The following is a 57,671-nucleotide window of genomic DNA, read 5'->3' as shown; positions in this document are numbered from 1 at the left end:
GGTCACAGCGCTGTCCAGTTTGATGGCGGTCGGGCCGGTCAATGTGCTGTTGTTGAGCTCGATAGGGTCGTTAATATTCGTTTTGCTGTCAACGTGCAGCGCGGCGGCGGTTTTGGAAGTGACGTCCGCATTATTGACGGTTAACGCGTTAGTATCATCATACCAACTGCTTTTACCTTTGCTGGTTATAAAGATGCCGTCGCCGTCGGCGTTGATGGTGGCGCCGTCAATGTCCACGCTGGAGGCAAGGATTTTAATACCGATGCCTTTGGAGTTGACGCTCATCTGACTCTTATCATCACCGAAAACGTTCAGCGTCGACGCGCTTGAGGCCTCAATGGCGGCGCCTGTGGCGTTATTGTGCGTGACGGAAGAGTTCTTGATATTGAGAATACCCCGGTTGGCGGCAACAACCGTACTATTCGCGCCCGTAGAACTCACCGTACTATCGCTCACATTCAGGAAGGCGTTACCGTTCGTGTCGCCAACCACACGCAGTTGTCCGCTCGTGAGCGTGATGTCACTCCCGTCCGTGATGTTCAGCGTGCTGCCTTGCTGCGACACTATGCTGCTAGTTGTTTCCGCCGTTGCGGTGACCTCGGTGCCAATCAGGGTGGCTTGTGAATTATTATAGAGCATCAAAATGCCATAATTACCTTCAACCTCGAGGCTTCCTCCATTCAACCTTATTTTACTTTGCTCGTCGAGGCTGATACCGGCGGTATAGTTCCCCTTCGTATAAATTTCTGCCTCGGTCAGTTCAAGTGTTGCTCCCCGATAGAGCGAAACCGCTGTAGCCACCGCATCACTGCCACTCGAAAGGGGGGCCCCGCCGCCGTCCGTTCCAATCTCGATATTCGTGCCAGTGGCTGAAGTGGGCTGCCAGCCCTGGCCTTGAGTGGGTAAGCCTTCGAGATACAGCGCGGTGCCTTCACCAGTACCAGAATAGGAAATTGGCGGCGTTTCTGCGCTCAGATCGTGGTCGACTCCGTCAATGTATGACACCGGATTATCGGCGATGGCCAGCGGGCTGGCAAAGCCAAGCGCGGCAACAATTGCCAGGGCCAGCGCATGGTGTCTTGCCCATCCTGAATCAGGCTTTTTAATAGAAGGGGCGACTTCATTAGCGTGCGCCTGTATTTTAACTTTGCTGTGGCTTCGCGCCAGTTCTGAAGCTACGACATACATATTTCGCACGGCGCTCCAGACGATACTGTAGGTCCTGTTCAATTTTTAAATTTCCTTTTAATAATGTTCACGAAGCAAACTTGATTTGATTGGCTGCAAATAGCTTTTAAATGGTGTATATAAATGAGTTAAATAATAAATAACAAAAATATGATTCTATGAATGGTTGCTGTTATCTGTAACAATGTATTATCAAAGCCAAATTATTAACTAATTTCAAGCCTTATTTCAATGCCAGGTCAGCTTCTGGTTAATTTATAATTAATATGAATATATTCATCTATTTAATAAATATTTATATTATGAATAACATTTAATGATTTCATATATTCAGATAAATAGATACGTGAGATAAAAGGTGTGATTATCATGCGACACCTGGTGTTATTTTAAATATAGGTAGCGCCAGATGCCGGGTTGCAGAAGGGAGACGGCGCTTTTACACACGCGCGGCAAACGGTGGTGGCGCCAATTAGCAGAACATATACTTTTCAATGAATGCTCCGATCGCTTTTTCATGAAGCTCAATTGAACGTGAAAAGCAGATTATTTTCGTGCCAGACGCGTAATACGTTACTCCACGCACGTCGCATAACCTGCTGTACTTGCCGGCTGAATGGCGCAGTTTTGCTGCTTAGTATTCTCATCCACGCCGCAATACATGCCGCCGCTCGAGGTTGATTTAGATAAATAGGGATAGCCCTGCGTCGGCCAGCCTAACGAGCTAATTGAATGATACAGCGTCAACAGGTCGTTATTATCCAGTGCTTTGCTAAGGCTACCGCACTGTTTGGCAATATCCCATTTCGTGTTGTCCACCGTATGCGCCATCGCCCAGTACTCGTTATTTGCATGCACTCCGTTGGTAAATACTGGCGTTACGCCTGACAGCATCTCAGCCTGAAGCCACGGACGATGCAGCGTTTTTCCGTTGACGGATGTCGTATCCGACATATTTCCCCAGAACAACGCTTTATCCGTATCCGGGCTGGTAAGTACCATAAAAATCACATCCAGCGATGCGTGAAGAGTCGTATTGTCCGTCACTTTCACCGTGAGTGGCGTTTTCAACCCCAGGCTTTTATCCTGATTAAGCGTAAACGTTGCCGTACCGTCGCTGCCGGTAGTGCCGGTAAAGACAATCCCGGTGGTGGTCATACTTTGGCTGGCGCTTGCGGGAGTCAGCTCTTTAAGCATGAGATCGTCTGCTCCGGCATCCGCTGCCACGTCGCCATCCGTTATAACCATACCTGCCCGATTTTTCGAATCGCCACGTGACAACGTAAAACCGACGTTGGCGACCGGGTTACCGCTGCTATCTTTTACCGTCACCGTTAACGGCATCGCACTTCCCTTCGCCACTACCGCCGCATTTTTCGCGCTGTCCATCGCCGTCGAGGTCAGCGTAATACTGGCAGGAGTAGAAGTACGCGGCTCGACCAGACACACCTGAGCGCCGGTGGCAGTCGATGAACTGGCGGTGCCCTTACCGCCGCTATTCAGGTTTATAAATTGGTAATATCCGGTATTCGGCGCACGATCCGCCGCCCACCAGGATTTGTTCCCCGCCACCGGCCAGCCGTAATTTGTACCGATTGCGCCGTTAGGATTGTCGCTATACAACGTTTGCAGATCGCCCGACAACGGCTGGTATTCCGCATCACAGCCGGTTGCGCCCGCTTTTTCAGTGTTCGCTGCGGTGACTAAGGGCCATGTTTCATTGTTAACCAGGTAAGTACCGCTATTCGACGTCATCTCCGCCGCCAGCAGCGGACGCCGGAACTTCACGCCCGCGCTGTTGGTCACGGTTTCCGGCATGTGTCCCCAGTATTTAGCTTTATCACTGTCCGGGCTGGTCACTACGGTAAAGATTGCGTCTTTGCTGTCTGTCAGGTTGCTGCCGTCCATCGTGGCGGCGCTGATAGTGGTTTTTAAACCGGCGGTACTGTCCTGCGCAAGGGTAAATGTCACCTGTCCCTGGGCATCAGTTTGCGCATACAGATATTTCGCCGACGTATCCAGCAGGTATGTCGCCAGGCCGGACGGCATCACATTACGCAGCGTAATATCGTCTGTGATGCTTGAGGACGATGTGGCGCTGTTGGCGCGATTGTACGAAGATCCGCGGCTGATTTTCACCATCACGTTTTTCATCGGCTGACCTGCGGCGTCTTTCACGTCGATGGTGGCGGCCATCTGCTCGCCCTTCTTCGCCTTTGCGCTTCCGGTGGTTTCATCCTGGCCTGCCAGCGTCAGCGTCAGGCTGGCGGCGGCGCTGCGCGGCGAGGCAAGACAGGTCTGCATGTAGTACATCGAGGTGCTGGTCGTCGTTTTGACATCATTGCCGTCGTTAAACAGGTTGACCGCCGCGTAGAGCGACTTCGTGCCGTCTGACGATATCACGTAATCCCCCGCCCACCAGTAGCGGCTGACGTTGTTGTTGCCTGAACTGGTCATCGGCCAGCCGTTACGGCTGCGCATGGCGTTATCAGGCCAGGTACTGTACAGCGTCTGGAGGTTGCTGACGGTGGGCAGATAATTGCGCCCGCAGCCGCCGCCGGCGCCGACGCCGTTCCAGGCTTTATCGACGGTTATCATGCCCCAGGTTTCGCCTTTGTCGTAATAACCGTTGGCGATGGTCAGCGATTTGCCGGGCGTGGCGCTGAACTCGCTGGCCAGCAACGGGCGCTTGTACACCACGCCGCTGCTGTCGGTCAGCGTTTCCGCCATATGGCCCCAGTAGTTGGCTTTCGGCGTGTCCGGGCTGGTGACGACGGTAAAGATGACCGGTAGCGGCGCGCTCGTTACGCCGTTGTGCTCTATCGCCGCCGTCAGCGGCGTTTTAAAGCCCGCGCCGCTGTCCTGGCTGATATTCAGCGTCAGCGTGCCGTCAGCGCCGGTGGCGGTGTAATATTTAACGCCGCTGCTACGCCCGTCGCTGTGGTTTATCTGTATCTCCGCCGCCGACGCGCTATTCACTTCCTGATTCGCGCGCCCAACGCTGTCGCCGCGCGTAAAGATAACCGGCGTGTCGGCGGCCAGGTTGCCCTGGGCGTCCCGCGTGGTGATGATGACCGGGATGGTCTCGCCGACTTTCGCTTTGGCGAATCCGTCGCTGTCGTTATACACAGGCGAAGTGAGCGTTATCTGCGTCGCCGCCGGATGGGCGTTTTGCAGGCAGACGAAATAGAGTTGTTCACTCCACGCCAGTGAGCTAATACCGCCGTCGCGCAGATTAATCGACTTAACGTAGCGGTTTTCCGTACTCCTGCTCAAATCAGCGGTGCTGTTCTGGTAGTTTTTACCATCCAGCGGCCAGCCCTGCTGCGTATTCATGGCGCCGCCGGGCCTGGCGTCGTACAGCGATTGCAGATCAGCAAGTGTCGGTACGTATCCCGCGCCACAGGCGTCGTTCGCCACTTCAAAATCGACGATTCCCCAGGCTTCGTTGTTTTCCGTATTGTCGCCGTGGGTAAAGCCGCTGGCGATTTCAGCCGATAATAGCGGGCGCTTAAACACCACGCCGTTGGCCGCCGTGGTCGTTTCCGGCATATGGCCCCACATTTTGGCTTTGTCGCTATTAGGGCTGGTGACCACAGTAAAAATAGTGTCGATGCTGGCCGTCGCGCTGGCGTTATCGTACAGCGCCGCCGTAATCGCGACTTTCGTCCCGTGGGCATCCGGGCGGGTGACGTTGATGATTTTGCTGCCGTTTTCACCGGTCATGCCGCCGATTTTGGTGGCGGTGTCGTTGAGCGAATCGCCGTCAATCACTACCGCCGAGACGATGCCGTCGCCGCTGCCGGCGATATGTTTTTCCCCCTGACGGGTGTAGCCGTCGCCGCGGCTGAGCACAAACGGCGCTTGCGGCAGCGGATTGCCGCTGGCGTCTTTTACCGTCACTTTAAGCTGGAGCGTATCTCCCCTTTTCACCTTCACCGCGTGTTCGCTGTTCTCGTCATACCACAATGACGTATTCACCGGCTCAATGGTGATGGAGGCTGCCGTCGGATTTTTGCTGACCAGACAGCTCACGTAGTCCGACGCATCGCCGGAAGCGGTATAGCCGCCCGCAGCCAGTGATACCGCCTGCCATGTAGCGGCGCTGGCGAAGGTGGAAGACCAGTAGTCATACGTCGTCGGCCAGCCGGATACGGTGTGGATTTTATTGCCGTCGCTGGAGGCATACAGTGCGGCAAGCTGATCGGCGCGCGGCAGATGGCCGGCCTCGCAGCCCCCGGCGTTGGGGTTATTCAGCGCGTCGGCGTGGCTGACGCGCGCCCAGGTTTCGTTATCCTGCTCCTGGGTACGGGTGGCGGCAGTCGCTTCCGCCGCCAGCTTTGGCCGCTGGAATTCCATATCACTTACGGTGAGCGTGTCCGCCATATGGCCCCACATCTGCGCCTCCGGCGTATCGGGGCTGGTGGGAACGGTAAACTTCACGCTGCGGTTAACGGGGGTGGTGATCAGCGAGTTAACCGGCAGTACGGTCAGCGGCGTCAGCAAGCCGACGCCCTGCGGCTGTTCAATGACCAGCGTGGCGTTGCCCTCGGCATCGGTCATGCCCTGGTACGTCATCGACGCCTGGGAAGAGCCGAAAGACGTTCCGCCCATCACCAGCGCTCCGTCGCTGGGATCGGTAAAGCCCGTGGTGGCGTTGGCGCGATTTTTACCGTGCGACATGGTGACGGTAAAGCTGGCGTTGGGCACGCTTAACCCGTTCAGCGCGTTGACGGAATGGACGTTCATCGTAATTTTTTCGCCCACTTTGGCTACCGCATTACGTAACGACTCGTTGCCATCAAAGTACACGTCCAGGCTGGTCACCAACTCGTTACCGGAGCAGGAGAGATAGTTCGGTTCAGCGCCGCTGAACAGGCTGTCCGCGCCGGTCGCCAGGTTAACGTGCGCAGTGGTGGAACCATCGGTATCCGCCGCAATATAGCTATGTTTCTGTGTCGGCCAGCCGTAAGTCGTTTCCATCGTATTGCCGGAATGGGCTTCATACAGCGTATCCAGCAGCAGTTGTCCCGGCACCTGGCCTGCGCCGCACTGGTTTGTCGCCGCCGTCACGGAGTTAAACGTGGCCCAGTATTCGTTATTCTCAAATTCGGAACCGGTATCCTGCGCGGCCTCTTCCGCCAACAGCGGGCGTTTGTAAATATTGCCCGCTTCCACCACGCCCTGCATATGGCCCCACATACGCGCCTGCGTCACGTCCGGGCTGGTGACGACGGTAAAAATCACGTTCTGCGTCGCTTCCGTGCCGTCGAACAGCACCACGCGCACCGGGGTTAATACGCCAGCGCCCTTGTCCTGGGTCAGCGCCAGCGAAAACTGGCCGTTGGCATCGGTGACGCCGTGATAGTGACCGTCGCCGCCGTCCAGATTGGTGATAACTACCGGTTCATCCGTCCACTGATGCGCGGCATCAAGATCGGCGTTCTTCTGATTCTGGCGATTTTGCTCGTCGCCCAGGTAGACATTAAAGTAGCGATAAGGCAGCGGTTTATTGGTGGCGCTGTCGGTGACGGCGATCTTCATGTTGATCTCTTCGCCCACCTTCACTTTCGCCGCGTTGACCGTCGAATCAAAATTATCGGTGCTAATCACTAATTTCGGCGTGACCGCAGGCGAGGCTTTATCCACACAGCTCACCAGCGATTGCGTGGCGTCCGGCATCTGCGTAAGGGCGCGGCTGCGCATATCAATGCTGATGTGGTCAGTTGCGCTCGCCCCCTGTGAGGAGGACCAGTACTCTTCGTCACCGGATGTCCCCCCCACCGGCCAGCCGAGAGTGGTGGCTAAATCGCCACGCTCGATTTTTAACCCTTCCAGTTGGCGCGCATCCGGCAGAATATCGCAGTGCGTGTCGGCATGGCCCCAGGTGAACTGCGCCCAGGTTTCATTGTTGATGCTGGCGGTACGGTCTTCGCCCTCGGTTTCCGCCGCCAGTTTGGGGCGGTCAAAGGTGTAGCTTGCGCCGTCCACCGTGGCGGTGGAACTGTCCGCCATATGGCCGTACATGTTGGCGCTGCTGCTGTCCGGGCTGGTGAGGGTGGTAAAAATCACATCCGCGCTGGCTTTCAGCGCAGGCGCGCCCGACGGGTGCGCCATCAGCGGGGTTTTAACGCCCGGCCCGTTAGCCTGGGTGACGGTCACCGTCGCCACCCCTTCCGCGTTGGTCGTGCCGTGGTATTCGGTGGCAGTGGTGGTGAGTTCGGTGTTGCCGACGCGTACCGGCGCGGTATTGTTCACCACGCCCTGGCGGTTTTGCGCATCGCCGCGGGTAATCACAAACGCGATATTGCCCGCTGGCTCACCGTTACAACCTTTGGTATTCACCGTCAGCGTGATGCTTTCGCCCGCTTTCACCTTCGCGGCGTTAAGCGACTCATCCAGATGATCGGCGGTAAGGGTTACCGGGTCACCCACGGCGGGCGCGATATCCACGGCAAACTTTTGTTCAAGCACTTCGACCGCCGTGTTATAAGGCACGCCGGTGCGGGTAAGCAACCACAGCGGCGGCATAGCGGTTGAGGTATCCAGTTGCGACCAGACTACCAGATGGCGGCCTGCCATATTTTGCTCACAGAACGTCAGGTTTGCCGACGGCTGCGGAGACAGCGGCGTCTCCGGCGTGGCGGCGTCGGCCCATACCAGCGTGACGGAGGGTATCCGTTCACTCTGCCAGACCAGCGGCGGCTCGGCGAAAATATCGCCTTCGGCATCGCGCGGATTGGTTAAGGTCAGCGCGCTGCCGACATCACTGGTGCTGAACTGGCTGGGTTTCGCGGAATAATCGACGGGATTCGCTGCATCAGATCGCAACTGAACGCTGCCCTGATAAACCGGGATCGTCACGCCATCAGCCAGCGGCGGCGTGCCGTTAATGGCGGCAGTTGAGACGTCAGGCTCCTGCCATGGGGTGCAGCTTTGCGCCGCCTGGGCAAAAAAAGCGGTAACACAAAACAGACATGCCTGTAGCCCGGATAAAAGACGGGTATTCGTTTTCAGTTTCAATGCAGCACCTGGAATACATCCCTTTCTGACTATTCATTCCATCGGCGGTAAAAATGCGAAACGTTTCACTACCGGTACCAACGACAATTTACCGAAACCCAACCATCCCGATCACGGCTGTACAAGACAGGCGGCATAGCCTATCGTGAAATCGTTGTTGGTGGTCGGGCAATGTGTTGTGCCCCCTTTCGCTAACGAAACCCGGCAATAATTATACGTCCCAGGCGTACTGCTAACATAAGGCAACGAGATTGTCGGCCATCCGTTAGCGACTGCTATCTGCTCATCGCGCATTTTTTCCAGCACGCCTTTTGCCGGGAACCCGGCCACCCCGCCACAGTTCTTGCTCATATCATAGATAGTGCCATCGGCTTTCGTATAAACCGAAACCCAGGTTTCGTTATTTTCTTTCCGGCTATCCGTCGCGCCAGCAGGCGCTTCTTTCATTAACAAGGGTCGATGCAGCGTCACGCCATCAACCGTCAGCGTATCCGGCATATGCCCCCAGAACTCCGCGTAACTGGAGTCCGGGCTGGTAATCACGGTAAAGATCACGCCCAGCACGGTGTTGGTTGATTGCGTGACATCCCCCGTCGCGCTGGCCGTCAGCTCGGTTTTTAGCCCCACACTGCCGTCCTGGTTCACCGTAAACGTTGCCGTCCCGTCTGCCCCCGTGACGCCGCTAAACACATTGCCGGAAGCCGTCATTGATTTCGTTGTCGGCGACGGCGTCAGTTCCTGCAACGTCAAATCGTCTGCTGTAGTATTCCACGTATATTTAATGTCGAGGCGATCATTCGCATCGCCCCGTTTCAGGGTGAACGGTTCATTCGCTATGGGAACGCCCGCGCGGTTTTTCACCGTCACCGTCAAGGGAATAGCCTCGCCTTTTTTCGCCACCGCCGCGCCTTTCGCCGCATCCATCGCCGTCGAGGTTAGCGTAATGGAGGCAGGGACATTACGCGCATTGACCAGGCAGGCCTGCAGGCTGGTGGAGGTTGGCGCCGATATCTGACCGGTTTTCAGGTTTATCGCCTGGTGTGCTTTCGAGCTATTCAGATCGGCAGACCACCAGAGTTTACCGGTTTTCACCGGCCAGCCGAATTGATCCTCCAGCGCGCCGTCAGGATACAGTTGCTGTAGCGCCTTTAAGTCATTCATCAGCGGCATATACTCAACGTCGCACGCAGACTGGCCTGCCGTATACGTCTGTACGCCGGTCGGCGCCGCCCATTTTTCACCGTTCACAGTGATGTAGTTGACGCCCGACGGCGCTTCCGCCTGCAAATGCGGGCGCTGGTAGCGGAGGCCGTCCGGCCCTTCCACGGTTTCCGGCATATGCCCCCAGTAGTTGGCGCTGGCGGCGTCCGGGCTGGTAAGGACGGTAAATATCACGTCCTTACTGCTCGTTGCTGAAATGTCATTCGCAACGGTGACGCGGATGGGCGTTTTAAGACCCATGGTATTATTTTGCGACACGCTAAACGTTATTTGCCCCTGGGCGTCCGTTTGCGCATACATATAGTTATCCACCGCACCCAGCGAGTACGTCGCCGTACCGGAAGGCTGGATATTACTTAAGGTAATATCGTCCGCGTTGTTGGCGGTGTACACGCTCCCCGCACGCGTCAGCGCATCGCCGCGAGTGATTTTCACCGTCGCGTTGCTAACAGGCTGCCCGGCAGCGTTCGTCACCTTCACCGTCATGGGGATCGTTTCGCCTTTTTTCGCCACGGCCGCCGATTTGTCCGCGTTCCAGGCGTCCGTAGAGAGCGCGATATTCATCTGGCGCGGTTTGGTCAGGCAGAGCTGGTAATAGTAATTACCCGGCGTTCCCGACATGGAGTAATCTAAGCCCGTATTGAGATCGATATATTGCCAGTAAATGACTTGACCTTGCAGCCGGCTGTCGCCCGCCCACCATTTCTTCTTGACGGGTAAGCCTATGTCGGTCGTGACCTTGCCGCTGGGGTGATCGCGGTACAGCGCCTTGAGATCATCCAGCGTGGCCATCTGATTTATCGAACAGGCGCCATAATTACCGGTATCAAAATTATTCACCATAGACCAGTTTTCATTTGTCTCGAGATAACTCTTCACACTTGACGACGACGATACTTCGCTATACAGCCGCGGGCGCTCGAACTCCGCGCCGTTGCTGGCGGTGAAGGTTTCCGGCATATGGCCATACATATTGGCCTGCGGGCTGTCCGGGCTGGTCACGGTGGTGAACACCACCGGCAGCGTCGAGGTTACCGTCGGCGTGTCGCTCAGGGCTGCGGTTACCACGTTTTTCGCCCCCACCCCTACGCCCTGCTGCTCCGGCGTGAGCGTGAAGGTCGCCGTGCCGTCCGCTCCGGTTGCACTGTAAAGAGTGGCGCTACCATAGAAGAACTCTTGCGCCGAACCGGTGGGCGGCACCAGCACCATGCGGGTGTTGCCGGTAAAGGTATAGCTGGTGTTGCGCGCCGTCCCGGCGTCGCGTGCGAGCGAAAATGGCGTATAAGGCGCGGGGTTGCCCGCCGCATCGGTAGTGGTGATCACCAGCGGAATCGATTCGCTGTTTTTTACCTTCACCGCCTGGATATCGCTATCCGTCGCCAGCGTAGAAGTGAGCGTAATCCGCCCGGCCAGAGGCTGCGGCGTCGCGGAGCAAATCTGGTATTGCCTTTCGCTATCACTAATATTGGAGACCTTCCGGTGCGCATCATCATTCAGATCGACCGTGTAATAGTCATAGGGTGGCGCGCCGGGGGTGAGCGTCCCGGCGTTTGTGCCGCTCCAGTAAGAACGGATGATCGGCCAGCCCTGCGCGGTTTTTATCGCTCCGTTCGGGTATTTGCTGTACAGCGAATCCAGTTGCTCAACGGACGGAAAATACCCCTTGGGGCAGGCTTCCGGGCTAACGGTTTTGGTCGTATTCGGCCCATAGAACACTACCCAGCGTTCGTTGTCTTCCGGGTACTCCGCAGCACCGGTCTTGCTGGCCAGTTCATCGTAGAGCGACGGGCGCTTGTACACCGCGCCATCCGCCGCCGTCAGCGACGGCGCCATATGTCCCCACATGCGGGCGACACTGACATCCGGGCTGGTGACAACGGTAAAGATGGTGTCGATGCTGGCGCTCACGGCGGCATTTTCATACAGCGTGGCGGTAATGGCCGTGCGGGTGCCGTGGGTGTCCGGGCGGGTGACGCTGATGATGCGGGTGCCGTCAAGGCCGGTCTGCGACCCCATTTTGGTGGTGGTCCAGGCCAGCGATTCGCCGTCAATCACCACGGGCGTCACGATATTTTGCAAATCGGAGCCGTCCTGGGCGGTGTACTTTTCCCCTTTGCGATCGTAGCCGTCGCCGCGGGTGAGCACAAACGGCGCTTCCGGCACCGGTTTGCCGCTGGCGTCCTTCACCGTCACCTTCAACTGTAGGGTATCGCCCTTTTTCACTTTCAGCGCATGGACGCCGCTGCCATCGTACCACTGCGACGCATCGACCGGTTCAATGGTGATGGCGGCTGGCACCGGGTTATCGCTGGCCAGACAACTGGTGTAAACCGAGGTGTTGCTGCCCGGAAATTCACTACCGCTCGCCAGCGCGATCAGTTTCCAGGTGGTGGCGCTCTGGTAGGTGGACGACCAGTAGTTAATTAAGGTTGGCCAGCCCTGGATGCTTTTGATCGCGCCGCCGCTGTTGGCGCTGTATAACGCTTCAAGCTGGTCGATACGCGGCAGGCGGTTCGCCGCGCAGCCACCCGCATCCGGGTTGCCCGCGGCGTCGATATGGGCCACGCGCGTCCAGGTTTCATTGCTCTCTTCCTGAGTACGCAGTGGGCTATTTACTTCACTCGCAAGCTTAGGCCGCTCAAAGGTCCAGTCGCCGACGGCAATAGTGTCGGCCATGTGGCCCCACATTTTGGCTTTTACCGTGTCCGGGCTGGTGGCGACGGTAAACTTGACGCTGCGGGAAATCGGCGTATTGATTAATGAATCGACGGGGGCGACGCTTAGCGGCGTCAGCAGCCCCACGCCCTTATTCTGGGTGAGGATAATGGTCGCATCGCCGTTGGCGTCGGTGATCCCGTGGTAGACCTGGCCGGCAACGTAGCCCACACCGTCAAACTGCATCTCGCCGTTGCTGGGGTCGGTAAAGCCGGTCGACTGCCCGTCGCGCCGCTTGCCGTTCGCCATGGTGATGGTGAAGTCGGTATAGGCAATCGCCATGTCGTTAAGGGCGTTGCGCGAATGAACGTTTAGCTTAATCTGTTCGCCGACTTTGGCGGTTACATCAGCGTTTTTGGTCGTTGGGTCGTCGTTGAAGTAGACGTCCAGCACCGCCACCATTTCATTGGCCGAGCAGGTCAGGTAGTTCGGCTGATTGGTAAATTTGTTGCTGTCGCCGTTTGCCAGGTTGACGTGTACCGTTCCCGAGGCATCGCTGTCCGCAGCGATGAAGTAGTCTTCGGTCGGCCAGCCGTGTTCGCTTTCCATCTTGCCGCTGGGGTGCTCGCTGTATAAATGCGCCAGCGATGACTGATCCGGCACCTGGCCGACGCCGCACTGCGCGGTGGCCGACGCCACGGAGTTAAACGTCGCCCACTCTTCGTTGTTTTCGCTGAACTGACCGTCTTTATGGCTGGCTTCCACCGCCAGCAGCGGGCGCTTATACAGGTTGCCGGCATCCACCACGCCGCGCATATGGCCCCACATGTTGGCGCCGTCCACGTCCGGGCTGGTGATTACGGTGAAAATGACGCTAAAGGGCAGCTCGACGTTGCCGCCTTCATCGTCCGGCATCACGATGCGGATGGGCGTCTCGACCCCCATGCCGCTGTCGTGCTGTAGCGTCAGGTGCGCCTGACCGTTGACGTCGGTCACGCCGGTATAGTGTTCCGGCGAAGAGGCGCGCATATCTTCGGAGCTGACGGTAACCCGCTGGTTATCCCACGCGTCCTGATGCTCCCCTTTGCGGTTTTTCGCCGGGTCGATAAACAGCTCCATGTAACGGTAAGGCAGCGGTTTTTGCGTGTCTTTATCGACTACCGTCATGACCAGATCAATCGATTCCCCCACCTGCGCCTTATAAGGCCCCTCCGGAGAGAGGGTAATCTGCGGGTGCGCCGCAGGCTGGGCTTTATCCACACAGCTAACCAGCAGCGTATCGCTGTTGGGCGCTCTGACGACCGACGCGCTGTTCATATGCACGGCAGCGTGGTAGTTGCTCATCTGATCTTTGGTCGACGACCAGTATTCCGCATCGCCCGACGCCGGCCAGCCGGTGTACGTTGCCAGCGTACTATGCGCATGTCTTAGCGCCACCAGTTGTTCGGCGTCCGGCAGAACGTCGCAATGGTTATCCGCGCCGCTCCAGGTAAACTGCGCCCAGGTTTCGTTAGTATCGTTGACGCTTTTGTCAGCGTTGCCCGCCTCCACCGCCAGCTTCGGTCGAGTGAAAGTGTAGGTCGCGCCGTTCAGCGTGGCGCTGGCGCTCTCCAGCATGTGGCCGTACATGTTGGCCTGGGCGGTGTCGGGGCTGGTGATGGTGGTGAAAATAACGTCCACGCCGTCCGTCAGCGTAGGATAACTTTGCGAAGCGACGATAAGATGCGTTTTTACGCCGGGGCCTTCATCCTGCGTCACCACCACTGTGGCTTTACCCTCGGCATCGGTGACGCCGCGATACTCCGTTTGCACGGTCGTTAGCTCGGTATCGCCAACGTGCACCGGGTTAGTGTTATTGACCACACCCTGACGGTTTTTGGCATCCTCACGGCGGATAACAAACGGCGCATTTTTCACCAGTTCGCCATCACACCCTCTGGTCGTGACGGTGAGGGTGATGCTCTCTCCCACTTTCACTTTTGAGGCTTCAAAGCTGGCGTCAACATGATCGCCGCTGACCGACACGGGATGGCCGACGGCCTGAGCAATATTGACAGTCACTTTCGGGCTGAGCAACGGGATGGCCGCATTATTCGGCACGCCGGTGTGGGTATAGAGCCACAGCGCGGGGACGGTCGTTTCATCGTCTGGCTGCGGCCAGACAACCAGTTTCCGTCCGGCCAGGTTCTGGGCGCAAAAGGTCTGGTTAGGCATCGGCTGCGGCGAAAGCGGCGTGTCGGGCGTGGCGGCATCGGCCCATAACAGGCCCACGCTCGGCGGCTGTTGATTTTCCCAGGCAATGGTCGGCGGATCGCTAAAGAGATCGCCTTCGGTATCGGTGGAATTGACCGCACGCATCGAGGTTGAGGTGGCATCCGCGCTAAAATCGCGCGGCATGGCGGTAAACGCAACATCGTAGGTTTTGGTCGGGTCAAGCAGCATACTTCCCTGATACACTGGAATAATCGCGCCGTCGGCGCGGGGCACGGTGCCGTTAACTGCGGCAGTGGCTGAGTTCAATTCTTGCCAGGTCCCGCCTTTCAGTAAGGCCTGCGCAGGCGCGATCGACGCTACAAACATGATCAGTAATGTCAGTAAGAAATGTACAACTTTATTCACTTGCCGATTCCTGTCCATGAGCGATAGCCACCCGTTTTCATTCTCTGTCGTAATTCAACCCACTTTGCTTAGCGCGCGGCTAAGCAAAGTGCGCGGAAAATACCACTCCCCGCGGGGAGTGGTATGTTGAGGACAACTTATTTGCGTTTGTAGTCGATGGACAGACCAAAGCCCTGGACACCGTCGCTACCCACGGTAACGCCGCCTTCCGCACCCTCGAACGCCGCTTTCGCGTCGGCGTTGGTGACAGGGATAACAAGGTCTTTATCGTTCCAGTTTTCGTTGACGATACCGCCAGTGCCAGTACGTGCAATTGCGCTGGTGCCGACGAATTTCCAGCGGTAGTCATACTGGCTGGTAACGTCTTCACCGGTATCATAGGTACCGTTGCTGTTCTTATCGCTCCACAGCAGCACTTTATAGGTGGTGTCGGTTTTGAGCGGAGTAGAGGTACCCAGCAGGTTGGTGGTTGAGCCAGACTCATAGATAACAACATGGACGTTTTCATCCACCACCGGACCTTCCGGAATGTCGTCGCCATCCGCACCACCGCCCGCATCGGTCGACAGGTCTTTCAACAGCAGTTCGGTTGCCACGGCTGGGTCACCGGTGGTGGTGGTTGGGGTGATTTTGATACCGATATAATGGTCTGCGTCACCCGCCTGAATTTCATAGGTATCGCTGCCTTTGGTGCCAATCTCTTCGGGATTGCTACCATTCTGGTCGCTGTATCTCATCCACTGCACCGTCAGTTTCGTGGCGGCGTTGTCGACATCCAGGTCGCCTTCCGTATCGCCAATCGCCCAGTTGACCGTGACCTTATCGCCAACGTGGAACTGCTTATCGCCTTCGGTCACAATTTTACGATCGCCGCGATCGATAGTTACCGTTACGTGATCTTTGTCGGTATCCGCAGTTTTATCCGCCGCACGGGTAATCCACGGCACCGTACCCTGAATGGTGCCCGTCTGTTCAGAGACAATCTGCCACTGCCCCGATTTCAGATTACCGTTTGCCGCCACCGCCGGCGCGGCGCAATACCCGGCAACTACTAATGCTAAAGCGACCTTCGTCAGCCGCCGTTTTACTGTTGCTTGCATTCAGACTCTCCTTTTTCTCAAAATTCAGCGGCTGGCTGGTCAGCCACAACGCTGACGCTATTTCTGACTATACGTAACGCGTATGCCGTAACCCTGAACGCCATCTTCCACATTGGCGGCAAACTTCTGCGCCGCCTCTTTATTGGTTACTGGCAGAACAAGATCTTCATTTATGGTGTTGGCCAGCGCGCCGGTATGTCCGTTTGTACTCTGTCCGGTAAACTCCCACTGGTAGTCGTACAACGCCATCTCTTCTTCCGTGAGCTGCTCGGACATCTGGAATACGCCGTCTTTATTTTTGTCGCGCCACAGCAGGAAACGGTAGGTGTTATTAACCGTAGGATGTTTATCTTCTTTACCAATGAGATTGACGGGGTTGGCGGCTTTGACCTGATAAATCACCGCATTCAGCGCGCTCAGGTTGTCGCCGATAAAAGTGACATCAACGTAGTTACTGTCGCCATAGGCGTCTGCTTTCGCCTTCCAGCGGAAAGTGCCCGGCAGGGAGCTGGAAAGCGTCACCGTCCCCGCTTCTTTGTCACGGCTGGCAATAAACACGCAAGGGGTTTCCGTGGTGCAGGGCGTCTGGGCCAGCGTGACTTTTTTATCATTGCTGTCGTACAACACGGGCATCATGGCATCGTCCACCAGTTCGTTACCATTGCGATCCGTGGAGTCGCCAAAGGAGTCGGTGATCAGGAGATCCATCACCACGCCGTCTTCGCCATCGGCCAGCGCGCTGGCTTCATGGCTGTGATCGCTACGATCGGTATCGGCAATGTTGTCAACGATCAGCTCAATTTTGCGATCCTGCTGGACGGTGATTTCCACCACACCGGAGTTCTGCTTATTGCCCTTTTCGTCTTCCAGCGTCATGCGTACTTTCCAGGTGTTCAGGGCGGTGCGCTGCTCTTCGGTATCGGCGTTAACCCAGGCAGGAAGCACCAGATTCCAGCTGTTATTGTTGCCTTCGGTCAGCGCATCTGCTTTTACCACCGGCATCACCAGAGTACGGGCGGCGTTGTTTTTCGCCTGCCAGGAAGCAGAAATAATTTTGTAATGGTGGTTAATCAGCGCGTTGACCGTCCACTTACATTTCTCCAGCCCCACCGCGGCCTCAGGCGTATCTTCAATCACGCATTCCGGGTGTTCGTTGGTGGCGTCGGCCTTCAGCCACAACGTGACGTCCAGCGGATCTTTCTCGCGGTATTCGAGAATGATGAAATTGTTACGATCGACAAAATCGGTGCGGCTGCCCATTAAAGAGTGCTGGATTTTGACGTTTTCCGGATCGAGTTGCGCCGCCAGCGGCGTTCCTATCTGGTAGTTCACAGTCGCTTTAACGCTAAAATCGTTATTATCGCCAGTACCGGCTTTGTAATCCGAACCAACCGTAACCAGCGGTACCGGCGTATATTCCAGCCCCAAGGTAACGGCATGAGGATCTTTTTGTAGGTTATCGGTGCCAAACAGCGCCACTTCATCGCCGTAGTACTGTTCGTAAACTAATTTAGCGCCAAGCTGCGGATAAAAGGGCAGCCAGCTTTCCATGCGGATATCCCAACCGCGCGCGGGTCGTTCTTCATAAAAGTCGAAATCTTCGGAATCCTTCCAGTCAGAAAGAGGATGGTAATAGTTGCCGGAGAATTTCAGGTAATCCGTCCAGGCTTCGGCTCCCAGACCTAGTCGACGGTGACCGCGCGTAAAATCGTAGTCATAGAATGCGTTGCCGCCAAGCAGCCAGTTGCCGACGTTCTGGCGCACGCCAAGCCCAAAGTTACCAATGGTGCGGTCTTCTTTACGTTGGGCTGAGAGTTGGCTAAAAAGTAAGGTTTTTTCGTTATCATACCAGGGAACGAAATAATCCAGCGAACTGCCGTCCAGATCGCCGCCTTCGCCTACGGAGAGGCTGGTACGGATCTTGCCATAAGGTGACATTACGCCTTCAAGATATGACTGTGCTGATGAAGTGATTTGGTTTTGCAAATAGCTACGCGCCTGGGATTCCAGCGCTTCCGGGGTGAGATTATCAAAGCCCTGGGTGGCGGAATTAATAAAGTAGTCAGCGCCCTGTTCTTTAAAGGACTTTCCTTTATTTTCCTGTTCTTCTTTTTTCGCGGATTCGCTGGCTAAATCAGGCAGGGAGGAGTGGCTTTCATCGTTTGCAGGTACAGAGTTACCTGCGCCGGAAGCCGCAACTGATACTCCAGACACTAATAGCAAAACCAGAATGCGAATCCTTCGCACCATATGATATCCCTGTTGTTAAATAAACACGCTGCTATGAGACGATATTATATGGATGATTCATAGGGAATCATAACTAACAGGCCTAAATATATTCCTAAAAAGAAAAGTTTAATATGAAACAGACTTATAATATTGATATAATAAATAAAAAGAAAGATGTTATTTATTTTTAATATTGATTTTCGGGAATAATATTCCCTATAAATAGTTGAATCAATAAAAAGAATAAAATAGCCGCCGGGCAGGATACTATGCTGATATTACGGGAGTATCGAATAACGCTTTTGCCCTTAGCCGGATAAGACGTCGGCGCCTCTGCTCTGCGGCGCAACGTCGACAGCGGTTTTATTGATCGGAAATGACGAAATTAACCCGTTTTTTTGAAATTAAACCATGACCGTTCTGGCAAAAATAGTCCACTGCGCCGCAGGCTTTCAAAACCTGTAACGGCTGGCGGCAGTCAGGACAAAGTGCCTGTAACGAGAAATCTTTAGCGCATGTCTCGCAATGCGCAGTATCGCCATTGCGCTCCAGCGCGTGATGGCAAACGGGGCAGGTTATTTCCATAACATTCTCCTCAGGCGCATGACTCACTTTTACTTGAAAGGCCTGATAGCGCAGCGCTTGTCAGGCCTGGAATATTACTGAAAAAGCATTACTTGCTTTTCTTGATATGTTTCATCAGACGCTTACGTTTGCGCATTTGCGTTGGCGTCAGTGTGTTACGCTTGTTCGCATACGGGTTCTCCCCTTCTTTAAACTGAATGCGAATCGGCGTACCCATCACTTCCAACGACTTGCGGAAGTAGTTCATCAGATAGCGCTTATAGGAGTCTGGCAGATCTTTTACCTGGTTGCCGTGAATAACCACAATCGGCGGGTTATAGCCGCCAGCGTGGGCATATTTCAGTTTCACACGGCGACCGCGCACCAGCGGCGGCTGATGATCTTCCACCGCCATCGTCATGATACGGGTCAGCATCGCAGTGCTCACGCGGCGAGTGGAACTGTCGTAAGCCTCGCGTACGGACTCAAACAGGTTGCCGACACCGCTGCCGTGTAGCGCAGAGATAAAATGAACGCGGGCAAAATCAATAAAGCCCAGACGGAAATCCAGCGTCTCTTTCACCTGCTCTTTGACTTCCTGGCTCAGGCCATCCCATTTGTTGACTACGATAACGAGTGAGCGCCCACTATTGAGGATAAAGCCCAGCAGAGACAAATCCTGGTCGGAGATCCCCTCGCGCGCATCGATAACCAACAGTACGACGTTAGCGTCTTCAATCGCCTGCAATGTTTTAATCACCGAGAACTTTTCTACCGCATCGGTGATTTTTCCGCGCTTACGCACCCCCGCCGTGTCAATCAGCACATATTCCCGTTCGTCGCGTTCCATCGGGATATAAATGCTGTCGCGAGTGGTGCCCGGCATGTCGTATACCACCACGCGCTCTTCACCGAGAATACGGTTAGTGAGTGTGGACTTACCTACGTTCGGGCGACCGACAATCGCCAGCTTTATCGGCAGGCTTTGCGGGTCAAAATCATCTTCCGGCGCTTCTTCACCATTTTGTTCCGCCTCGAACTGCGCCCAGTATTCCGCGTCTTCATCCACCTCTTCCTGCGGCGCGACATCATCCATCCACGGCAGAAGCACATGTTCCAGTAGGCTCAATACGCCGCGACCATGTGAGGCGGCGATAGGGTAAATTTCGCCTAATCCCAGCGAGTAAAAATCGACAACCGCCTGATCGGGATCGAGACCATCCGTTTTATTCGCCACCAGGAAGGTCGGTTTTTCACGGGAGCGCAGATGTTTGGCAATCGCTTCATCCGCCGGCATCAGACCAGCGCGCGCATCTACCATGAATAACACTACATCCGCTTCTTCAATCGCCAGCAGCGACTGTTCCGCCATCCGCGTTTCGACGCCGTCTTCGGTGCCGTCAATACCGCCAGTGTCGATACAGATAAACTCGCGGCCTTCAACCTCCGCACGACCGTACTTACGGTCACGAGTCAGACCCGGGAAATCCGCAACCAGCGCATCTCGGGTGCGGGTCAGACGGTTAAATAGCGTGGATTTTCCGACGTTAGGGCGCCCGACAAGCGCGACCACAGGTACCATGTTTAAAGCCTCATTAAAAAAATCATCAGACAACGCGCGCATTTTGCGCCATTGTTAAAAACAGGAAAACGGCCCCTACACCAGGAGCCGTTTTTTAAAACGCACAACCGTGACGATTAACGCGTAATCGCGTAGACCGTACCGTCTTTGGCCTGGATGAGCAGTTTACCATCCGCCACCGTCGGTTCGGTCAGAAAACCGGAACTGTCTACTTTTTGTTGGGCCACAAAACGCCCGTCATCAACATTAATCCAGTGCAGATAACCTTCGCTATCGCCGACGACTAAATCACCATTATACAGAACCGGGGAGGTCAGCAAACGGTGCAGCAGATCGCTTTGCGTCCACAGCGTTACGCCGCCGTCAGTGGTCAGCGCCAGCACGCGATCGTTCTGATCGACCAGGTAGATACGGTCGCCGTCGACGATAAAGTCATTGACCGAACCCAGCTCGCGTTTCCACATAATCTGACCACTGCGCAGATCCAGCGCCGTTAAGTTACCATTATACGCCAACGCGTAAACAACGCCGTTTACCACAACCGGCGTGGTATCAACGTCGCTCAGACGGTCAATTTCCGTTGGGCCAGTGGCCTGGGAGATACGCTGTTGCCAAATCATCTGGCCTTGTTGCATCAGCACGGCGCTGACGCGGCCATTATCACCACCAACAATAGCCGCGCCGAACGCGGTTGCCGGCGCAGATTCGCCGCGCAGCGACAGCGAAGGCATATCCAGGTTCACCGTCCATTTAATGGCGCCATCCGCCTGATTTAGCGCCTGCAACTGACCGTTGCTGGTATGGATAAGGACGATTCCATCACTGACAACCGGACGAGACAACGCTTCGCCTGCGACCTTCGTCTGCCATGCTGTAGTGCCGTCGCTGGTATTCAGCGCATAAACCTCGGCCTTTTCACTGCCGATATAGACGTGACCGCCCGCAACAGTGACGCCGCCGGACAACAGCGCGGACGAACGAGAGAACCAGCCGTCTTTCTCGCCCAGATTCACAGACCAGATCTCTTTGCCATCATCCGCATTGAGCGCTTTTACCACGCCCGCGCGATCGGCTGCATAGACCACGTTATCTGCCATTACCGGATGAAGGTTAGAATAAAATTCGCCAATTCCGTTACCGACAGAGGTGCTCCAGACAGTGGTCGGGGTAAACTGGTTTTCAACCTGCGGTAATGGAGACATCTTGACGACATCTTCTTCGCCGCTAAACAGTGAACAGCCGCTGAGCAGGGTAACGGAAAGCAACCCTGGCAGAAGTAATTTACGCAATTGCATCGGGTCCCTCTCAGATGGACAAATTATTGATTTTCATCTGCATCATTTCGCTCAACGCCGGAGAAGCATCGCTATTGACGCCCGCTTCCCATGCGCTGCGCGCGCCTTTTTTATCACCCTTACTCAGCAACGCTTCGCCGCGCAAATCAGCGACAATGGCTGTCCATCCTTCGCCTTTAACGGCATCCAGAGTTTTCAGCGCGGCGTCGGCTTGCTTAAGCTGCAACTGAACGCGAGCGAGACGCAGATTAATCACCGCTTTGAGATTTTCATCGCTGGTGGCCGCCAACCCCTGCTGCAACTGGGCTTCGGCTTTTTTAAGTTCATTCTTATCCACAAACTGCTGCGCCAGTTCCATAGACGCCAGCGCACCATAGGTGTTTTTATTCTCAGCCGCGAATTTTTCAGCGGCGGGAATGCTATCCGGCTTATCGGCGCTTACCGCCGTCACCGCATTTTGATACGCCAGAGAAGCAGCACGCGCGGACTCCGTCTGATGGCTGCTCCAGTAACGCCAGCCAACCAGCGCGCCACCCCCTAAAATCACTCCGACAGCCAGCGCTTTGCCGTTTTCGGCAAAGAAGCGTTTAATCGCATCCACCTGGTCGTGTTCGTTCTCGTAAATTTCCACGCTGTCCTTCTCCTTAGCCCAATAAAGTGCGCAAATGCGCGGCGACGCTGTCCTGCGCCACTGCCGTTTGCTCACCGGAGCGCAAATCCTTCACTACAACAGTCCCATCGGCGACTTCAGATTCGCCAAGAACCAGTGCAATACGGGCGCCCCACTTATCGGCGCGGGCAAACTGTTTCTTAAAGTTGCCGCCGCCGTGGTTTGTCATTAGCTTCACGCCTGGCATTTCATCGCGCAGCCGCTCCGCCAGCGTCATTGCCGCAGACTGCGTTTGTGCGCCGGCAGCCACCAGGTATATATCGACAACAGGAGAGGCAATAAATTCCGGATTAACTGCCTGAACTAACAAAACAAGTCGTTCCAGGCCCATCGCAAAGCCCACTGCCGGGGTAGCGCGACCGCCCAGTTGTTCCACCAGACCGTCATAACGACCACCCGCACAGACGGTGCCTTGTGACCCCAGACTGTTTGTTACCCATTCAAATACGGTGCGGTTGTAGTAATCCAGACCGCGTACCAGACGCTGGTTGACGGTGTAGGCAATTCCCGCCGCGTCCAGCAATTTACACAGGCCGGCAAAGTGCTCGCGTGAATCGTCATCGAGATAGTCGCCGAGAGCGGGCGCGTCGTTGAGCAGCGCCTGCACGTCCGGATTTTTTGAATCCAGCACGCGCAGCGGATTGGTATACATACGGCGTTTGCAGTCTTCGTCCAGCGTCTCTTGATGCTGTTCGAGGAACGCGACCAGCGCATCGCGATAGTTCGCACGCGCCTCTAAGGAACCAATAGAGTTCAGCTCCAGGCTAACGTGTTCAGAGATGCCCAGCGCGCGCCACCAGCGTGCGGTCAGCATAATCAGTTCCGCGTCGATATCCGGGCCTTGTAAGCCAAAGACTTCGGCACCTAGCTGGTGGAACTGACGGTAGCGGCCTTTTTGCGGACGCTCATGACGGAACATCGGCCCGATATACCACAAACGCTGTTCCTGATTGTACAGGAGACCATGTTCGATGCCGGCGCGTACACAGCCCGCCGTACCTTCAGGGCGCAATGTCAGGCTATCGCCGTTACGATCCTCAAAGGTGTACATCTCTTTTTCAACCACGTCAGTAACTTCACCGATCGCGCGTTTGAATAACGGGGTCTGCTCTACAATCGGCAAGCGGATTTCACTGTAACCGTAGCTGCCGAGCACGTTTTTGAGTGTGCCTTCAATGCGCTGCCAGATGGCGGTTTCGCCAGGCAGATAATCGTTCATGCCGCGAATGGCTTGAATGTTTTTTGCCACGTTTATTCTCTTTCTGAATATAAAAATGAACCCTCAGCGCTTCCCCGAACGAACCGGGAGCCATGCGGGTTCAATCATACACGGGAAGCGCGCCGCTTCCCATCACGTTCTTATTTTTCAACCTGCAACACGTCAATCCGACGCGCTTCATCAAGTTGACTTGCTTTCGCGCGAATACGGGATTCAAGCTGCGCGATCATATCGTCGTTATCGAGTCTGTCCTTACGCACGCCGTCTTCATACAGGCCACTTTTCTTATTGCCGCCCGTCACGCCCAGCGTCGATACCAGCGCTTCGCCCGGCCCGTTCACTACGCAACCGATGATCGAGACGTCCATCGGGGTGATGATATCTTCCAGACGCTGCTCCAGCGCGTTCACCGTGCCGATAACGTCGAACTCCTGACGAGAACAGGTCGGGCAGGCGATGAAATTGATGCCGCGCGCGCGAATGCGCAGCGACTTCAGGATATCAAAACCGACTTTGATCTCTTCCACCGGGTCGGCGGCCAACGATACGCGCAGCGTGTCGCCGATGCCTTCCGATAACAGCAGACCTAAACCGATCGCCGACTTGACCGCCCCGCTACGCGCGCCGCCCGCTTCGGTGATCCCCAGATGCAGCGGCTGATCGATCTGTTTAGCCAACAAACGATAAGACTCAACGGCAAGGAATACATCGGACGCTTTTACGCTCACTTTGAACTGATCAAAGTTGAGACGATCGAGATGATCGACATGGCGCATGGCTGATTCCAGCAACGCCTGCGGCGTCGGCTCACCGTATTTTTCCTGCAGATCTTTTTCCAGCGATCCGGCGTTTACGCCGATACGGATAGGGATGTTTTTGTCGCGCGCGCAGTCCACCACCATACGAATACGTTCTTCGTTACCGATATTGCCGGGGTTGATACGCAAGCAGTCAACGCCGTATTCCGCCACCTTCAGCGCAATGCGGTAGTCGAAGTGAATATCGGCAACCAGCGGAACTGAAACCTGCTGTTTGATAAGTTTAAACGCTTCGGCGGCGTCCATTGTCGGTACAGAAACACGAACAATATCTGCGCCAACGCGTTCCAGCGCTTTGATCTGATTAACCGTCGCTTCCACGTCAGTGGTACGCGTGTTAGTCATCGACTGGACGGCGATGGGGGCGCCATCGCCAATCGGCACATTCCCAACGTAAATACGTGTCGATTTTCTACGTTGAATCGGAGCCTGGTTATGCATGAAAAATCTCCCGCGTTACCCGTCTGTTACTGCGCCGGTGTCGGTTCGGCATTAAGGGTCAGACGCGCAACCTGATTAGTTCTGATAAAGCGGCTCAGATCGACAGGTTTTCCTTGATACTGGATCTGCACCGCGGCCGGCGCGCCAATTTTAAGTTTATAAGGCGCCTGACCGGTTAGGTTTAAATTACCATCTTTACGCTGCATACCGCTAAACAGCTTCTTACCCGTGGCGTCAGTGACTTCGAGCCAGCAGTCAGCGGTAAAATTCATCACCAGCGCGTTCGGATCGGCAGCAGGCGCCGCTACGCCAGCCTGACTGGTCGGCAGCGCGGACGGCGTCTCCGTTGCCGCTGGCGCGGCAGATGTCGCAGCCGTATCGACATTCGCCTGCGAAGGCGCGACTACCGTATTTTGCGTCGCCGCCGCCGTTGGCGCTGGCGTTTGGGTCGCCGCCGTCGAATCAACCGGCGTCGCAGGCGCCGGAGCCGTTTGCGCTGGCGTCGTATCCTGGCTTGTCGCGGCACCGGTGTCCAGCGGTACGCTTTGGCCGCTGTCTTTATCTGCGTTCAGTTCAGCCGTGCTTTGATCGGCCATTGTCGTGATCTCTTCCTGCTGCGCCTTATGGTTCTGCCACCACCAGGCGCCGGTCAGCCCTACGACCACAAACAGTACCAGCCAGGTAAAAGACATTAACCAGCCGTCGCGTTTTTTACGACGCTTTCCTAATGAGAAACTCTGCATCGGGGCGACTTTAGCGGCGCGCAGCGGGGCCTGCTTTTCCAGCCCCGGCAGCAGTTCCTCTTCTGGAACATGCACCAGACGCGCATATGAGCGGATATATCCGCGCAGGAAGGTTGAAGCAAGATCGGACGGCGCCTTATCTTCTTCAATATCGCGTACCGTAGAAACCTTCAGGCAAAGTCGCTCAGCGACAGCCTGCTGGCTGAGTCCGAGTTGTTCACGGGCATTGCGCAGACGAACGCCGGTGGTTTGTGCTTCATTTTGGTCGTGCGTGGCTTCAGTATTCATTCGCTACAGCTACAGGTACGTGTAAATTAGGATTCAGGCGCCGACGAGCCGTAATGCCCGCCCACACCGCGAAACATCAGGTTAGTTAACCTTAGTCAGACAGTATAAGCCTGTCAGGCCGCAGATGACAAAACCGCTAAGACACAAGGCTAAACTCTTGTTGCACCATTACATACTGCCTTAAAGTCGACAAAAACGCACCGTTATTATTGACCAGACAAGTACAACGCCAGACATTATTCAACTGACATTGCGCCACGGTATAATGAATGCCCCGTGGCGCAACTGCTATCAAATAGCCTTGATGTCAATCACCTCTCCCTGCATACGCTTACGCAGGGTACGTTTAGTACGGTCAATCACATCGCCTGCCAACTGTCCGCATGCCGCATCAATGTCATCGCCACGCGTCTTGCGTACGATGGTCGTGAAACCATAACTCATCAAAACTTTAGAAAAGCGATCGATACGGCTGTTAGAGCTGCGGCCATACGGCGCGCCAGGGAACGGGTTCCACGGAATCAGATTAATCTTACAAGGCGTCTCTTTTAGTAGCTCCGCCAGTTGATGCGCGTGTTCAGTGCCGTCGTTGACGTGGTCAAGCATCACGTATTCAATCGTCACGCGCCCCTGATTGGCGTTGGATTTCTCCAGATAGCGGCGAACCGCGCCCAGGAACGTTTCGATATTGTATTTTTTGTTGATCGGGACGATTTCGTCGCGAATAGTGTCATTCGGCGCATGTAAGGAGATAGCCAGCGCGACATCTATCATATCGCCCAGTTTATCCAGCGCAGGCACCACGCCGGACGTTGAGAGCGTGACACGACGTTTGGACAGGCCGAAACCAAAGTCATCGAGCATAATTTCCATCGCCGGTACGACATTGGTCAGGTTAAGCAATGGCTCGCCCATCCCCATCATGACCACGTTGGTGATCGGACGCTGGCCGGTGACTTTGGCCGCGCCGACGATTTTCGCCGCACGCCAGACCTGACCGATAATTTCCGATACGCGCAGGTTGCGGTTAAAGCCCTGCTGCGCAGTTGAACAAAACTTGCACTCCAGCGCGCACCCTACCTGTGAAGAGACACACAGCGTAGCGCGGTCGTCTTCCGGGATATAGACCGTTTCAACGCGCTGATCGCCGACAGCAATCGCCCACTTAATGGTGCCGTCTGAGGAACGCTGCTCTTCAACGACCTCCGGCGCGCGGATTTCCGCGACCTCTTTTAATTTGCCGCGCAACACTTTGTTGATGTCGGTCATCTCATCAAAATTATCGCAGCAATAGTGATACATCCATTTCATCACCTGATCGGCGCGGAAAGGCTTTTCACCTAAGTTTTTAAAAAACTCGCGCATCTGCTGACGGTTGAGATCCAGCAGGTTGATTTTTGTTTCGTTGTTAAGAACTACCGGGGTACTGCTTTCAGGTGTGACAATTTGTTCAGACATATGCTATTCCGGCCTCGTTATTACACGTTATGGCCCCTGGAGGGTTGAAAAAAGAAACGCCCCGGTAAGCTTACTGCTCGTCCGGGGGCGCTGCATTGTACAAATTCTGGCGTAAGGATGCCACGTCTGCACGCGGCATTAGCAAAAATAATATTTGAACCGATAATTTATCGCCAACGCATTTACAGCGTGAAAGACGAAGGAGATTAACGGGTGCGCGGGCACACTTCGCCTTCACCGAAGAAAAAGGCGATTTCGCGCTGCGCGGATTCCAGCGAATCCGAACCGTGGGTGCCGTTTTCAGTTAAGCTATCAGCGTAGTCGGCGCGCAGCGTACCCGCCAACGCGTTCGCCGGATTGGTGGCGCCAAGCAGATCGCGGTGACGCTGTACCGCATTTTCACTTTCCAGCACGGATACCACGATAGGGCCAGAGGTCATGAACTCCACCAGACCGTCAAAGAACGGCTTGCCGTCGTGCTCAGCATAGAAGCCGCGCGCCTGCTCAACGGTCAGGTGCAGCATTTTAGTGCCAACAATTTTGAACCCTGCAGCTTCAAAGCGCGCAAAGATGCTGCCAATAACGTTTTTTGCCACCGCGTTGGGTTTAATGATGGAAAAAGTCCGTTCAATAGCCATGTTTACCTCTGAAATATGTTCTGTTGTTATGTCAGGCGCGGATTATAAAGAGCATCCCATCAATTGCCTATGGATGCAGGTAACATTTTTTTAAAATAAAATGAGCATTAGCAACAAAAGTTAAAGGCGCACAGCAAACTCAGGGGACTGACACAGCACGCAGTGCGTGTGTTCAGGCGTGAGAGCATGGAAAGTACGTTTGCAGATGTCGCAGGTGAGCGTATGCACCGCACTATGCCGCGTTGAGGCGGGTTCCACGTCAAACCGCAGCCGCAGCGCCTGATGCGGACATACCGCCGCACAGCCGCCGCATCCCGTACAACGCGCCGCCGCTATCGTCAGCGTGTCGTCGTCAAACTGGATAACGTTTTCCGGGCAGCTTCGCCAGCAGGCGCCGCACATCCTGCACTCTTGCGGACTGATTTCGGGTACGCATTCGCTGAACGCGGAAAACGCCTGTCTGAGACGCCGTTTCCCCGGCTCGACGGCGCACGGGGTAATGGCGTCGCGCGGAACATGAAACAGAGTGCGCCGCGAGGCGTTAATCTCCGCGCCGACAACGTGTTTGAAAGACCAGCCCGGCTCGCCGTAGCGGCGCAGCGCTAAATTTAGCCCCGCCAGTGCCATCAGCCACTGCGCCGATCGCTCCACCGCAATATCAATAAAGCGAATACCGTACTGGCTGTGCCAGAGAAGCAGTTCATCGACCGTTGGCGCCTGTAGCGAAAACGGCCCCACCAACGTATCCCCCTGCACAAAGCGTTTAACCGGTTTGATACCGATAATGGCGTCAACAGGACAGACAAACAGACAGTCGCCACAGGCTATGCAGCGCGTCGTATCTATGCTGACCTGCCCCTGCGCCAGCGAAAACGCCTGCGCCGGACAAACATCGGCGCAAGCGCGGCAGGAAGAAAAACGAAAGCGACGACGGACGCAGGCCTGCGTCACGTCTACCGCCGGATCGATCGTCAGGTTAACCATCAGCCAATACTAAAGAAGACGTAGCGCAGCATAATCTCGCCGAGAAGCAGCAATACGCTGCCCGCCACCAGAGTCCCTCTGGCGTTTCGCAGACCGCCTGCGGCAAAGCAGAGCATTCCCGCCGCTGAGACACACCAGCCGAGAAGATAGACGTCGCGCAACTGCGCCAGCGCCTGTAGCGGATGATGCGGGAAAGTGACTACCGTCGTATCCACCGCATTAATATCCGCCAGCCATAGCGGCTGCATGATCAGGCGAATCAGCACCATCAGTGCGACCACCACCACAGCGCAGCGCATTGCGGCGCCAGCGTTGCGCAGATAAGCCAGCGCAATGACTACCGAGCCGATAATGCCTGACGAGCCAAAGAACAGCGCCAGCGTGTTGCTATGCTGCCAGGTCGCCACCGAGGCATGGATATAAACCTGCGCCATGCAGAATACATCCACCAGCCCAAACGCTGCCGCCAGCGCCAGCAGCGGCTGCCAGCCTGGCTTTCGGAAAAACAGCAGCACAACCCCTAGCCCCAGCGCCGCCAGATAAAGGCTGGCAAAGACGATTTCGCGACTCAGCCACGAACTGGCGACATGACGTAACGCGTTTAGCGCATTCAGGGGATAGCCCATGTGCAGCGCTGAAGCAAGCAGCCCCACGCAGGCCAGTACAAACGCCCCCGCCATCGCGGGAAGCGCGCCGCGCGCAGGTACGCGTCCCTCTACGGCGTACTGACGGCCCAGCGCCAGCCACAGAGTCACGCCCACAGACCCTTGCAAGCAGAGCGTAAAAATCAGCAGCGGTAACTCATGCATGGCGTTTACCCTCTTTTTCTGCGCCCTGATGCGCTTTTACAACCAGATTAGGTTTGGTTATGGATGAATCTGGCAGCCCGTTAACGTCGCATACGCTACCGTACTTCGCGCGCAGTTCATCAATCGGACCAAACTTGATGGCCTCCAGCGGACAGGTCGCAACACAGACGGGCGGTTCACCTTTCGCCAGTAAATCAACGCACATGTCGCACTTGGACATTTGGCCGGTCTGCTCGTTAAGCTGCGGCGCGCCGTAAGGGCAGGACCAGGCGCAATAGCCACAGCCGACGCATTTGTCGGTATCAACGCGCACAATGCCGTCACCCGGGCGTTTATGAATAGCGGTAGTCGGGCAATTTTTGGTGCAGACAGGGTCTGCACAGTGGTTGCAGGAAATAGAAAGCGTATAAGCAAATACGTTATTGCTGACCCCGCCCTGCCCGGTCGGGATGAAACTTCCGCCCTTGACTTCATAGACGCGGCGGAAACGACGGCCTACTTCCAGATTGTTTTTGTCTTTGCAGGCCACCTGGCAGGCTTTACAACCGGAGCAGCGTGAGGAGTCGATGAAAAACCCCAGTTGTTTATCGCTCACCGGCGGGTAATGTGTAAACTGACTCATGCTTTAGCCACCTCCACCAGCATGGTTTGATGTGAATTTCCCTTCGCCAGGGCGGTAATACGGGCCGAGCTGAGGACGTTCGCACAGCCGCCTTTATCAATACCGTTCTCATCCGGCTGCCACCAGGCGCCAGCCTGCATCGCGACAACGCCGGGAATAATGCGCGGCGTCACTTCCGCCGGGATTTCGCAAATCCCGCGTGAGTTATGAATACGCACCATGTCGCCATGCGTAATGCCGCGCTTTTGCGCATCCTGCGGGTTGATCCACAATGTCTGCTGCTGCACTTCAATCAGCCACGGGTTAGCGTATTGTGTTGAGTTGGCGCGGTTTTTTCCTTTCCACGTAATTAACTGGAGCGGAAAATCTTTCGCCAGCGCATCCTCCGGGCCTTCATGCGCGGGAACGTAGTGCGATAACGCCGGGATTTCCGGATGCTGCATGTCATACAGACGCTTCGAGAAGATCTCTATTTTCCCTGACGGCGTCGGGAACGGATGATTTTCCGGATCGCGAATATTGTCTTCAAAGGCGATAAATGGCGCGCTTTTGAACAGATGCTGACGGGTCTTTTGCAGCGTGGCGAAATCCGGCAGATTTTCGTCCGGCATCGCCAGGCGCGTCTGTTCCCAGATGTGTTCAATCCACGCTTTCTCATCGCGCCCCTGGCTAAATTCATTCTCAATGCCTAATTTCGCCGCCACCTCACGTAGCCAGTCGTAGTCGGAGCGACGCTCAAATTCAGGCTCAATCAGTTTTTCAGAGAGTATCAGGTAGCTTGCCGTGCCCCAGGTTTCACCGATGTTCCAGCGTTCCATAAAGCTGGTTTCCGGCAGCAGTAGATCAGCGTATTTCGCGCTCGGCGTCATAAACAGATCGCTGGCGACAATAAACTGGATCTTTGATTCATCCTCCAGTACGCGTACCGCCTGGTGCAGATCGGGGTTCTGATTCGCCAGATAGTTCCCGGCCAGCGAGAACAGAATACGGATGTTACTGTCCAGCTTATCGGCATCTTTCAGCCCCATATCCGGCGTCACTTTGCTGGCGTCGTCTGCGGCCTGCACCCAGTTCATCACCGAAATTTTGGCTTTTACCGGGTTATCCGGCATCTCCGGACCCGCGGCGAATTTACGGTTAGCGCAGCCGCCGTAACCCGCAGCCCAACCGCCTTTGATGCCGACATTACCGGTAATGGTCGCCAGTAGAGTCGAACCGCGCGCGGTGCGCTCGCCGCAGTTGTGGCGCTGTGGTCCCCACCCCTGAATCAACGCGGCGGGTTTGGTATTCGCGTAATCACGCGCTAACTGGCGAATGGTTTGCGCCGGCACATGGGTGATCTTTTCCGCCCACTCGGGGGACTTAACGACACCGTCTTTGGCGCCGGTCAGATACGCCACCAGCGATTCGTTAGCCGGTACGCCTTCCGGCATTGAGTCTTCATCAAAACCGATAGCGTAACGCGCAATAAATGCGCGATCGTGCAGATTCTCGCTGATGATGACGTACATCATCGCGTCCATCAGCGCATTGTCGGTGGTGGGCAGCAGCGGGATCCACTGATCCGCCAGCGACGAAACGGTGTCGGAATAGCGCGGATCAACCACGATAAACCGCGTACCGTTCTGCTTCATCTTCTGCAAGAAATAGTTGGTATGACCAAAAATGGTCTCCGTCGGGTTATGGCCCCACAGAATCACCAGTTTGGTGTCCAAAAGCGTATCCAGTGAACTGCCGCTGGCGGCAATGCCGTAAGTATAAGGCGTCGCGGCCGCCGTGTTGCCCATACTCACAGAATGGTAGCTTTCGAGATATCCGCCGGTCAGATTCAACAGGCGACGTGCCATTTTATCGCCGGAAAAGGTGCCGCCGGAAACGGCGGTACCAACATGAACATAGCGCGAAGCCGGGCCATATTTTTCAGTAATCGATTTTAAATTATCGGCGATTAAGGTTGTCGCTTCATCCCAGGAAATTCGCTCAAATTTTCCTTCACCGCGTTTTCCTACGCGCTTCATGGGATATTTAAGTCTGTCAGGATGATAAACAAATTTACGGTATGCGCGTCCACGAACACAGGCACGCATCACCGGCATTTGCGCATCCAGCGCATTATCCGGTCGCGTTGAAATTCGCGTCACGATACCGTCACTAACATGCGCCCGAATATCGCATTTGCCCCCGCAGTCAAAAGTGCTGCATGTCTGAACGACTTTTTCCGCAGGCCTGTTTTCAGTTGCCGTCACAGCGCGCGCCTGAGCGGTAGCTGGCGAGGAGACAAACGGTAACGCAATAAGCGCGGAGCTGGCCTGGATAAAGTGGCGGCGAGAAATAGCGGGCTGTTCGCCATTTCCCTGGCTTTTTATATTTTTCATGATCCGACTCGTCAAATAAAAACCCATTCTCACGTTTTTATGCGCTGGTTCTCTTGATATTTATCAAGCTCCCTCATTAAGGGTAATTCCGGAAAAATTAATAATTCTCATTAACTTTAAATTAAATGAAATTCATAATTTATTCTGAAGAGTTGTTAACGTATTAATTCAAAATTAACCGCTGCAACCTGACCGGACTCATCCATTACGACAAGTTGATAACGTCCAGCGATATTGAGTAATAAAGAAAGGCGATTATTTTCGCCATTAACAGGTTCGCCATTTAAAAACCACCAGCGACGCCCTTTACCGCCGGTAGTCGAGACGGGCAGCGTAACGTTTTCCTGGCCTGGCAATTGCCTGATCACCGCGCCATCCCTCACTCCTGACAGCATTAACGGCGCGGCATCACTGCCCTTTAGCGGCGGACAGTGGTCGGACGCCGCGGGCAAGCGGGCGCTACGTCTTTCCGCAGGCGGCAGCCACGGCTCCAGCGGCCGCGGCCAGACGATAAACGTATGCGCACGCGCCAGCGGACAGTCGGCAGCGACACGCTGCCCCGTATCATCCAGCCAGACCGGGAAACGAATACCGTTGATGTCTTCCTGCTCAGGTAACAGCAGCGTGGGCGGCTGGCTGTCATCGAGAAGCCATGTCGCCAGGCGGCGGCGACAGTTGCTGTCTCCGGCAGGCAGAGTCTGTCCGCCCGGCCAGCAAATGACGCCGCGGCTTACCGCCTGCGGACGCGGATCTTCCGGCAGGCGTCCCGTATGCGCCAGTAACAGATTATTGACCTGATTAAGCAATGGCACCGCGCTGGCAAAACCAAATTGCCCCACCACAGGCGTGCCGTCGGGTCTGCCTGTCCAGATGCCGATGATATAGCGCGCGTTAACGCCAATAGCCCACGCATCGCGATAGCCGTAGCTGGTGCCGGTTTTCCATGCCAACGGCACAATGCGCGGCAGCGCATTATCCGGTAAGGGTTGCGCTTCATCCGCCATAATCCGCCGAATGATCCACGCCGCTCCCGGCGACATTAATGGTCTTTCCGACAGCGGATCGTCCGGCTGTAACCGTAGTTTCGCCGCTTTCCCATGACGAGCGAACGCGCTGTATGCCGCCGCCATCTCGTCAAGCCGCGCGCCCGCGCCGCCCAGAATCAGCGAAAGATTGGGCGCCGCGCCAGCAGGCAAATATAGCGGCAGGCCGACGTTACGCAGTTTTGCCGCAAATCGTTTCGGCCCATAGGCTTCAAGTACCTGAACGGCAGGCAGATTCAGCGAGCGTACCAGCGCGTCGCTCATGCTGACCGGGCCGTGAAATCCGCTGTCGAAGTTTCCCGGGCGGTAATCTCCGGTGCGGCGCGGAACGTCCTGTAATAATGATGCGGGATGGATCAAGCCGTCATCCAGCGCCAGACCATACACAAAGGGTTTGAGTACCGATCCCGGCGATCGGATCGCCGTTACCATGTCGACATGACCAAAACGGCTGTCGTCATTAAGGTCTACCGATCCGACCCAGCCGCGCACGCTCATATCGGTATGATCGACGACGATCATCGCCAACGAACTGCGTGCAGGCAGCCGCCCTTTCCATGCCCGCGCCAGATCTTCCAGTTGCCGCTGCAATCCGGCGTCCAGCGTGGTCACAATTTTGTCGTTCTGGCTTTTACTCAACATCATTCGGGCAAAAAGCGGCGCCAGTTGCGGCATTTGACGCGGCGCCAGCCAGACCGGTTCTTCACGCGACTCGCGTACCGTTTCGGCAGGCCAGACGCCCTGCGCCGCCATCCGATCCAGCACTTTATTTCGTGCCGCTTCGGCTCTCGCAGGCCAGCGGTCGGGGCGTAACCGGCTCGGCGCCTGCGGCAATACGGCCAGCAGCGCCGCGTCAGCGTAGCTCAGGCGCGCGGGCGGCTTGCCGAAGTAGGCCCAGCTTGCAGCGCCAATACCCTGTAGCGTGCCGCCGAACGGCGCGCGGTTCAGGTACAGCGTCAGGATATCGCGCTTGGACAAATGCCATTCAAGCTGGAGGGCGCGCCAAAGCTGGCGGATTTTACCGCCGAACGTGCGCGAATGCGGGTCCAGCAGTCTCGCCACCTGCATAGTCAGCGTACTGCCGCCGGAAATAACGCGCCCGGCGGTAAGATCCTGCCATGCCGCGCGCGCGACGGAGAAAGGGTTAACGCCAGGGTGCCGCCAGAACCAGCGATCTTCGTAATTGATTAAGGCCTCCAGGTAGCGGGGAGAGACCTCTTCAATCGTCACCGGATAGCGCCAGATCCCCCCGGCGTCGGCAAAGCGCCACAGCGGCGTACCGTCATGGGCTACCACGACCCGCGCAGGATGGACCTCATTGAGCGGCAGCGGCCAGAGTTTATCCGCTGCCCATAACGCCAGGAAAATAAAAAGCGGCGCGCCCGCCAGCCACAGCCAGCGGCCACGTTTACCACGCCAACCGTTCATTTAAGGCGTCACAATCAGCAGCCCCTCGCTCGCGCCGGTTGCCCGCCACTGAGGCGCGTACATCGATTCCACCTGCGGTTGCGCAAGCTGGTACGTCCCCGGCGTTACCGCGCGCGCCAGGTAGACCAGCGTCACGGGCTGGCCCTCATTGACAACGACGGCAGCCACAAACCGATCGTCGCGGAATTCCATATACTGAATATCCGCCTGCTGCATCTGATTAAGCAGATTTTGCACTTCGCTACCGCTCTCCGGCAGGCTGGCGCTGCTGTCAGCCAGATTCTGGTTTTCCAGCTCCAGCCCGGCCGGGAGCAGGTCCACCACCAGCGCATCCGGCACATTGCGATCGGCCACTACCGTTAACCAGACCAGCACCAGTTCGCCGCTACGCAACGAGGACAGCGATTTGCGCTGACCATCGGTCCCCAGTATTTGTCGTTCAATCTGCAAAACGTTGCTGGCAGGCTCAGGCGCAGATGAGGGATAGCCGCTGCTATCCAGACGCAGCCATAGCGGCTGGCTACCGGTGTTCGTCACCTCAAAGGCGCCCAACTGGTCAGCATCCAGATTACGGGTCAGCGCCTTGTCGCCCGACAGCGGCTGCGCCTCTAACGAGGTCTGCGCCTGCCAGGCGCCCGCGCTGGCCTGTCGCGAATGCGCGGCGAGGAACAAGGCATTGTTCTCCTGGGTAGAGAGCCAACGCTGACCGAAGGCCTGCTCAGAAAGCGAGCTTAATAGCGCGTTTTGCACGTCCGGTCTGAGGTTGTTCTCTTCCAGTAGCGACAACATCAGAGCGTTATCGCGCAGAGAACTGCCGTAATCCGCTATCCATTGCCGTTCGTCCTGACGCGGCGTATTCAGAGCCAGCGTAATGGCCTCTTCGCCGCGTCTGGCATCGCCCATCGTGTTTAACGCGATGCCCAATTGCATCAGCGGCAGTCCTGAAGCCGCCTGACTACGGCGCTCCCAGATTTCGCGCAGCGCGCCGAGCGGCGCTTTCTGCTGACGCGCCAGTACCAGCGCGGCGTAAGCCTGAGCGGCAAAAGTACTGGCCTGGGTATTATCGCTATAACGAATCAGCATCGTGCCGGGATCCTGCAGATAGCGCAGCAGTCGCTCATTGCCCCGGTTAATGGCCTCCGGCGGGACGCTATATCCCTGCTCGCCCGCGCGAATGAGGAAATCCATTGCGTAGGCCGTTAGCCAGGGCTCTTCCGCCCCATTTTCATCCCATAGCGCAAAACCGCCGTTATCACGCTGCATCTGTAGTATGCGGGAGATGCCGATATCCACCGCGGCGCGCCGTTTTTCATCGCTATCGCCGGTAATACCGAGCGACTGCAATTGAGCGGCATTGGTATACAGCGCCGGGAATAACCCGCTGGTGGTTTGTTCCAGGCACCCGTACGGATATGCTTTCAGCTCGCGAATGTAGCGCGCCAGATTGAGCGGCGGTTTTCCGCTTAACAGCAGTTGTCCCTGTAACGTGGCTGGCGAGACGTTTGCCAGATGCTGCTCTGGTACATGCCAGCTCTCTCCCGGCGCCAGCGCAATGCCGCTATTTACCGTTTGGGCAGACCAGGCCGGACGCACGCCGATTTGCCACTGCTTATGCTGCGCGTCGAGGGTTTCTCCCGGCAGATTCAGACCGCTAATGGTCGCCTGGATTTCGCCTTCGCCAAAACCTTCCAGCGCGCGTACCGGAACGAATAAGGTAGTGCGCACGCCCGGCGCCAGGTTGACCGGTTGCGGCTGCTGGCTAAGCAGTTCCAGTAACCCACTGGCGGCGAGCGCAATATTCAGCGTCTGCGGGCGGTCGGTCAGATTGGTGACGTCCAGCACCAGTCGCGAAACATCCCCTCCCGCCAGAAAACGCGGCATATTCAGCTCGGCAATCACTGGCGCGGCGACAACGACTTTGCTTTCGCCGCGACCAAAATCGTCCGCTGTCCATGCCTGCGCCATAACCCGCAGTTCGCCGTTAAAGTCGCCAATCGGCAGCGTTACGACCCCTTCGCCCTGCTCATTGAGCGTGATCGGCTGCGCCTGCTGCGCGATGATATTGACATGGTTTACCGGCGGTTTTCCGCCGCGCTTAAGGTCGTCGCCATCGCCGCCAAAACGCAACGCCGCCAGCCGCCCCTGCCCTTCAATGACCTGGCCGTAAATATCGTAGATATCCGCACCGTAGCGTTTTTGACCGAAGAACGCCTGCCACGGGTCCGGCGTCGCGTAATCGGTGATATTCAATACGCCGCTATCGACCGCGGAGACCAGCACGTTGATCTGTTTTGGCATTTCGCCGTGTTTAACGCTGGCTTTCACCCTGACGGTGAGCGGCTGATTCGGGCGCATTTTAGCCGGGCTTTCCAGCGCCAGATCGAGGCGGCGGTTTTCATCCCCCAGCGGTAGGTGTAGTAACCCCACGGCGCGTTTTGGCGTCGCGGAACGAGATTTATCGCCGGGACGCACCACCAGCGTACTGAGATAGAGATCGTGGCGATTCCAGGTTTTATCCACCGGAATCGTGAGCTCCAGCCCCTGCGCCGGCACATCGATCGCCTGCCACCACAGCGGACCGTCGCTGGATTCCACCATCGCATAACCTTTACCGGCGACCGGCGCGGCGATATGCAATTTCATGGTGTCGCCTGGACGATAATTCGCTTTATCCAGTTTGAGGGTGACGCGATCCGGACGCGCCGCGCCGCTACCGTCGCTGTTATCCTGCCAGCTATAGCCGGCCCAGAAACGAACGCTGCTGACCGTCTCATTCGGCGCTTTGACCTCCAGACGGTACGCGCCCCATTCCACCGGGAAGCTGACTTTTCCGGTTTCATCCGCGTTCAGATCCAGCGTCTGCTCACCCTCCACCAGATCTTTTTGATCAAACTGCGACTGCCAGCCTTCGCTTTCCGACCAGTTCCAGTAATAGTCGCGACGCTCGCGGATGAGCCGCACCTGTAAACCGGACACCGCTTTTTTCTCGCCCTGCGCGTTGGCGTAAACAATATCGAATGCGGCGTTGCTGTCTTCGTCGACAATCGGTTGATTAACGGTGGTATCCGTACGGTAGTCGTATACCGCTTTGGCGGCGAACTGTGGACGAATTCCCGGTAACGTATCGGCAGGCCAAATCGCCTGCTCTACGCGACGAGTGACCGGACGACCGCCAGACTCCAGCAGGCTGGCCTGTAGAATTACCTGCAGCGGCGAATGCGCTTCTTGCCACTGGCTGGCAGCACTCACTTCACCACGTCCGCCTTTATCCAACGTCAGTTGAACTTCGTCCAGGCTGCGCGAAAGATTCTCTTCAGCAATATTGCCGAACTGGAAGCCAGGCAACGCCGCGACAGCGTCGCGCAGCGGACGCAGGAAAAGTTGCCCTTGCAGGGTATTGCCGTTAGCAGGCGCGCCATACAAGTAATAGCCGACAACGGAGAATTTCACCTCATCCGCAGGCGCCAGCGGTGTTTTTTGCGCCGTCAGGTTGAGCGCCATCCGCTCCGGCATAAAGTCTTCCACGTGGAAATCCCAACTCCGCAGCAAATTATCGCCGGTGTTGGCGCGGACATGCCACAAGCCGGTCGGCGCGTTGATATCCAGCGGATAATTCAAACGGTATAGCCCGTTTTCCGCCTGGCTGACGACGGTACGCATCACCTGTCCGTCTGGTTTTACCACTTCCAGCTTAACGGGTTGATCGGGCAGCGTTTTACCGTCGCTATCGCGCAGTAATCCGTTGAGGATAACCGTTTCGCCCGGGCGGTAGAGATCGCGCGGGCCGAACATAAAGAACTGCTTGCTGTAGCCGGGCGCGCCAGCGACATTAAATTCCGACAGATCCAGAGCCGGAAGCGTGAGATCGAGCAGCGTGGTCTGCTCCTCTTTACGCGCCAGTAATAGCGCCGCCGCTTTATCAGCCTCCAGTTGTACATGTCCCTGCGCGTCGCTCGTCGCCTGCGCCAGCGTCTGACCTTTATCATTCAGAAGAACGATCTCAATTCCCGACTGCGCCGCGCCGTTTTCCAGGCTTTGCGTAAAGATATCCAGCCGATTATGGTAACGGTGCGCGGACACGCCGATATCGCTAAGGGTAAACAACGTAGCGGCATTACTATAGTTGTAGTGTCCAGCCTGATTCATTACCGCCACATATACGCCCGCCTGTTGCAGCGGCTTAATATCGCTTAATGGCAGCAGCAGTTTCTCACGCGTATTGCGCGCCGGATTAAGATCAAAACGACCGGTATAAACCAGATCCGCCATTTTCAGCAGATTGTCGGACTCCCAGTTAGAGAGAGAACTACGGTACTCCCACTGGCTGACAAATGACGCCAGCGATCCGGGCTTAACGCGGAAAAAGTTCACATCAACGTGGTTGACGTTAAGCGCCATGACCGGCAGTCCTTCCGCGATTTTCCCCGGTAGCAGCGATCCCCGGCTGGCAAAGCCGACGCTGGGCTGGACATCACGCGTGGTAATCGTTTTTTCATAAGACTTGCCGAAGGTGGCGTTATTCAGCGCCTTAACGGCGGGATCAACCGTGACCACCAGCACGCGCTCAGGTTCCAGATGACGTAACCTTAGCTCTTTTAAATTTGGCGCCAGCTCCCATGCGCCGTCAACGCTGCCGCTTTTCTTATCAACCACGTGAACCACACGGGAGAAATCCTGTTCAGGATCTAAAGGAATTGAAAACGTCAGCACCAGCGTCGCCGCGCCGTCAAGCTGCGCTTCGGAGGCGTCTAATAGCGTGAGCGCTTTGCCCTGGCTTTGCTGCGCCAGCTTTTGTAGCTGTGCCGGGTCTTGCGCGGGCGAGGGCTGCGCTACGGCTGGCGCTTCGCTTTTAGTCGTCGGGGCGGTTTTATCGTTGTTATCGCATCCCGCCAGCGCCAGCATGATCATGCAGGCCACCACGCGTAAATGTTTCATCTTTCATCCCTGGCCTTAACGGCCTGTCAGCAACGGTTGATGAGATATTATGCGCGAGAAATTTTATTGTGTAAGTCCGTATTACTGTGATGATGCGAAAATTTTACGCAGAAATGTGGTTTCGCCAGCCAAAACAGCCTCTTCTACTTGTCCCTTTTCGGGAAACGTCCGACAATTTGACCATAATCAGGTAACAATGGAGATGCCCATGACCACCGCCTTTTTTGTCGCCGCCGACTGGCTTGCCGAACATATTGATGATCCGGAAATACAGATTCTTGACGCCCGTATGGCGCCGCCAGGACAGGAACATCGTGATATGGCGGGCGAATATCGCGCCGGACATATTCCCGGTGCGCTGTTTTTTGATATTGAAGCGCTCTCCGATCGCGCATCGCCGTTGCCGCATATGATGCCGCGCCCGGAAGCGTTTGCGGTAGCCATGCGTGAACTGGGTGTTCGTCAGGATAAACACCTGGTCATATACGATGAAGGCAATCTGTTCTCCGCTCCGCGGGCATGGTGGATGCTGCGCACGTTCGGTGCCGAGAAAGTGTCCATTCTGGCGGGCGGACTGGCGGGCTGGCAGCGCGACGAATGGCTATTGCGCGAAGGCGAGGAAGCGCATGAAGGAGGCGAGTTTGAGGCGAAATTCGCGCCGCAAGCCGTGGTGCGTCTCACCGACGTATTGCTGGCAAGTCATGAAAAAACCGCGCAAATCGTTGACGCGCGTCCGGCGGCGCGTTTTAACGCTCAGGCTGATGAACCGCGTCCGGGACTGAGGCGCGGACACATTCCTGGCGCGCTAAACGTCCCGTGGACGGAACTGGTGTATGAGGGCGAATTAAAGACCACTGACGAACTGAATGAGGTTTTTTTCAGCCACGGCGTGAGTTTCGACAGACCGATTATCGCCAGCTGCGGTTCCGGCGTGACGGCCGCGGTCGTGGTGCTGGCGCTCGCCACGCTGGATGTGCCTGACGTCACGCTTTACGACGGCGCGTGGAGCGAATGGGGCGCGCGTACCGATTTACCGGTTGAACCCGCTTAATATCCGCCATGCCGGATGGCGCTCACGCTTATCCGGCCTACCGTTCAGGCTGATGTAAAACGATCTACAGACATTGTTTTTATTCCGCTCTTTTCCGCTGTCCTGCAAACGGGCATTATTTTCTCTTAATAAAATCCTATTTTTTATCGGTAAATACTTTACGTCCGGTATAAGGAGTATCATTACCGCTGTTTTTGTTTTCACCGGAAAATAACTCCTGTAAATATAATTTTTTAAGGATGGAAAATGGATATTTCACTCACTAATTTAATTGAGTTGGTTAAAAAGGTTAACCGTAATAAGGTACCTACTCCTATGTCTGCCGAGGAAATAAGTCGTCTGCGAGTGCGTAAGTATCGCGATCCGCAAAATACGGAAACCACTGAGTTACCTGAAAGCCTGAAGGCGCTACTGGCCTACGACCGCGATCTCCTGAGCAATTATAATATGCCTGTGATTGAAACATTACAAAAATCTATTGATAACGAGGGAGTAATTCATTCTTACTCCCCTGATGAAGAGGCGTATTACGGCGTTGGCATGGATAGCTCAGGTATTGATATTGAAGATCTGATGCCTGTCTGGAGTAACGATCCCCGTCTTCCGGCATTAATTCGTATCGATCATGTCGGCGATCAGGCCATTTTTATCTATATCACAGAACGGGATGCCAACGGCGAATACCCTATTGCCCGCATGGAACGTAATGAATTCTGGCTGGCGGAGTCTTCCCTGGTGGAATATCTCTATAATATTATTTCGGGCGCTAAAGACATTGGCTTTACCGAAGAGGATTTACATCTTCCGCAATGGAAGGCACAGCAAAAAATGAATGAACAACGCGATGCCGCTTTACTTGACCTGGAGGATTATCATGAGGCGTTTTGGGCAAAACTGGACGCGCTCGTCGATTAATCGACATGATGTCGGGTGGCGCTCACGCTTATCCGGCCTACCGTTCAGGCTGATTTAAAGCGAATCTACATAAATTCTGTTTAAGCAGGCCACAAAAAAACCGCTCAATTGAGCGGTTTTTTTGTGCTGGTCCGGTTCGCGGCCTTTCCAGCAGGCTTTGTTGCCATAGCAACGCAGGCACACCGTAGGGGATTAATACTCCCTTTTAAGGGAGCAAATGTCAATATGATTTACCGGGAAACTATTCAATATTTGAGGTATTATCTTTCCCGGCCCTTTCCGCCGTCTCGCAAACGGGCGCTGGCTTCAGGAGAGGATAACCCATGGCCGTAAGCGCAGGCACACCGTAGTGCCTGCTATCACGGCATTATCGCCAGCGGTGCTGCCGTGATGCGGTCTTCGCAAGGACCGCAACATGAAGGTACGATGCTTTTGTGTCGTGCTTCTTGTTTCTGGCACGTTGTGTCTTCACGCAGACAGAAGCTACCCAGGTAATTCTGTTCCCGTAACGCTCAACGTCCAGAGCAGGTAAGCCAGGAGGCCGCCCTGTTGGGCGGCTTTCTTTTCTTCAGATGATGCGGTTCTGTTTAAAATCGCGCAGGAACCCGCCCCAGCGGCGCTCGTAGAACGGCGCGATATGCTCGGTGATAAAGTGGCTGATACCCTGCTCGCCCTTCCTCACCTGACAAATATCGATCGGTTCGTCACCCGGTAACGTGTCGGTCGCCACATTGCCCGCTGCGTGAATGATCTCTTCAATTTCGCCGTCAGCCTCAATGCCAATCAGCAGATTGGGTTGGGCGTCCGCATGTTCTTTAATCGCGCAGAGAAACGCGCGTTTCACCGGTTTGATGGTTTTAAACAGCGTAGTGAGGGAATCAATCATCTGCGACGGCGGCTCGGCCACTTCGGATAGAATAAGCGACTCGCCGCCTTCCAGCACTTCCTGCGTACTTAACGGACTGCCTTCCTCAGCGAGAAGCAGGCTGATTTCACGCGGCATAAACTCTTTGCCGGTCGGCAATTTAGCGTTGAGGAATAGCGTTTCGCCAAGCGTCATTTCAAACAGCGTGCGCGCCGGCATCACCACAAACGCCTGTTCGTCTTCCACGGCCTGCTGCAGCGCCTCCAGAGAAGTAAAGAAGGGAATGACGGTCGTGCCGTCTTCTTTTTCCCAGTGCTGCAAATCCAGAGCGCTGTCTTCCACAATCGCCTCGCCTTCGGCAGCGCTGCCCGGCACCCAGACGGTGGACTCCAGTAAGGTACGGAAAAATGCCGGACGATGCGCGGGCTCAGTCGCCGCTTTCTCCAGCAAGATTTCTAATTCATTTTTAGTTTCGGACATAGGAATCACAAATTATGTATATGGGTTGTAGGCCTGATAAGACGCACGGCGTCGCCATCAGGCAAAATGCCGGGTGGCGCTTCGCTTACCCGGCCTACAAAAACACCGTTCAGGCGGTCAGCAAATTCGCGATGGTGCGCACACCCAGACCGGTTGCCCCGGCAGCCCACTGCTCAACCGGCGCTTTGCGATAAGTGGCGGAACAGTCAATGTGCAGCCAGCCTTCGCGGTAATTTTCAACAAAGTGCGACAAAAAACCCGCGGCGGTGCTTGCCCCGGCGGGATAAGCCGCGCTGCCGGTGTTGTTCAGTTCCGCAAAGTTAGACGGCAGCTGGTTACGGTGGAACTCCGCCAGCGGCAGACGCCAGAACGGTTCATTTTCTTGCGCCGCGCTGGTCAACAAGCGCCCCGCCAGCGTATCGTCAAAACTGAATAGCGCATGGTAGTCGTTACCCAGCGCTGTTTTCGCCGCGCCGGTTAACGTCGCCATATCAATGATTAGCTGCGGGTGTTGCGCGCTGGCGTCAATCAGGCCATCCGCCAGTACCAGTCGCCCCTCCGCATCGGTATTCATGACTTCGACATTCTTACCATTACGGTAGCGAATAATATCGCCCAGTTTAAACGCATTGCCGCTGATCAGATTATCGGCGCAGCACAGGAACAGTTTTACGCGTTTATTCAACCCACGGGTAATGGCGAACGCCAGCGCGCCCGTTACTGTCGCCGCGCCGCCCATATCGGATTTCATTGAGTCCATAAAAGCGCTTTGTTTGATACTGTAGCCGCCGGAGTCAAAGGTGATACCTTTACCGACCAGGCAGGCATAAACCGGCGCATCTTTGTCTCCCGTCGGGTTGTAATCCAGCGCCAGCAGCACCGGCGGACGCTCAGAACCACGGCCTACGGTATGCAACCCCATATAGTTCTGCTCGCGCAGATCTTCGCCTTTGGTGATACGGTAAGTGACGCTATCGCACGCGACGCTGCACAGCAGATCCACTGCGCGCTGCGCCAGTTGCTCCGGCCCAAGCTCTTCCGCCGGAGCATTAATGGTGTCGCGCACCCAGTCAATAATGGTCAGGCGGTTATCCAGCTCCTGACGTTGGGCATCGTCTAAATCCGGCCACATTACGGTACGGACGCCTTTTGGTCCTTTGTAACCCGCCCAGAATGCCCAACAACGCTCGGTATCCCATCCTTCGCCTGTCAGCGCGACCTGTTTTATTCCCAGGCCGTCGATTTTACGCGCCGCACGCTGGATCAATCCCAGATCGTCTTTACCGTTAAGATGCAAGGTAATACCGTCGTTATTAATACTGTAAGTGGCTTTATCGCCCCAGCGCGCATCGGCAGGCTGCGTGGAAAGCGTAATTTTCATGGCTTCTGTCATTGTTATTTTCCTTATTAGCAAACGGGCCGCCGTAGGGCAGCCCGTTAGATCTTTTGCTAAATGATTCGCGTTGCAGGAAGGCGGCAAGTGAGCGACAAATTCGTCGGGAACGAATTTGCACAGCCAAAGGCTGCCTCTGGTGAGGGACAAGGATGTCCCTCATCATCCCCGGGAGCATAGCAAACTATGTGACTGGGGTGAGCGAACGTAGCCAACGCACCTGCGGCGAGGATCATGACGCAAAAATTACTCTGCTTCATCCAACCAGACTAGCAGAATCGCCTCCAGAATTTTTTCATTGGATGCGTTAGGGTCGTCGTCAAAATCGTCCAGTTCGCAGATCCACTGATGCAGATCGGTGAAACGAACGGTTTTAGGATCGACATCAGGATATGCGTCGTATAACGCTTCGCCGATCTCGCGGCTATCGGTCCACTTGAGTCCCATACTACCCTCTGTTAATGCTCACGCGCATGGTTGATTGTGTAACGTGGAATTTCGATAACCAGATCGTCGTCGGTAACGCGGGCCTGGCAGCTCAGTCGACTTTCCGGCTCCAGCCCCCACGCTTTATCCAGCATATCGTCTTCTTCTTCCGAACTTTCCGGCAAGGAGTCGAAGCCTTCACGTACAATACAGTGACAGGTGGTGCAGGCGCACGATTTCTCACAGGCGTGTTCAATCTCGATGCCGTTGCGCAGCGCAACGTCAAGAATGGTTTCACCGGTCTCAGCTTCCAGAACTGCGCCATCCGGACAAAGATCCTGATGAGGCAGAATAACAATCTTCGGCATGTTAAACCTCGTCTACGGAATGGCCTTTCAACGCGCGACGAACCGACTGGTCCATGCGGCGAGCGGCAAATTCCTGGGTTTGTTTATCTACGTTTTTAATGGCTTGTTCTATGGCGTCAACATCATCGCCTTGTGCGACCGCGCTTAAATGTGCGGCGGCATCATCAATGCATTGACGTTCTGCGGCGCTTAACAGCGCGGCGTCGGCAGTTAGCGCGCCGGTCAAACTTTCCAGCACGCGCGCGGCTTCGACTTTTTGCTCCGCCAGCATACGCGCTTTCACGTCCTGCTCGGCAAAACTCATGGAATCCTTGATCATCGAGGCGATTTCGCCATCGGTCAGGCCATAGGAAGGTTTGACCTGAATGGAGGCCTCGACGCCGGTGGATTTTTCCATTGCGGTGACGCTCAACAGGCCATCGGCGTCTACCTGGAAGGTCACGCGAATATGCGCCCCGCCCGCCGGCAGCGGCGGAATCCCGCGCAGCGCAAAGCGCGCCAGCGAGCGGCAGTCCTGCACCAGTTCGCGTTCGCCCTGCATCACATGGATAGACATCGCGGTCTGGCCGTCTTTGAAGGTGGTGAAATCCTGCGCGCGCGCCACCGGGATAGTGGTGTTGCGCGGAATGACTTTTTCCACCAGGCCGCCCATCGTTTCCAGCCCAAGAGAGAGTGGAATCACGTCCAGCAGCAGCATTTCGCTGTCCGGCTTGTTGCCGACCAGAATATCGGCCTGAATCGCTGCGCCAATAGCGACCACTTTATCCGGGTCAATAGCGGTTAACGGCGTGCGGCCAAAAAATTCGCCCACCCGCTCACGCACCAGCGGTACACGGGTCGAACCGCCGACCATGACCACTTCCAGAACGTCCTGGGGCTCAACGCCGGCATCTTTCAATGCGCGACGGCAGGCCAATAGCGTGCGCTTAACCAGCGCGGAAATGAGATCGTTAAACTGCTCGCGAGTGATCTCCCCCTGCCAGCCCGCAACGTTAACGCGAACGGTATCGGCATCGCTTAAGGCGATTTTCGCCGCAATCGCGGCATCCAGCAGTTCGCGCTGAACGCGATTGTCGCTACGATCGGCAATTCCCGCCTGCTCACGAATATAGTCCGCCAGCAGATGGTCAAAGTCGTCGCCGCCGAGCGCAGAATCACCGCCCGTCGCCAGCACTTCAAACACCCCGCGGCTCAGGCGTAAAATAGAGATATCGAAGGTACCGCCGCCGAGATCGTAAACAGCAATAACGCCTTCTTTGCCTGAGTCCAGACCGTAGGCAATCGCCGCCGCCGTCGGTTCGTTGAGCAGGCGCAGCACATGCAGGCCTGCCAGCCGCGCGGCGTCTTTCGTTCCCTGACGTTGGGCATCATCGAAATAGGCGGGAACGGTAATCACCACGCCATCCAGCTCGCCGGAGAGCGATTCGCTAGCCCGCGCGGCCAGCGCTTTGAGAATATCAGCCGATACGCGCACCGGATTGAGCAATCCAGCCGCCGTGTCAATCATCGGCAGCCCATTAACGCTTGCCTTAAACCGGTAAGGCAGATGCGGATAGCGCGCCTGGATATCCGCCAGCGAGCGTCCCATCATGCGTTTCACAGAGCTGATAGTGTTGGCCGTATCCTGCGCGGCATTGTCACGCGCAGCGTAACCGACCGTATGGCCCTGCTGCTGATAGTGAACCACTGAAGGCAACAGGTGGCGCCCTTCGTGGTCAGGCAGAGTTTCCGCCTGGCCGCTGCGAACCGTCGCAACCAGAGAGTTGGTAGTGCCTAAGTCGATGCCCGCCGCCAGACGACGCTGATGCGGCGCGGCGCTCAGACCAGGCTCACTAATTTGTAATAAGGCCATGTTAGATTCCAGTTAAAAATCGAGCAGCTTTTCTTCGAGTTGTTCTGCGCTGCTTCGCAGTTTATCGAGAAACCGCAGTTTGCGCACCGTATCCGCCGCCGCGTCCCACGCGGCGTTGTCCAACTGTTCCACCATTTGCTGAAGACGAGCATCAAACATCTTTTGTACGCGTTTGATGAAGCTTTCCAGCCGCGCGTCGTCTTTTGATTGTTCGATATCGTCCAGCTCTTCGCGAAGCGTGAGTTGTTCCATCAGAAACGCGGTGTCGCGTACCGTATGTTGCTCGCTGGCCAGATCGAACCCGTGTAAGGAAAGCAGATACTCCGCGCGCGTCAAAGGGTGACGCAGCGTTTGCCAGGCCAGGTTGATCGTGGCGGATTGCTGGACGGCGGCAAGCTGCTGCGCCTGGGTGCCGTTGGCAAATTTGTCAGGGTGATACTGGCGTTGCAGATCCTGAAAACGAAGGCTCAGCGCCTGGGTGTCAATCTGATAACGGGCTGGTAAGCCAAAGAGGGTGAAGTAATCCATAACATTCTCAGGGATAGCCTGTCAGAACAAACCCCACACGCAGGCGACCACGGTGGGGTTATACCTTCTTACTTCGCGCCGCAGATGCGTTGTCTGCGCGGGTTCCCCCAGTCATTTACTCAAGTAAGCGCCTGGGGATTCACTCGCTTGCCGCTTTTCTGCAGCACGAATGCTCGGTATAACAGCGGAACACGGTTACACGTGGAAGCTTTCGCCGCAACCACACTCATCTTTCACATTCGGGTTGGAGAATTTAAACCCTTCGTTCAGACCTTCTTTTACGAAGTCCAGCTGTGTACCGTCCAGAAATTGCAGGCTCTTGCCGTCAACCACTACCTTAACGCCTTTGTCTTCAAACACGGTGTCTTCCGCCGTTGGCTCGTCAACAAATTCCAGTACATAAGCCATACCTGAGCAGCCGGAGGTTCTCACGCCCAGACGCAGACCAAACCCTTTACCACGGTTGGCCAGGAAGGTATTAACTCGCGCTGCTGCACTGTCGCTAAGTGTAATCGACATAACAAAACCTCAATGTTAACGTTCTATTTTATTTCGCTTCGCGTTTGCTTTTGTAATCCGCAATAGCGGCTTTAATCGCGTCTTCCGCCAGAATAGAGCAGTGAATTTTCACCGGCGGCAGCTCCAGTTCGTCTGCAATGTCGGTGTTTTTAATCGCCTGCGCTTCGTCCAGGGATTTCCCTTTCACCCACTCCGTTACCAGAGAACTGGAGGCGATAGCGGAACCGCAGCCGTAAGTCTTGAAGCGCGCGTCTTCAATGATACCTTCATCGTTAACTTTAATCTGCAACTTCATAACGTCGCCGCAGGCCGGAGCGCCAACCATGCCGCTTCCCACGTTATCGTCGTTGTTGTCAAACGACCCTACGTTACGCGGGTTCTCATAGTGATCGATTACTTTTTCGCTGTAAGCCATTATAAATTCTCCTGATTCCGATACCGATTAATGATGTGCCCATTCGATGCTGTTCAGATCCACACCCTGCTTGTACATTTCCCACAGTGGAGAAAGGTCACGCAGACGGCCAATGGATTTACGTACCAGATCAATGGTGTAGTCGATCTCTTCTTCAGTGGTAAAACGACCTAAAGAGAAACGGATAGAGCTATGCGCCAGCTCGTCATTCATGCCCAACGCGCGCAGCACGTAGGACGGTTCCAGACTGGCGGAGGTGCAGGCGGAACCGGAAGAGACAGCCAGGTCTTTCAGCGCCATGATCAGCGACTCGCCTTCAACGTAGTTAAAGCTCACGTTGAGAATGTTTGGCGCGCCCTGCTCAAGGTCGCCGTTCAGGTAAACTTCTTCAATATCTTTGATGCCGTTCCACAGACGGTTACGCAGACCGCGCAGACGGGCCATTTCGGTCTCCATCTCTTCTTTCGCGATACGGTAAGCTTCGCCCATGCCGACGATCTGGTGGACAGGCAGAGTACCAGAGCGCATACCGCGCTCGTGCCCGCCGCCATGCATCTGCGCTTCAATGCGAATACGCGGCTTACGACGCACATACAGCGCGCCAATGCCTTTCGGACCATAAATTTTATGACCGGAGAAGGACATCAGATCCACTTTCAGTTGGCTCAGGTCGATAGGCAGTTTGCCCACGCTCTGGGTGGCGTCAACGTGGTAGATGATACCGCGCGCGCGGCACATTTCGCCGATGGTCGCGATATCCTGCACCACGCCGATTTCGTTGTTCACGTGCATGATGGAAACCAGAATGGTGTCGTCACGCATCGCTGCTTCGAGCTCGTTGAGATCGATGATGCCGTTGCGCTGGGGCGCCAGGTAGGTCACTTCAAACCCTTCGCGCTCAAGCTGACGGCAGGTGTCCAGCACCGCTTTGTGCTCGGTCTTGCTGGTGATGATGTGCTTGCCTTTTTTCTGATAAAAGTTGGCAGCGCCTTTGATCGCCAGGTTATCGGACTCCGTCGCCCCTGAGGTAAAGACGATTTCACGCGGGTCGGCGCCGACCAGTTCAGCAATCTGGTTGCGGGCGATATCGACGGCTTCTTCAGCCTGCCAGCCAAAACGGTGTGAACGAGACGCCGGGTTCCCAAAGGTTCCGTCCAGGGTCAGAAACTGCATCATTTTCTCGGCAACACGCGGGTCCACCGGCGTGGTTGCGGAGTAGTCGAGATAAATCGGTAATTTCATTGCTCTTAAACTCCGTACATCACTCAATGCAAGGAATCAGGCAACCGGCTGGATGTACGACCGTGTTGACGGGACGTCCGCGTCCCGGCCTGATTCTGAATTCTTTTTTACGCTTCATCCTTCAGACGACCGCGGCATTCACCGCATGAGGCCGCCAGAAGAGATGGCGTAATATTTTAATTAAGCGCGTAATTTAACGTCGATAGCGTCCTGCGCACGACCGCTGGCGCGCGGCGCGTCATGCGTGTGCTGGCGACCAGACACATCCAGAACTTCCTGGTTATTCACCAGCTCGCCTAAAGTAATATTGTTGAGAAAACCGGTCAGACGATCGCTTAAATCACGCCACAGCGCATGGGTCAGGCATTTATCGCCGCCCTGGCAGCCGCCTTTGCCCTGGCAACGGGTCGCGTCAACGGATTCATCAACCGCGCTGATCACTTCGCCGACCGCGATACTGCCAGCATCTTTACCCAGCAGATAACCGCCGCCCGGCCCGCGTACGCTGGAAACCAGACCGTTTTTACGTAAACGGGAAAATAGCTGTTCCAGATAAGAAAGGGAAATCCCCTGACGTTCAGAAATATCAGCCAACGGTACCGGGCCCGCTTCGGAGTTGAGCGCAACGTCTAACATTGCGGTCACGGCATAACGCCCTTTAGATGTCAGTCTCATGTCTTACTTAACCTCAAACTCGCCCCTGCCCGGGGTTTTTTATTGTAAAATGGGGTATTGCATAGCAGGGACAAGTCTGACATTCCCGAGTAATTTGGTCAACTATTTACTTGAGTAAATTAGTCAGGTATTTAGCGTTCCGTGCGGTATTGACGCGGTTACTTGCCTTTATTCTGCTGCTCAATAGACGCCAGAATCCCACGCAGAATATTCAACTCCTGGCTTTCCGGGCGGGCGCGGGTAAACAGACGGCGCAATTTATTCATCACCTGCCCCGGATGGTTTTCGCGAATAAAGCCAGTGGAGAGCAACGTTTGCTCCAGATGGCCGTAGAAGCGTTCAAGATCGTCCACCAGCGGATACGGCGTCTCTTCATGATCTGCCGCGTCGCCGTTTTCCTGCGTCGCCAGCCAGGCCATGCGGACTTCATACGCGATGACCTGTACCGCCATCGCCAGATTCAACGAGCTGTACTCCGGGTTAGCGGCAATAGCGACGTGATAATGGCATTTTTGCAACTCATCGTTAGTCAGCCCGACACGCTCACGACCAAAAACCAGCGCAACCGGCGTATTTGCCGCTTCCGCCACGCTTTTTAAGCCGCACTCGCGCGGATCAAGCATCGGCCACGGCAGAGTGCGGGAGCGGGCGCTGGTGCCGACCACCAGGCTACAGCCAGCCAACGCTTCATCCAGCGTATCGACGATCTGCGCATTACCGATCACATCGCTGGCGCCTGCCGCCAGGGCGATGGCCTGGGAGTCCGGTTTCACCAACGGGTTTACCAGCCACAGGTTAGTTAAGCCCATGGTTTTCATAGCGCGAGCCACGGAGCCCATATTGCCGGTGTGGGAGGTTTCCACCAGCACAATTCGAATGTTTTGCAGCATTGTCTTTCTTCAGCTAAAGATTATTCTGACATCTTACCATAAAACCAAGACAGATTCCGATCTCGCTGCTATACTCTGCGCCGTTTTCCCGTTCTTTAACATCCAGTGAGAGAGACCGATGCATCCGATGCTGACCATCGCCGTGCGCGCAGCGCGCAAGGCGGGTAATGTAATTGCCAAAAACTATGAAACTCCGGACGCTGTAGAAGCGAGCCAAAAAGGCAGTAACGATTTTGTGACCAACGTAGATAAGGCCGCTGAAGCGGTAATTATCGACACCATTCGCAAATCTTACCCGCAACACACTATTATCACCGAAGAAAGCGGTGAGCACGTTGGCACAGATCAGGATGTTCAATGGGTTATCGATCCGCTGGATGGCACCACCAACTTCATCAAACGTCTGCCACACTTCTCCGTTTCCATTGCCGTACGCATTAAAGGCCGTACTGAAGTGGCTGTCGTTTACGATCCGATGCGTAACGAACTGTTCACCGCCACCCGCGGTCAGGGCGCGCAACTGAACGGCTACCGTCTGCGCGGCAGTACCGCGCGCGATCTGGACGGCACTATTCTCGCTACCGGCTTCCCGTTCAAAGCCAAACAATACGCGACCACCTACATTAATATTATCGGCAAGCTGTTCACCGAATGCGCCGATTTCCGCCGCACCGGTTCCGCCGCGCTGGATCTGGCCTATGTGGCTGCAGGTCGTGTCGATGGTTTCTTTGAAATTGGCCTTCGTCCGTGGGATTTCGCCGCGGGCGAACTGCTGGTTCGTGAAGCGGGCGGTATCGTCAGCGATTTCACCGGCGGTCATAACTACATGATGACCGGTAATATCGTGGCGGGGAATCCGCGCGTCGTTAAAGCCATGCTGGCGAATATGCGCGACGAACTGAGCGATGCGCTGAAGCGCTAAGTCTCTTCGGCGGATGGGGCCACTCATCCGCCGTGCCTTTTCAGGCGTTTTTCCTAAACACAGCCTCATCGCTTTACTTGCCTGCATGTTTTTGTACGATCGCTCCCTGCTCCGCTATTGGCATAAAGCGGCAAGGAAGCGAACATGACCCTTCAACATACCCGACGCATCGTCAAATCCCTTTTTATTCTGTTTATCATTGTGGTCTGTATTTATCTGCTACCCCGCGTAGCGATCAATGCCTTTTATTACCCGGACAATAAAGTCTATGGGCCAACCCCTGCCGAAGCTGAATCCATTACCTTTACCGCCAAAGATGGCACGCATCTGCACGGCTGGTTTATTCCCACTGCTTTCGGCAGGCCGGAAAACGCCGTCGCGACGGTGATTCATGCCCATGGCAACGCCGGAAATATGTCGGCGCACTGGCCGTTAGTCAGTTGGCTGCCAGAACGCAACGTAAACCTGTTTATGTTTGATTACCGTGGGTTTGGCGAATCTGAGGGCACCCCATCACAAGAAGGGCTACTGGACGATACGAAAAGCGCGATAGATTATGTGCGGCATCGTGCCGACGTTAACCCCGAGCGCCTGGTACTGCTGGGGCAGAGCCTGGGCGGCAATAATGTGCTGGCCGCCGTAGGCCACTGCGTAGGCTGCGCAAATATGCGCTACGCCGACCAGGCGGGCATACGTGCGATTATTCTCGACTCAACGTTTTTATCCTATTCCTCCATCGCCAACCAGATGATCCCGGGCAGCGGCTATTTGCTTGATGACCGCTATAGCGCGGATCGCAATATCGCCAGCGTCAGCCCCATTCCGGTATTGATTCTTCATGGCACGGCAGACCATGTTATTCCCTGGCAGGACAGTGAGAAATTGTATGCCCTCGCCCGGGAGCCCAAACAAAAAATCTTCATTCCTGACGGCGATCACATTGATGCTTTTTCCGGACGTTATGCAAACCTTTACCGTGATGCAATGATTAAATTTATTCAGACCGCGCTATCCGCTAAATAGCGCGACGCTGTATATATGCATATTTTATGATTAAGAATATATTTATTATACCGATAGTAAAAACCATTTTTTCCCGTTAGCGAAGGCGGTGGATTAGCGCTAGCGTAACAGTAATATTCAACTGATTTTTATAACAATTTATTTTCATTTGTTTTTCCTGAATATTACTGTGGAGTATGTGATGGCTATCAAAATTACGCCTGACGAGTTTAGTTTGCTTATCCAGCGATTAAACAAAAAATGGCGCGTGTTTGCCCCGTCCGCAGAGTTTCGCGGCGGACGTTTTTCCGACACTGACAACATTATTTATCAACGGATTAGCGGCTGGCGCGATCTCATCTGGCACGAGAAATCGCACATGTCGCCGAATACCATTATCGCCCCTATCACCGAAACGCTCTTTTATTTCGATAAAGACACCATTCAAATTGCCGAGACAGACATTTCCCCGATAATCATCTTTGCCCGCGCCTGCGACATTAACGCCATGTCGCGGCTGGATTATATGTATTTATCAAATGGGAATAATTCCGATTACAGTTATCAACTGCTACGGGAGCATATTCGTTTCGTCCTTATTGAGTGTGAAGAAAGCTTCGAAAATTGTTTCTGCGTCTCAATGGGTACCAATAAAACTGACTGTTATAGCGCCGCCATGCGTTTTAGCGATGAGGGCGCGCTTGTCAGCATCCGCGATCCCTTTATCGAGGCGGCGATACAAGGGCTGGGGCAGGAGGCTGACTATACCCCCTCTTTCGTCAGCGAAAACCGGGAAACCGTCGTCACGCCGGACAGCGTTTGCCGCGATCCGCAAAAAATTCGCGACATTCTCACCCGCCACCCGCTATGGGACGCCTACGACAGCCGCTGCATCAGTTGTGGCCGCTGCACTACCGGGTGCCCAACCTGTACCTGCTATAGCGTCTTTGACGTCGCCTATGATGAAAATCCGCAGCGCGGCGAACGCCGTCGCCAGTGGGCAAGCTGCATGGTGCCGGGCTTTAGCGACATGGCCGGCGGTCATGGTTTTCGCGAAAAACCCGGCGAGCGTCTGCGCTACCGCGCCCTGCATAAGGTCAATGACTACAAAGCGCGCAACGGCATTGAACATATGTGCGTCGGCTGCGGCCGCTGCGACGATCGCTGCCCGCAATACATCAAATTTTCTTTGATTATCAATAAAATGACCGCTGCCGTTCGGCAGGCGCTGGCAGAGGAGGCATAACGCATGTCACATTGTTCCTGTCATGATAAACCGCAGCACAGTTTGCTGCCTGCGGCGTACCGCATCCTCAGTATTACTCGCCACACGCCGCTGGAGTGGAATTTCCGCGTGGCCGTCGATTTTCCCGCGCACTGGGGGCAATTTGTTGAGGTGTCGCTGCCGCGCGTCGGCGAAGCGCCCATCTCCGTTTCCGACTACGGCGACGGCTGGATAGATCTGCTGATTCGTAATGTCGGAAAAGTGACCAGCGCCCTCTTTACGCTGAAAGAAGGCGACAACGTGTGGCTACGCGGCTGCTATGGCAATGGCTATCCGGTCGATACGCTGCGCCATAAACCCTTACTGGTTGTCGCAGGCGGCACGGGCGTCGCGCCGGTGAAAGGCTTAATGCGCTATTTCGTTGAGAATCCCCAGGAAATTGGTCAACTGGATATGATTCTCGGCTATAAAAATCGCGATTGCGTGCTGTACAAAGAAGAAATGGCGACGTGGCGCGGCAAACATAATCTGGTACTCACGCTGGATGAAGGCGAGGCTGATGACCGTTACCAGATTGGCCGGGTGACCGATCGGCTTGCCGACATGACGCTTAGCGATATCGACACTATGCAGGCCATCGTCGTTGGGCCGCCAATAATGATTACCTTTACCGTAAAAATGCTGCTGCAAAAAGGGCTCAAGCCGGAGCAAATCTGGGTGGACTACGAACGCCGGATGGCCTGCTCCGTCGGGAAGTGCGGCCACTGCCGTATGGGCGAAGTGTATGTCTGCACCGACGGTCCGATATTTAACTACGCCGTCGCGCAACGTTTTGCCGATTAAGGAGAACATCATGAGCATTGATATTGATATCATTAAAGCCCGTGCGAAAAACGAATATCGCCTGTCAAAAGTGCGCGGCGAAGCCATGATCAGCGTCCGCATTCCCGGCGGTATTTTGCCTGCGCATTTGCTAACGGTGGCGCGTGACATCGCCGAAACCTGGGGCAACGGACAAATTCACCTCACTACCCGCCAGAAGCTGGCGATGCCGGGTATCCGTTACGAAGATATCGACAACGTGAACGCCGCGCTGGAGCCGTTTCTTCGCGAGATTGAAATAGAACTGTGCGACGTCCAGGTTGAGGATACCAAAGCGGGCTATCTCGCTATTGGCGGGCGAAATATTGTCGCCTGTCAGGGGAACCGCATTTGCCAGAAAGCCAACACTGACACGACCGGTCTGTCCCGTCGTCTTGAAAAACTGGTCTATCCCAGCCCTTATCATCTCAAAACGGTCATCGTTGGCTGCCCGAATGATTGCGCGAAGGCGTCAATGGCAGATCTGGGAATTATTGGCGTGGCGAAAATGCGCTTCACTGCCGATCGCTGTATCGGTTGCGGCGCCTGCGTGAAGGCCTGTAGTCACCACGCGGTAGGCTGCCTGGCGCTGAAGAACGGCAAAGCGGTCAAAGAAGAGTCCGCCTGTATCGGCTGCGGCGAGTGCGTGCTGGCCTGTCCGACGCTGGCCTGGCAACGTAAGCCGGATCAGCTCTGGCAAGTCCGTCTGGGCGGACGCACCAGTAAAAAGACGCCGCGCGTCGGCAAGCTCTTCCTCAACTGGGTGACTGAAGATGTGATAAAGCAGGTGATCGTTAACCTGTATGAATTTGAAAAAGAGATGCTCGGCGGAAAACCGATCTATCTACATATGGGCCATCTGATCGACAAAGGCGGCTATCTGCGTTTTAAAGAACGGGTACTGCGCGGCGTTCAGCTCAATCCGGAAGCGATGGTCGCCGAACGCATTTACTGGGCCGAAGACGAATCCGTCGCGCGGATGCATCTCAAACCCGCCGGACACTAATCAACCACGCCATGGCCGCAGCCCGCCCACAGGCTGCGGCACGCTAAACCACATGACCAGCGCCGCGACAAGCAGTATCACCCCTCCGGCCAGCGCCAGCGTTGACCAGCCTACCTGCCGCCATAACGCAGGCGCTTTGTTTCCACTGAGTTTCACCGCCAGAGCACGAAAAGTGTGTACCAGCAACGCCAGCGAGGTAATCGTTAGCGAGGTTCCCGCCGCCATCGCCAGTACCGACGCCATTCCCCAGCTAAAAACGCCAATCACTTTACTGAATAACAGCACCATTATCGCGCCGGAACAGGGCCGCATCCCCATAGACAGTACGATCATGAATCGCGCGCGCCAGTCATCGCCGCTATGCAATTGTTCCTGCGTCGGTAGATGCTGATGTCCGCAGCCGCATTTTTCATGGTGAACATGGCGCGGCGTAAAAGCGATAAAGACAGGTTTACGTAGCAGCGCGCGTAACCTTTTTATGGCCCGCCAGCACAGCAAAATGCCCAGCCCGCCAACTAACGCATAGCTCCCCTTTTCCAGCCAGAAGCCGCTCAGATGGAGCTGCCTGGCCGGAAGTTGCAATACGGTCAGCACGCCCACCACCAACCCGATAGCCACGAGCCCCTGTAATAACGCGGCGGCGAGGGTTAACACGATACTCGATTTCAACTTCGAAGGATGCGTCGCCAGCCATGTCGCGATCACCACTTTGCCGTGTCCCGGCCCCAGCGCATGAAGCACGCCATACATAAAGCTCAGCAGAAGCAACGATCCGCCCGCCCGCTCAGGATGCGTCGCCACCGCATTAAGCAGCGCGCTCAACTGCTGATTTACGTCCCGCTGCCAAAGAGCGCTTTTCAACATCACCTGCGGCCAGGCCTGCCATATCCACAGACCGCCAACCAGCATCAGCAGCAGGAATAACGCCAATGGCCACAGCGAGAGCCAGCGTCGCCCCGGAGTGCGTTGAGAAAAAATTACTGACATTGCAAGGTCACCGTTTGGGCAAACTGTTTACCTAAATCCATATCCTCCGGCGGCGCGTCCTCTTTATCCAGCGACTGGACGAAACGTAGCGTCTCTTCG

At 55.5% G+C, this 57,671-nt stretch carries 41 protein-coding genes and 1 pseudogene (2 of these 42 cut by a window edge); 8 read left to right on the top strand and 34 right to left on the bottom strand.

Features of this window, described 5'->3' with window-relative positions:
• From shdA to ACLJTG_RS17010, 21 genes and pseudogenes are all read right to left on the bottom strand, one after another.
• Positions 1 to 1,230: the start of a fibronectin-binding autotransporter adhesin ShdA gene (gene shdA / locus ACLJTG_RS17110; protein WP_198898332.1), read on the bottom strand. Its footprint begins 4,341 nt before the window's first position; the window shows 1,230 of its 5,571 coding nt (coding positions 1-1,230); the start codon lies at positions 1,228 to 1,230; the stop codon falls past the left edge of the window.
• 430 nt (positions 1,231 to 1,660) lie between these two features.
• A pseudogene (locus ACLJTG_RS17105) lies at positions 1,661 to 1,761 on the bottom strand (IS1 family transposase); the annotation flags it as partial.
• Positions 1,762 to 8,211: an adhesion domain-containing protein gene (locus tag ACLJTG_RS17100; RefSeq protein WP_410959029.1), complete on the bottom strand. Its 6,450-nt coding sequence runs from the start codon at positions 8,209 to 8,211 to the stop codon at positions 1,762 to 1,764. It lies immediately after the preceding pseudogene.
• Positions 8,212 to 8,322: 111 nt separating this feature from the next.
• A complete protein-coding gene (locus tag ACLJTG_RS17095; protein ID WP_198898334.1) occupies positions 8,323 to 14,724 on the bottom strand; it encodes an adhesion domain-containing protein in 6,402 nt (2,133 codons plus the stop codon).
• A 119-nt stretch (positions 14,725 to 14,843) separates the two neighbouring features.
• A complete protein-coding gene (locus ACLJTG_RS17090; RefSeq protein WP_023210650.1) occupies positions 14,844 to 15,806 on the bottom strand; it encodes a SinI family autotransporter-associated protein in 963 nt (320 codons plus the stop codon).
• Positions 15,807 to 15,863: 57 nt separating this feature from the next.
• Entirely contained in the window at positions 15,864 to 18,056 is a 2,193-nt protein-coding gene (gene sinH, locus ACLJTG_RS17085; RefSeq protein WP_023193848.1) for an intimin-like inverse autotransporter SinH, read from the bottom strand.
• Positions 18,057 to 18,401: 345 nt separating this feature from the next.
• Positions 18,402 to 18,623: a zinc ribbon domain-containing protein gene (locus ACLJTG_RS17080; RefSeq protein ID WP_000406466.1), complete on the bottom strand. Its 222-nt coding sequence runs from the start codon at positions 18,621 to 18,623 to the stop codon at positions 18,402 to 18,404.
• 88 nt (positions 18,624 to 18,711) lie between these two features.
• Positions 18,712 to 20,184, bottom strand: a complete 1,473-nt coding sequence (gene der, locus ACLJTG_RS17075; RefSeq protein WP_000249411.1) for a ribosome biogenesis GTPase Der — start codon at positions 20,182 to 20,184, stop codon at positions 18,712 to 18,714.
• Positions 20,185 to 20,300: 116 nt separating this feature from the next.
• A complete protein-coding gene (gene bamB / locus ACLJTG_RS17070) occupies positions 20,301 to 21,479 on the bottom strand; it encodes an outer membrane protein assembly factor BamB (RefSeq protein ID WP_001177072.1) in 1,179 nt (392 codons plus the stop codon).
• A gap of 10 nt (positions 21,480 to 21,489) precedes the next feature.
• A complete protein-coding gene (locus ACLJTG_RS17065) occupies positions 21,490 to 22,110 on the bottom strand; it encodes a YfgM family protein (RefSeq protein ID WP_023257542.1) in 621 nt (206 codons plus the stop codon).
• 13 nt (positions 22,111 to 22,123) lie between these two features.
• Positions 22,124 to 23,398, bottom strand: a complete 1,275-nt coding sequence (gene hisS, locus ACLJTG_RS17060) for a histidine--tRNA ligase (RefSeq protein WP_001107146.1) — start codon at positions 23,396 to 23,398, stop codon at positions 22,124 to 22,126.
• A 110-nt stretch (positions 23,399 to 23,508) separates the two neighbouring features.
• The gene (ispG, locus tag ACLJTG_RS17055; protein ID WP_000551815.1) at positions 23,509 to 24,627 is read right to left on the bottom strand and encodes a flavodoxin-dependent (E)-4-hydroxy-3-methylbut-2-enyl-diphosphate synthase; all 1,119 of its coding nucleotides are present in this window, start codon (positions 24,625 to 24,627) and stop codon (positions 23,509 to 23,511) included.
• 26 nt (positions 24,628 to 24,653) lie between these two features.
• Positions 24,654 to 25,658, bottom strand: coding sequence for a cytoskeleton protein RodZ (rodZ, locus tag ACLJTG_RS17050; protein WP_001090890.1), 1,005 nt, complete (start codon positions 25,656 to 25,658; stop codon positions 24,654 to 24,656).
• A 291-nt stretch (positions 25,659 to 25,949) separates the two neighbouring features.
• On the bottom strand, positions 25,950 to 27,116 hold the full coding sequence (locus ACLJTG_RS17045) for a bifunctional tRNA (adenosine(37)-C2)-methyltransferase TrmG/ribosomal RNA large subunit methyltransferase RlmN (RefSeq protein ID WP_000003206.1): 1,167 nt from the start codon (positions 27,114 to 27,116) through the stop codon (positions 25,950 to 25,952).
• Between the two features lie 206 nt (positions 27,117 to 27,322).
• Complete coding sequence (gene ndk, locus ACLJTG_RS17040; protein WP_000963846.1) at positions 27,323 to 27,754, bottom strand: nucleoside-diphosphate kinase; 432 nt, start codon at positions 27,752 to 27,754, stop codon at positions 27,323 to 27,325.
• Positions 27,755 to 27,874: 120 nt separating this feature from the next.
• Complete coding sequence (locus tag ACLJTG_RS17035) at positions 27,875 to 28,738, bottom strand: 4Fe-4S binding protein (protein ID WP_079951448.1); 864 nt, start codon at positions 28,736 to 28,738, stop codon at positions 27,875 to 27,877.
• Complete coding sequence (locus ACLJTG_RS17030; RefSeq protein ID WP_079951447.1) at positions 28,738 to 29,547, bottom strand: dimethyl sulfoxide reductase anchor subunit family protein; 810 nt, start codon at positions 29,545 to 29,547, stop codon at positions 28,738 to 28,740. The genes ACLJTG_RS17035 and ACLJTG_RS17030 overlap by 1 nt, the downstream gene beginning before the upstream one ends.
• A complete protein-coding gene (locus ACLJTG_RS17025; RefSeq protein ID WP_079951446.1) occupies positions 29,540 to 30,169 on the bottom strand; it encodes a DMSO/selenate family reductase complex B subunit in 630 nt (209 codons plus the stop codon). Before ACLJTG_RS17025 ends, ACLJTG_RS17030 begins: the two co-directional genes overlap by 8 nt.
• Complete coding sequence (locus ACLJTG_RS17020; RefSeq protein WP_023227903.1) at positions 30,166 to 32,544, bottom strand: DmsA/YnfE/YnfF family dimethyl sulfoxide reductase; 2,379 nt, start codon at positions 32,542 to 32,544, stop codon at positions 30,166 to 30,168. Before ACLJTG_RS17020 ends, ACLJTG_RS17025 begins: the two co-directional genes overlap by 4 nt.
• Positions 32,545 to 32,699: 155 nt before the next feature.
• Positions 32,700 to 35,015, bottom strand: a complete 2,316-nt coding sequence (gene pbpC, locus ACLJTG_RS17015; RefSeq protein WP_410959026.1) for a peptidoglycan glycosyltransferase PbpC — start codon at positions 35,013 to 35,015, stop codon at positions 32,700 to 32,702.
• Positions 35,016 to 39,950, bottom strand: a complete 4,935-nt coding sequence (locus ACLJTG_RS17010; RefSeq protein WP_410959024.1) for an alpha-2-macroglobulin family protein — start codon at positions 39,948 to 39,950, stop codon at positions 35,016 to 35,018.
• Between the two features lie 208 nt (positions 39,951 to 40,158).
• On the opposite strand from ACLJTG_RS17010, the gene sseA reads away from it, so the two are divergent.
• The 3 genes from sseA (at position 40,159) to timP (ending at position 42,448) form a co-directional block, all read left to right on the top strand.
• A complete protein-coding gene (sseA, locus tag ACLJTG_RS17005; RefSeq protein ID WP_000205241.1) occupies positions 40,159 to 41,001 on the top strand; it encodes a 3-mercaptopyruvate sulfurtransferase in 843 nt (280 codons plus the stop codon).
• Positions 41,002 to 41,247: 246 nt separating this feature from the next.
• Entirely contained in the window at positions 41,248 to 41,916 is a 669-nt protein-coding gene (locus ACLJTG_RS17000; RefSeq protein WP_000355342.1) for a DUF5066 family protein, read from the top strand.
• Between the two features lie 415 nt (positions 41,917 to 42,331).
• Positions 42,332 to 42,448 carry a small toxic inner membrane protein TimP gene (gene timP / locus ACLJTG_RS16995; RefSeq protein WP_242617172.1) on the top strand — a complete coding sequence of 39 codons (117 nt, stop codon included), beginning with the start codon at positions 42,332 to 42,334 and terminating at the stop codon, positions 42,446 to 42,448.
• A gap of 36 nt (positions 42,449 to 42,484) precedes the next feature.
• Here the strand turns inward: timP and sseB are convergent, their stop codons facing one another.
• The 11 genes from sseB to trmJ all read right to left on the bottom strand — a co-directional run bounded on the left by sseB (position 42,485) and on the right by trmJ (position 51,569).
• Entirely contained in the window at positions 42,485 to 43,261 is a 777-nt protein-coding gene (gene sseB / locus ACLJTG_RS16990; protein WP_001533245.1) for an enhanced serine sensitivity protein SseB, read from the bottom strand.
• Positions 43,262 to 43,370: 109 nt separating this feature from the next.
• Entirely contained in the window at positions 43,371 to 44,654 is a 1,284-nt protein-coding gene (gene pepB, locus ACLJTG_RS16985; protein ID WP_000133541.1) for an aminopeptidase PepB, read from the bottom strand.
• Between the two features lie 246 nt (positions 44,655 to 44,900).
• Positions 44,901 to 45,101 carry a Fe-S cluster assembly protein IscX gene (iscX, locus tag ACLJTG_RS16980; protein ID WP_000523621.1) on the bottom strand — a complete coding sequence of 67 codons (201 nt, stop codon included), beginning with the start codon at positions 45,099 to 45,101 and terminating at the stop codon, positions 44,901 to 44,903.
• An 11-nt stretch (positions 45,102 to 45,112) separates the two neighbouring features.
• Positions 45,113 to 45,448, bottom strand: a complete 336-nt coding sequence (gene fdx / locus ACLJTG_RS16975; RefSeq protein ID WP_001124466.1) for an ISC system 2Fe-2S type ferredoxin — start codon at positions 45,446 to 45,448, stop codon at positions 45,113 to 45,115.
• Between the two features lies 1 nt (position 45,449).
• On the bottom strand, positions 45,450 to 47,300 hold the full coding sequence (gene hscA / locus ACLJTG_RS16970) for a Fe-S protein assembly chaperone HscA (RefSeq protein ID WP_001196653.1): 1,851 nt from the start codon (positions 47,298 to 47,300) through the stop codon (positions 45,450 to 45,452).
• Between the two features lie 12 nt (positions 47,301 to 47,312).
• Positions 47,313 to 47,828, bottom strand: a complete 516-nt coding sequence (gene hscB / locus ACLJTG_RS16965) for a co-chaperone HscB (protein WP_079899147.1) — start codon at positions 47,826 to 47,828, stop codon at positions 47,313 to 47,315.
• Positions 47,829 to 48,023: 195 nt separating this feature from the next.
• The gene (gene iscA, locus ACLJTG_RS16960; protein ID WP_000028952.1) at positions 48,024 to 48,347 is read right to left on the bottom strand and encodes an iron-sulfur cluster assembly protein IscA; all 324 of its coding nucleotides are present in this window, start codon (positions 48,345 to 48,347) and stop codon (positions 48,024 to 48,026) included.
• Between the two features lie 28 nt (positions 48,348 to 48,375).
• Positions 48,376 to 48,762 (bottom strand): Fe-S cluster assembly scaffold IscU, encoded by a 387-nt coding sequence (iscU, locus tag ACLJTG_RS16955; RefSeq protein ID WP_000331704.1) that lies wholly within the window; start codon positions 48,760 to 48,762, stop codon positions 48,376 to 48,378.
• A 27-nt stretch (positions 48,763 to 48,789) separates the two neighbouring features.
• Positions 48,790 to 50,004, bottom strand: a complete 1,215-nt coding sequence (iscS, locus tag ACLJTG_RS16950) for a cysteine desulfurase (protein ID WP_000775263.1) — start codon at positions 50,002 to 50,004, stop codon at positions 48,790 to 48,792.
• Between the two features lie 180 nt (positions 50,005 to 50,184).
• Positions 50,185 to 50,679: a Fe-S cluster assembly transcriptional regulator IscR gene (gene iscR / locus ACLJTG_RS16945; protein WP_001241346.1), complete on the bottom strand. Its 495-nt coding sequence runs from the start codon at positions 50,677 to 50,679 to the stop codon at positions 50,185 to 50,187.
• A 158-nt stretch (positions 50,680 to 50,837) separates the two neighbouring features.
• The gene (gene trmJ, locus ACLJTG_RS16940) at positions 50,838 to 51,569 is read right to left on the bottom strand and encodes a tRNA (cytosine(32)/uridine(32)-2'-O)-methyltransferase TrmJ (RefSeq protein ID WP_000940032.1); all 732 of its coding nucleotides are present in this window, start codon (positions 51,567 to 51,569) and stop codon (positions 50,838 to 50,840) included.
• A gap of 118 nt (positions 51,570 to 51,687) precedes the next feature.
• Between trmJ and suhB the strand changes: the two genes are divergently transcribed.
• The 5 genes from suhB to asrC all read left to right on the top strand — a co-directional run bounded on the left by suhB (position 51,688) and on the right by asrC (position 56,585).
• Positions 51,688 to 52,491, top strand: a complete 804-nt coding sequence (gene suhB, locus ACLJTG_RS16935; protein WP_000553473.1) for an inositol-1-monophosphatase — start codon at positions 51,688 to 51,690, stop codon at positions 52,489 to 52,491.
• Between the two features lie 144 nt (positions 52,492 to 52,635).
• On the top strand, positions 52,636 to 53,514 hold the full coding sequence (locus ACLJTG_RS16930) for an alpha/beta hydrolase (RefSeq protein ID WP_000174939.1): 879 nt from the start codon (positions 52,636 to 52,638) through the stop codon (positions 53,512 to 53,514).
• 181 nt (positions 53,515 to 53,695) lie between these two features.
• Positions 53,696 to 54,739 (top strand): anaerobic sulfite reductase subunit AsrA, encoded by a 1,044-nt coding sequence (gene asrA / locus ACLJTG_RS16925; protein ID WP_000985199.1) that lies wholly within the window; start codon positions 53,696 to 53,698, stop codon positions 54,737 to 54,739.
• Positions 54,740 to 54,742: 3 nt separating this feature from the next.
• On the top strand, positions 54,743 to 55,561 hold the full coding sequence (asrB, locus tag ACLJTG_RS16920; protein ID WP_000017587.1) for an anaerobic sulfite reductase subunit AsrB: 819 nt from the start codon (positions 54,743 to 54,745) through the stop codon (positions 55,559 to 55,561).
• Between the two features lie 10 nt (positions 55,562 to 55,571).
• A complete protein-coding gene (gene asrC, locus ACLJTG_RS16915; RefSeq protein WP_000020685.1) occupies positions 55,572 to 56,585 on the top strand; it encodes a sulfite reductase subunit C in 1,014 nt (337 codons plus the stop codon).
• Here the strand turns inward: asrC and ACLJTG_RS16910 are convergent, their stop codons facing one another.
• A complete protein-coding gene (locus ACLJTG_RS16910; protein ID WP_000111016.1) occupies positions 56,586 to 57,572 on the bottom strand; it encodes a nickel/cobalt transporter in 987 nt (328 codons plus the stop codon).
• Positions 57,563 to 57,671, bottom strand: the end of a protein-coding gene (locus ACLJTG_RS16905; protein WP_079786932.1) for a DUF1007 family protein. Its footprint extends 530 nt past the window's final position; 109 of the gene's 639 nt are visible here — the last part of the coding sequence; its start codon lies off the right edge, out of view; the stop codon is at positions 57,563 to 57,565. The genes ACLJTG_RS16910 and ACLJTG_RS16905 overlap by 10 nt, the downstream gene beginning before the upstream one ends.

The sequence above is a fragment of the Salmonella sp. SAL00672 genome (genome assembly GCF_046552175.1).
Lineage (GTDB): Bacteria > Pseudomonadota > Gammaproteobacteria > Enterobacterales > Enterobacteriaceae > Salmonella > Salmonella enterica.
This window is presented reverse-complemented; position numbering and strand designations above follow the sequence as displayed.

Coding starts and splice junctions, on each gene's coding strand:
- timP (WP_242617172.1), top strand. CDS start 42,332: ATGAAGGTACGATGCTTTTGTGTCGTGCTTCTTGTTTCTGGCACGTTG.
- ACLJTG_RS17045 (WP_000003206.1), bottom strand. CDS start 27,116: ATGTCTGAACAAATTGTCACACCTGAAAGCAGTACCCCGGTAGTTCTT.
- sinH (WP_023193848.1), bottom strand. CDS start 18,056: ATGGTGCGAAGGATTCGCATTCTGGTTTTGCTATTAGTGTCTGGAGTA.
- ACLJTG_RS17090 (WP_023210650.1), bottom strand. CDS start 15,806: ATGCAAGCAACAGTAAAACGGCGGCTGACGAAGGTCGCTTTAGCATTA.
- der (WP_000249411.1), bottom strand. CDS start 20,184: ATGGTACCTGTGGTCGCGCTTGTCGGGCGCCCTAACGTCGGAAAATCC.
- hscA (WP_001196653.1), bottom strand. CDS start 47,300: ATGGCCTTATTACAAATTAGTGAGCCTGGTCTGAGCGCCGCGCCGCAT.
- ACLJTG_RS16930 (WP_000174939.1), top strand. CDS start 52,636: ATGACCCTTCAACATACCCGACGCATCGTCAAATCCCTTTTTATTCTG.
- ACLJTG_RS16910 (WP_000111016.1), bottom strand. CDS start 57,572: ATGTCAGTAATTTTTTCTCAACGCACTCCGGGGCGACGCTGGCTCTCG.
- ACLJTG_RS17025 (WP_079951446.1), bottom strand. CDS start 30,169: ATGAGTCAGTTTACACATTACCCGCCGGTGAGCGATAAACAACTGGGG.
- ACLJTG_RS17000 (WP_000355342.1), top strand. CDS start 41,248: ATGGATATTTCACTCACTAATTTAATTGAGTTGGTTAAAAAGGTTAAC.
- iscS (WP_000775263.1), bottom strand. CDS start 50,004: ATGAAATTACCGATTTATCTCGACTACTCCGCAACCACGCCGGTGGAC.
- sseA (WP_000205241.1), top strand. CDS start 40,159: ATGACCACCGCCTTTTTTGTCGCCGCCGACTGGCTTGCCGAACATATT.
- ACLJTG_RS17095 (WP_198898334.1), bottom strand. CDS start 14,724: ATGGACAGGAATCGGCAAGTGAATAAAGTTGTACATTTCTTACTGACA.
- ACLJTG_RS17020 (WP_023227903.1), bottom strand. CDS start 32,544: ATGAAAAATATAAAAAGCCAGGGAAATGGCGAACAGCCCGCTATTTCT.
- pepB (WP_000133541.1), bottom strand. CDS start 44,654: ATGACAGAAGCCATGAAAATTACGCTTTCCACGCAGCCTGCCGATGCG.
- iscA (WP_000028952.1), bottom strand. CDS start 48,347: ATGTCGATTACACTTAGCGACAGTGCAGCAGCGCGAGTTAATACCTTC.
- fdx (WP_001124466.1), bottom strand. CDS start 45,448: ATGCCGAAGATTGTTATTCTGCCTCATCAGGATCTTTGTCCGGATGGC.
- ispG (WP_000551815.1), bottom strand. CDS start 24,627: ATGCATAACCAGGCTCCGATTCAACGTAGAAAATCGACACGTATTTAC.
- suhB (WP_000553473.1), top strand. CDS start 51,688: ATGCATCCGATGCTGACCATCGCCGTGCGCGCAGCGCGCAAGGCGGGT.
- rodZ (WP_001090890.1), bottom strand. CDS start 25,658: ATGAATACTGAAGCCACGCACGACCAAAATGAAGCACAAACCACCGGC.
- asrA (WP_000985199.1), top strand. CDS start 53,696: ATGGCTATCAAAATTACGCCTGACGAGTTTAGTTTGCTTATCCAGCGA.
- pbpC (WP_410959026.1), bottom strand. CDS start 35,015: ATGAACGGTTGGCGTGGTAAACGTGGCCGCTGGCTGTGGCTGGCGGGC.
- ndk (WP_000963846.1), bottom strand. CDS start 27,754: ATGGCTATTGAACGGACTTTTTCCATCATTAAACCCAACGCGGTGGCA.
- ACLJTG_RS17010 (WP_410959024.1), bottom strand. CDS start 39,950: ATGAAACATTTACGCGTGGTGGCCTGCATGATCATGCTGGCGCTGGCG.
- asrB (WP_000017587.1), top strand. CDS start 54,743: ATGTCACATTGTTCCTGTCATGATAAACCGCAGCACAGTTTGCTGCCT.
- bamB (WP_001177072.1), bottom strand. CDS start 21,479: ATGCAATTGCGTAAATTACTTCTGCCAGGGTTGCTTTCCGTTACCCTG.
- ACLJTG_RS17035 (WP_079951448.1), bottom strand. CDS start 28,738: ATGGTTAACCTGACGATCGATCCGGCGGTAGACGTGACGCAGGCCTGC.
- iscR (WP_001241346.1), bottom strand. CDS start 50,679: ATGAGACTGACATCTAAAGGGCGTTATGCCGTGACCGCAATGTTAGAC.
- trmJ (WP_000940032.1), bottom strand. CDS start 51,569: ATGCTGCAAAACATTCGAATTGTGCTGGTGGAAACCTCCCACACCGGC.
- sseB (WP_001533245.1), bottom strand. CDS start 43,261: ATGTCCGAAACTAAAAATGAATTAGAAATCTTGCTGGAGAAAGCGGCG.
- ACLJTG_RS17030 (WP_079951447.1), bottom strand. CDS start 29,547: ATGCATGAGTTACCGCTGCTGATTTTTACGCTCTGCTTGCAAGGGTCT.
- iscX (WP_000523621.1), bottom strand. CDS start 45,101: ATGGGACTCAAGTGGACCGATAGCCGCGAGATCGGCGAAGCGTTATAC.
- asrC (WP_000020685.1), top strand. CDS start 55,572: ATGAGCATTGATATTGATATCATTAAAGCCCGTGCGAAAAACGAATAT.
- iscU (WP_000331704.1), bottom strand. CDS start 48,762: ATGGCTTACAGCGAAAAAGTAATCGATCACTATGAGAACCCGCGTAAC.
- ACLJTG_RS17080 (WP_000406466.1), bottom strand. CDS start 18,623: ATGGAAATAACCTGCCCCGTTTGCCATCACGCGCTGGAGCGCAATGGC.
- hscB (WP_079899147.1), bottom strand. CDS start 47,828: ATGGATTACTTCACCCTCTTTGGCTTACCAGCCCGTTATCAGATTGAC.